The sequence below is a fragment of the Enterobacter adelaidei genome, assembly GCF_041937165.1.
Classification (GTDB): Bacteria; Pseudomonadota; Gammaproteobacteria; order Enterobacterales; family Enterobacteriaceae; genus Enterobacter; species Enterobacter adelaidei.
The window spans coordinates 169,904-225,567 of the sequence record NZ_CP154354.1 but is presented as its reverse complement, the minus strand read 5'-3'; the positions used below and the strand labels follow the sequence as shown (position 1 = coordinate 225,567).

61 protein-coding genes and 2 pseudogenes (2 of these 63 running past the window's edge) are annotated in these 55,664 nt (G+C 47.8%); 32 read left to right on the top strand and 31 right to left on the bottom strand.

Annotated elements, in window-relative coordinates; genetic code table 11:
• Nucleotides 1-97, top strand: the 3' portion of a protein-coding gene (dfrA19, locus tag AAHF05_RS23690; protein ID WP_000019304.1) for a trimethoprim-resistant dihydrofolate reductase DfrA19. It extends 473 nt beyond the left edge of the window; the window shows 97 of its 570 coding nt (coding positions 474-570); the start codon falls outside the window, past its left edge; its stop codon occupies nt 95-97.
• A 10-nt stretch (nt 98-107) separates the two neighbouring features.
• Nucleotides 108-713, top strand: coding sequence for a hypothetical protein (locus AAHF05_RS23685; RefSeq protein ID WP_048228299.1), 606 nt, complete (start codon nt 108-110; stop codon nt 711-713).
• Here AAHF05_RS23685 and intI1 read toward each other — a convergent pair.
• Entirely contained in the window at nt 700-1,713 is a 1,014-nt protein-coding gene (intI1, locus tag AAHF05_RS23680; protein ID WP_002075255.1) for a class 1 integron integrase IntI1, read from the bottom strand. The genes AAHF05_RS23685 and intI1 overlap by 14 nt on opposite strands.
• Before the next feature lie 157 nt (nt 1,714-1,870).
• Between intI1 and aph(3'')-Ib the strand changes: the two genes are divergently transcribed.
• From aph(3'')-Ib to AAHF05_RS23665, 3 genes are all read left to right on the top strand, one after another.
• Nucleotides 1,871-2,674: an aminoglycoside O-phosphotransferase APH(3'')-Ib gene (gene aph(3'')-Ib, locus AAHF05_RS23675; protein WP_001082319.1), complete on the top strand. Its 804-nt coding sequence runs from the start codon at nt 1,871-1,873 to the stop codon at nt 2,672-2,674.
• The gene (locus AAHF05_RS23670) at nt 2,674-3,510 is read left to right on the top strand and encodes an aminoglycoside O-phosphotransferase APH(6)-Id (RefSeq protein WP_000480968.1); all 837 of its coding nucleotides are present in this window, start codon (nt 2,674-2,676) and stop codon (nt 3,508-3,510) included. Before aph(3'')-Ib ends, AAHF05_RS23670 begins: the two co-directional genes overlap by 1 nt.
• Nucleotides 3,511-3,690: 180 nt before the next feature.
• On the top strand, nt 3,691-4,482 hold the full coding sequence (locus AAHF05_RS23665) for a SprT-like domain-containing protein (protein ID WP_004248792.1): 792 nt from the start codon (nt 3,691-3,693) through the stop codon (nt 4,480-4,482).
• 14 nt (nt 4,483-4,496) lie between these two features.
• On the opposite strand, the gene ardK is transcribed toward AAHF05_RS23665, so the two are convergent.
• From ardK to AAHF05_RS23640, 5 genes are all read right to left on the bottom strand, one after another.
• Nucleotides 4,497-4,838: an antirestriction protein ArdAB regulator ArdK gene (gene ardK / locus AAHF05_RS23660; protein WP_000057569.1), complete on the bottom strand. Its 342-nt coding sequence runs from the start codon at nt 4,836-4,838 to the stop codon at nt 4,497-4,499.
• A 339-nt stretch (nt 4,839-5,177) separates the two neighbouring features.
• On the bottom strand, nt 5,178-5,882 hold the full coding sequence (locus AAHF05_RS23655) for an IS6-like element IS26 family transposase (protein WP_001067855.1): 705 nt from the start codon (nt 5,880-5,882) through the stop codon (nt 5,178-5,180).
• Between the two features lie 165 nt (nt 5,883-6,047).
• The gene (locus AAHF05_RS23650) at nt 6,048-6,524 is read right to left on the bottom strand and encodes a WbuC family cupin fold metalloprotein (RefSeq protein WP_001572372.1); all 477 of its coding nucleotides are present in this window, start codon (nt 6,522-6,524) and stop codon (nt 6,048-6,050) included.
• 76 nt (nt 6,525-6,600) lie between these two features.
• The gene (locus AAHF05_RS23645; RefSeq protein WP_001572373.1) at nt 6,601-8,220 is read right to left on the bottom strand and encodes a phosphoethanolamine--lipid A transferase MCR-9.1; all 1,620 of its coding nucleotides are present in this window, start codon (nt 8,218-8,220) and stop codon (nt 6,601-6,603) included.
• A gap of 188 nt (nt 8,221-8,408) precedes the next feature.
• Nucleotides 8,409-9,377: an IS5-like element IS903B family transposase gene (locus AAHF05_RS23640; RefSeq protein WP_072196614.1), complete on the bottom strand. Its 969-nt coding sequence runs from the start codon at nt 9,375-9,377 to the stop codon at nt 8,409-8,411.
• Between the two features lie 38 nt (nt 9,378-9,415).
• Between AAHF05_RS23640 and pcoS the strand changes: the two genes are divergently transcribed.
• On the top strand, nt 9,416-10,762 hold the full coding sequence (gene pcoS / locus AAHF05_RS23635; RefSeq protein WP_004248839.1) for a copper resistance membrane spanning protein PcoS: 1,347 nt from the start codon (nt 9,416-9,418) through the stop codon (nt 10,760-10,762).
• A gap of 217 nt (nt 10,763-10,979) precedes the next feature.
• Nucleotides 10,980-11,414, top strand: coding sequence for a hypothetical protein (locus tag AAHF05_RS23630; protein WP_000723070.1), 435 nt, complete (start codon nt 10,980-10,982; stop codon nt 11,412-11,414).
• Nucleotides 11,415-11,671: 257 nt separating this feature from the next.
• On the opposite strand, the gene AAHF05_RS23625 is transcribed toward AAHF05_RS23630, so the two are convergent.
• Nucleotides 11,672-12,787, bottom strand: coding sequence for a nickel/cobalt efflux protein RcnA (locus AAHF05_RS23625; protein ID WP_001572377.1), 1,116 nt, complete (start codon nt 12,785-12,787; stop codon nt 11,672-11,674).
• Between the two features lie 122 nt (nt 12,788-12,909).
• On the opposite strand from AAHF05_RS23625, the gene rcnR reads away from it, so the two are divergent.
• The 3 genes from rcnR to AAHF05_RS23610 all read left to right on the top strand — a co-directional run bounded on the left by rcnR (nt 12,910) and on the right by AAHF05_RS23610 (nt 15,668).
• A complete protein-coding gene (rcnR, locus tag AAHF05_RS23620; protein WP_000019951.1) occupies nt 12,910-13,182 on the top strand; it encodes a Ni(II)/Co(II)-binding transcriptional repressor RcnR in 273 nt (90 codons plus the stop codon).
• A gap of 465 nt (nt 13,183-13,647) precedes the next feature.
• On the top strand, nt 13,648-14,466 hold the full coding sequence (locus tag AAHF05_RS23615) for a DUF4942 domain-containing protein (RefSeq protein WP_000193207.1): 819 nt from the start codon (nt 13,648-13,650) through the stop codon (nt 14,464-14,466).
• On the top strand, nt 14,463-15,668 hold the full coding sequence (locus tag AAHF05_RS23610; RefSeq protein ID WP_001371952.1) for a hypothetical protein: 1,206 nt from the start codon (nt 14,463-14,465) through the stop codon (nt 15,666-15,668). Before AAHF05_RS23615 ends, AAHF05_RS23610 begins: the two co-directional genes overlap by 4 nt.
• Before the next feature lie 63 nt (nt 15,669-15,731).
• On the opposite strand, the gene AAHF05_RS23605 is transcribed toward AAHF05_RS23610, so the two are convergent.
• The 4 genes from AAHF05_RS23605 to AAHF05_RS23590 are packed head-to-tail and all read right to left on the bottom strand — an operon-like array spanning nt 15,732 to nt 18,945.
• Nucleotides 15,732-15,935, bottom strand: coding sequence for a hypothetical protein (locus tag AAHF05_RS23605; protein WP_000121164.1), 204 nt, complete (start codon nt 15,933-15,935; stop codon nt 15,732-15,734).
• 12 nt (nt 15,936-15,947) lie between these two features.
• The gene (locus AAHF05_RS23600) at nt 15,948-17,267 is read right to left on the bottom strand and encodes a DUF1173 family protein (RefSeq protein ID WP_000078513.1); all 1,320 of its coding nucleotides are present in this window, start codon (nt 17,265-17,267) and stop codon (nt 15,948-15,950) included.
• Between the two features lie 22 nt (nt 17,268-17,289).
• Nucleotides 17,290-17,457, bottom strand: a complete 168-nt coding sequence (locus tag AAHF05_RS23595) for a hypothetical protein (protein ID WP_000220758.1) — start codon at nt 17,455-17,457, stop codon at nt 17,290-17,292.
• A gap of 60 nt (nt 17,458-17,517) precedes the next feature.
• Nucleotides 17,518-18,945, bottom strand: coding sequence for a DNA cytosine methyltransferase (locus AAHF05_RS23590; protein ID WP_000833380.1), 1,428 nt, complete (start codon nt 18,943-18,945; stop codon nt 17,518-17,520).
• Nucleotides 18,946-19,159: 214 nt separating this feature from the next.
• Here AAHF05_RS23590 and AAHF05_RS23585 point away from each other — a divergent pair, with 214 nt between their 5' ends.
• The 8 genes from AAHF05_RS23585 (at nt 19,160) to AAHF05_RS23550 (ending at nt 25,683) form a co-directional block, all read left to right on the top strand.
• Complete coding sequence (locus AAHF05_RS23585) at nt 19,160-19,675, top strand: thermonuclease family protein (protein ID WP_000464825.1); 516 nt, start codon at nt 19,160-19,162, stop codon at nt 19,673-19,675.
• A 2-nt stretch (nt 19,676-19,677) separates the two neighbouring features.
• A complete protein-coding gene (locus AAHF05_RS23580) occupies nt 19,678-20,574 on the top strand; it encodes a hypothetical protein (RefSeq protein WP_000975181.1) in 897 nt (298 codons plus the stop codon).
• A 47-nt stretch (nt 20,575-20,621) separates the two neighbouring features.
• Nucleotides 20,622-20,936: a hypothetical protein gene (locus tag AAHF05_RS23575; protein ID WP_001005009.1), complete on the top strand. Its 315-nt coding sequence runs from the start codon at nt 20,622-20,624 to the stop codon at nt 20,934-20,936.
• A 73-nt stretch (nt 20,937-21,009) separates the two neighbouring features.
• Nucleotides 21,010-21,267: a hypothetical protein gene (locus AAHF05_RS23570; RefSeq protein WP_000637193.1), complete on the top strand. Its 258-nt coding sequence runs from the start codon at nt 21,010-21,012 to the stop codon at nt 21,265-21,267.
• A gap of 986 nt (nt 21,268-22,253) precedes the next feature.
• Nucleotides 22,254-22,451 (top strand): hypothetical protein, encoded by a 198-nt coding sequence (locus tag AAHF05_RS23565; RefSeq protein ID WP_001371914.1) that lies wholly within the window; start codon nt 22,254-22,256, stop codon nt 22,449-22,451.
• A 140-nt stretch (nt 22,452-22,591) separates the two neighbouring features.
• A complete protein-coding gene (locus tag AAHF05_RS23560; protein ID WP_000864986.1) occupies nt 22,592-22,867 on the top strand; it encodes a hypothetical protein in 276 nt (91 codons plus the stop codon).
• 491 nt (nt 22,868-23,358) lie between these two features.
• Entirely contained in the window at nt 23,359-24,837 is a 1,479-nt protein-coding gene (locus AAHF05_RS23555; protein WP_000927306.1) for a SulP family inorganic anion transporter, read from the top strand.
• Nucleotides 24,838-24,855: 18 nt separating this feature from the next.
• The gene (locus AAHF05_RS23550; RefSeq protein ID WP_001066652.1) at nt 24,856-25,683 is read left to right on the top strand and encodes a universal stress protein; all 828 of its coding nucleotides are present in this window, start codon (nt 24,856-24,858) and stop codon (nt 25,681-25,683) included.
• Between the two features lie 59 nt (nt 25,684-25,742).
• Here the strand turns inward: AAHF05_RS23550 and arsC are convergent, their stop codons facing one another.
• Genes arsC through AAHF05_RS23535 form a run of 3 tightly spaced genes read right to left on the bottom strand, consistent with a single transcriptional unit; the run spans nt 25,743 to nt 27,836 of the window.
• On the bottom strand, nt 25,743-26,168 hold the full coding sequence (arsC, locus tag AAHF05_RS23545; RefSeq protein ID WP_000065802.1) for a glutaredoxin-dependent arsenate reductase: 426 nt from the start codon (nt 26,166-26,168) through the stop codon (nt 25,743-25,745).
• 12 nt (nt 26,169-26,180) lie between these two features.
• The gene (locus AAHF05_RS23540) at nt 26,181-27,470 is read right to left on the bottom strand and encodes an arsenic transporter (RefSeq protein WP_000922628.1); all 1,290 of its coding nucleotides are present in this window, start codon (nt 27,468-27,470) and stop codon (nt 26,181-26,183) included.
• Nucleotides 27,471-27,515: 45 nt separating this feature from the next.
• Entirely contained in the window at nt 27,516-27,836 is a 321-nt protein-coding gene (locus tag AAHF05_RS23535) for a transcriptional regulator (protein WP_000941305.1), read from the bottom strand.
• A gap of 86 nt (nt 27,837-27,922) precedes the next feature.
• Between AAHF05_RS23535 and arsH the strand changes: the two genes are divergently transcribed.
• Nucleotides 27,923-28,627 (top strand): arsenical resistance protein ArsH, encoded by a 705-nt coding sequence (gene arsH, locus AAHF05_RS23530; RefSeq protein WP_000130816.1) that lies wholly within the window; start codon nt 27,923-27,925, stop codon nt 28,625-28,627.
• A gap of 32 nt (nt 28,628-28,659) precedes the next feature.
• Here arsH and AAHF05_RS23525 read toward each other — a convergent pair whose 3' ends face one another.
• The 4 genes and pseudogenes from AAHF05_RS23525 to AAHF05_RS23510 all read right to left on the bottom strand — a co-directional run bounded on the left by AAHF05_RS23525 (nt 28,660) and on the right by AAHF05_RS23510 (nt 33,078).
• Nucleotides 28,660-30,063 carry an ISNCY family transposase gene (locus AAHF05_RS23525; protein WP_000125668.1) on the bottom strand — a complete coding sequence of 468 codons (1,404 nt, stop codon included), beginning with the start codon at nt 30,061-30,063 and terminating at the stop codon, nt 28,660-28,662.
• A gap of 205 nt (nt 30,064-30,268) precedes the next feature.
• Complete coding sequence (locus tag AAHF05_RS23520) at nt 30,269-31,237, bottom strand: IS5-like element IS903B family transposase (protein ID WP_022652343.1); 969 nt, start codon at nt 31,235-31,237, stop codon at nt 30,269-30,271.
• A 30-nt stretch (nt 31,238-31,267) separates the two neighbouring features.
• Nucleotides 31,268-31,843 (bottom strand): annotated as a pseudogene (locus AAHF05_RS23515) (MFS transporter); the annotation flags it as partial.
• Between the two features lie 77 nt (nt 31,844-31,920).
• Nucleotides 31,921-33,078: an iron-containing alcohol dehydrogenase gene (locus tag AAHF05_RS23510; protein ID WP_021243026.1), complete on the bottom strand. Its 1,158-nt coding sequence runs from the start codon at nt 33,076-33,078 to the stop codon at nt 31,921-31,923.
• A gap of 193 nt (nt 33,079-33,271) precedes the next feature.
• Here AAHF05_RS23510 and AAHF05_RS23505 point away from each other — a divergent pair, with 193 nt between their 5' ends.
• Complete coding sequence (locus AAHF05_RS23505) at nt 33,272-34,165, top strand: LysR family transcriptional regulator (RefSeq protein ID WP_012695469.1); 894 nt, start codon at nt 33,272-33,274, stop codon at nt 34,163-34,165.
• A gap of 136 nt (nt 34,166-34,301) precedes the next feature.
• Here AAHF05_RS23505 and AAHF05_RS23500 read toward each other — a convergent pair whose 3' ends face one another.
• The 3 genes and pseudogenes from AAHF05_RS23500 to AAHF05_RS23490 all read right to left on the bottom strand — a co-directional run.
• A complete protein-coding gene (locus tag AAHF05_RS23500; RefSeq protein ID WP_012695470.1) occupies nt 34,302-35,117 on the bottom strand; it encodes an aminoglycoside O-phosphotransferase APH(3')-Ia in 816 nt (271 codons plus the stop codon).
• Between the two features lie 160 nt (nt 35,118-35,277).
• Nucleotides 35,278-36,246, bottom strand: a complete 969-nt coding sequence (locus AAHF05_RS23495; protein WP_013815099.1) for an IS5-like element IS903B family transposase — start codon at nt 36,244-36,246, stop codon at nt 35,278-35,280.
• 31 nt (nt 36,247-36,277) lie between these two features.
• A pseudogene (locus AAHF05_RS23490) lies at nt 36,278-36,649 on the bottom strand (IS5/IS1182 family transposase); the annotation flags it as partial.
• A 74-nt stretch (nt 36,650-36,723) separates the two neighbouring features.
• Here AAHF05_RS23490 and AAHF05_RS23485 point away from each other — a divergent pair.
• Nucleotides 36,724-37,356 carry a DUF6904 family protein gene (locus AAHF05_RS23485; RefSeq protein WP_001567369.1) on the top strand — a complete coding sequence of 211 codons (633 nt, stop codon included), beginning with the start codon at nt 36,724-36,726 and terminating at the stop codon, nt 37,354-37,356.
• A gap of 28 nt (nt 37,357-37,384) precedes the next feature.
• On the opposite strand, the gene AAHF05_RS23480 is transcribed toward AAHF05_RS23485, so the two are convergent.
• Nucleotides 37,385-38,788: an ISNCY-like element ISKpn21 family transposase gene (locus AAHF05_RS23480; protein WP_001567368.1), complete on the bottom strand. Its 1,404-nt coding sequence runs from the start codon at nt 38,786-38,788 to the stop codon at nt 37,385-37,387.
• A 213-nt stretch (nt 38,789-39,001) separates the two neighbouring features.
• On the opposite strand from AAHF05_RS23480, the gene AAHF05_RS23475 reads away from it, so the two are divergent.
• The 4 genes from AAHF05_RS23475 to AAHF05_RS23460 all read left to right on the top strand — a co-directional run bounded on the left by AAHF05_RS23475 (nt 39,002) and on the right by AAHF05_RS23460 (nt 41,228).
• The gene (locus tag AAHF05_RS23475; protein WP_000785965.1) at nt 39,002-39,319 is read left to right on the top strand and encodes a hypothetical protein; all 318 of its coding nucleotides are present in this window, start codon (nt 39,002-39,004) and stop codon (nt 39,317-39,319) included.
• A gap of 22 nt (nt 39,320-39,341) precedes the next feature.
• Entirely contained in the window at nt 39,342-39,647 is a 306-nt protein-coding gene (locus AAHF05_RS23470; protein ID WP_001100610.1) for a hypothetical protein, read from the top strand.
• Nucleotides 39,648-39,691: 44 nt separating this feature from the next.
• Entirely contained in the window at nt 39,692-40,363 is a 672-nt protein-coding gene (locus AAHF05_RS23465; protein ID WP_000285959.1) for a serine protease, read from the top strand.
• 457 nt (nt 40,364-40,820) lie between these two features.
• Nucleotides 40,821-41,228, top strand: coding sequence for a hypothetical protein (locus tag AAHF05_RS23460; protein WP_001371904.1), 408 nt, complete (start codon nt 40,821-40,823; stop codon nt 41,226-41,228).
• 50 nt (nt 41,229-41,278) lie between these two features.
• Here the strand turns inward: AAHF05_RS23460 and AAHF05_RS23455 are convergent, their stop codons facing one another.
• The 4 genes from AAHF05_RS23455 to AAHF05_RS23440 form a co-directional block, all read right to left on the bottom strand.
• Nucleotides 41,279-41,662 (bottom strand): hypothetical protein, encoded by a 384-nt coding sequence (locus AAHF05_RS23455; protein ID WP_233144839.1) that lies wholly within the window; start codon nt 41,660-41,662, stop codon nt 41,279-41,281.
• On the bottom strand, nt 41,565-41,780 hold the full coding sequence (locus tag AAHF05_RS23450; protein WP_122966916.1) for a hypothetical protein: 216 nt from the start codon (nt 41,778-41,780) through the stop codon (nt 41,565-41,567). The genes AAHF05_RS23455 and AAHF05_RS23450 overlap by 98 nt, the downstream gene beginning before the upstream one ends.
• A complete protein-coding gene (locus tag AAHF05_RS23445) occupies nt 41,762-42,676 on the bottom strand; it encodes an IS5 family transposase (protein ID WP_100185530.1) in 915 nt (304 codons plus the stop codon). The genes AAHF05_RS23450 and AAHF05_RS23445 overlap by 19 nt, the downstream gene beginning before the upstream one ends.
• Nucleotides 42,677-42,963: 287 nt before the next feature.
• A protein-coding gene (locus AAHF05_RS23440) for an IS1-like element IS1B family transposase (RefSeq protein ID WP_095033700.1) occupies nt 42,964-43,661 on the bottom strand; the annotation gives its coding sequence in 2 pieces (ribosomal slippage) (nt 42,964-43,412 and nt 43,412-43,661; 699 coding nt in all).
• Between the two features lie 325 nt (nt 43,662-43,986).
• On the opposite strand from AAHF05_RS23440, the gene umuD reads away from it, so the two are divergent.
• Together umuD and umuC are read left to right on the top strand one after the other, a co-directional pair.
• Nucleotides 43,987-44,421, top strand: coding sequence for a translesion error-prone DNA polymerase V autoproteolytic subunit (gene umuD / locus AAHF05_RS23435; protein ID WP_000111290.1), 435 nt, complete (start codon nt 43,987-43,989; stop codon nt 44,419-44,421).
• Entirely contained in the window at nt 44,411-45,664 is a 1,254-nt protein-coding gene (umuC, locus tag AAHF05_RS23430; RefSeq protein ID WP_001371894.1) for a translesion error-prone DNA polymerase V subunit UmuC, read from the top strand. Before umuD ends, umuC begins: the two co-directional genes overlap by 11 nt.
• A 45-nt stretch (nt 45,665-45,709) precedes the next feature.
• Here the strand turns inward: umuC and AAHF05_RS23425 are convergent, their stop codons facing one another.
• Entirely contained in the window at nt 45,710-46,519 is an 810-nt protein-coding gene (locus AAHF05_RS23425; RefSeq protein WP_000031378.1) for a DsbA family protein, read from the bottom strand.
• Between the two features lie 262 nt (nt 46,520-46,781).
• Between AAHF05_RS23425 and AAHF05_RS23420 the strand changes: the two genes are divergently transcribed.
• The gene (locus AAHF05_RS23420; protein WP_223230168.1) at nt 46,782-47,237 is read left to right on the top strand and encodes a hypothetical protein; all 456 of its coding nucleotides are present in this window, start codon (nt 46,782-46,784) and stop codon (nt 47,235-47,237) included.
• A gap of 59 nt (nt 47,238-47,296) precedes the next feature.
• On the opposite strand, the gene AAHF05_RS23415 is transcribed toward AAHF05_RS23420, so the two are convergent.
• The 3 genes from AAHF05_RS23415 to AAHF05_RS23405 form a co-directional block, all read right to left on the bottom strand.
• Nucleotides 47,297-47,557 carry a hypothetical protein gene (locus AAHF05_RS23415; RefSeq protein WP_001439466.1) on the bottom strand — a complete coding sequence of 87 codons (261 nt, stop codon included), beginning with the start codon at nt 47,555-47,557 and terminating at the stop codon, nt 47,297-47,299.
• A gap of 195 nt (nt 47,558-47,752) precedes the next feature.
• Nucleotides 47,753-48,145, bottom strand: coding sequence for a hypothetical protein (locus tag AAHF05_RS23410; RefSeq protein ID WP_000843243.1), 393 nt, complete (start codon nt 48,143-48,145; stop codon nt 47,753-47,755).
• A gap of 24 nt (nt 48,146-48,169) precedes the next feature.
• Nucleotides 48,170-48,919: a thioredoxin fold domain-containing protein gene (locus AAHF05_RS23405; RefSeq protein WP_000720274.1), complete on the bottom strand. Its 750-nt coding sequence runs from the start codon at nt 48,917-48,919 to the stop codon at nt 48,170-48,172.
• A 147-nt stretch (nt 48,920-49,066) separates the two neighbouring features.
• Between AAHF05_RS23405 and AAHF05_RS23400 the strand changes: the two genes are divergently transcribed.
• From AAHF05_RS23400 to AAHF05_RS23385, 4 genes are all read left to right on the top strand, one after another.
• Nucleotides 49,067-49,606 (top strand): lytic transglycosylase domain-containing protein, encoded by a 540-nt coding sequence (locus AAHF05_RS23400; protein ID WP_000494968.1) that lies wholly within the window; start codon nt 49,067-49,069, stop codon nt 49,604-49,606.
• 82 nt (nt 49,607-49,688) lie between these two features.
• Nucleotides 49,689-50,246, top strand: a complete 558-nt coding sequence (locus AAHF05_RS23395; protein WP_001371950.1) for an HAD domain-containing protein — start codon at nt 49,689-49,691, stop codon at nt 50,244-50,246.
• A 123-nt stretch (nt 50,247-50,369) separates the two neighbouring features.
• The gene (locus AAHF05_RS23390) at nt 50,370-51,431 is read left to right on the top strand and encodes an HNH endonuclease signature motif containing protein (RefSeq protein ID WP_000902297.1); all 1,062 of its coding nucleotides are present in this window, start codon (nt 50,370-50,372) and stop codon (nt 51,429-51,431) included.
• Nucleotides 51,432-51,440: 9 nt separating this feature from the next.
• On the top strand, nt 51,441-51,947 hold the full coding sequence (locus AAHF05_RS23385; protein WP_000654195.1) for a YrhA family protein: 507 nt from the start codon (nt 51,441-51,443) through the stop codon (nt 51,945-51,947).
• 122 nt (nt 51,948-52,069) lie between these two features.
• On the opposite strand, the gene AAHF05_RS23380 is transcribed toward AAHF05_RS23385, so the two are convergent.
• Nucleotides 52,070-55,664 carry the 3' portion of a conjugal transfer protein TraG N-terminal domain-containing protein gene (locus tag AAHF05_RS23380; RefSeq protein WP_000386160.1) on the bottom strand. Its footprint extends 356 nt past the window's final position, so the window shows 3,595 of its 3,951 coding nt (coding positions 357-3,951); its start codon lies off the right edge, out of view; the stop codon is at nt 52,070-52,072.

The following is a 55,664-nucleotide window of genomic DNA, read 5'->3' as shown; positions in this document are numbered from 1 at the left end:
TCACATTGATTCCAGTGCCAGCGAGACTGTGGAGGCAACCGTTGATGAGACTCAAGAGCGCATTCACTTTGCTACTTACGTGCGTAACAATCAGTAACGCGCTGGCAGTGGAAGAACAAGAACCAGAAACGAAGCAGACGGTGTTGGCCGTCTGCTTCGAAACATCATTATTGGCTCGAGAACTGATCGAGAATACCATTCTTGCGGACGACATCCAAAACAATACAGAAAAGATAGCTTTGCAGTTGTCGGAGCCCCTCCCCCCAACTTATAATGGGATTATTGCTGGGCTAAACAATGCTGTCGCCATGCGTGGGACAGCAAACGTTGAATCGCCATCAAGAGCATCCACAGATTTACGTGCAGCCGTCATCGGTTTATGGTGTATAAATGACACCATAGCCGCCCTGAATCAGACTGATAATGCAGTCTTACAGGACGGCGAGTTGCAACAAACACTTGTCGATTATTACAACAACTTATTGGCTGACATCGTTTGTCGTTTTCAGAAGACGGCTGCACTGAACGTCAGAAGCCGACTGCACTATAGCAGCGGAGGGGTTGGATCCATCAGGCAACGACGGGCTGCTGCCGGCCATCAGCGGACGCAGGGAGGACTTTCCGCAACCGGCCGTTCGATGCGGCACCGATGGCCTTCGCGCAGGGGTAGTGAATCCGCCAGGATTGACTTGCGCTGCCCTACCTCTCACTAGTGAGGGGCGGCAGCGCATCAAGCGGTGAGCGCACTCCGGCACCGCCAACTTTCAGCACATGCGTGTAAATCATCGTCGTAGAGACGTCGGAATGGCCGAGCAGATCCTGCACGGTTCGAATGTCGTAACCGCTGCGGAGCAAGGCCGTCGCGAACGAGTGGCGGAGGGTGTGCGGTGTGGCGGGCTTCGTGATGCCTGCTTGTTCTACGGCACGTTTGAAGGCGCGCTGAAAGGTCTGGTCATACATGTGATGGCGACGCACGACACCGCTCCGTGGATCGGTCGAATGCGTGTGCTGCGCAAAAACCCAGAACCACGGCCAGGAATGCCCGGCGCGCGGATACTTCCGCTCAAGGGCGTCGGGAAGCGCAACGCCGCTGCGGCCCTCGGCCTGGTCCTTCAGCCACCATGCCCGTGCACGCGACAGCTGCTCGCGCAGGCTGGGTGCCAAGCTCTCGGGTAACATCAAGGCCCGATCCTTGGAGCCCTTGCCCTCCCGCACGATGATCGTGCCGTGATCGAAATCCAGATCCTTGACCCGCAGTTGCAAACCCTCACTGATCCGCATGCCCGTTCCATACAGAAGCTGGGCGAACAAACGATGCTCGCCTTCCAGAAAACCGAGGATGCGAACCACTTCATCCGGGGTCAGCACCACCGGCAAGCGCCGCGACGGCCGAGGTCTTCCGATCTCCTGAAGCCAGGGCAGATCCGTGCACAGCACCTTGCCGTAGAAGAACAGCAAGGCCGCCAATGCCTGACGATGCGTGGAGACCGAAACCTTGCGCTCGTTCGCCAGCCAGGACAGAAATGCCTCGACTTCGCTGCTGCCCAAGGTTGCCGGGTGACGCACACCGTGGAAACGGATGAAGGCACGAACCCAGTTGACATAAGCCTGTTCGGTTGGTAAGCTGTAATGCAAGTAGCGTATGCGCTCACGCAACTGGTCCAGAACCTTGACCGAACGCAGCGGTGGTAACGGCGCAGTGGCGGTTTTCATGGCTTGTTATGACTGTTTTTTTGTACAGTCTATGCCTCGGGCATCAAGGCGAGCTCAGAGACCATGGAAAGCATGTTCTCGGACTTACGTAGCAACTCGTTTCTTTTCGCAGGTTGAGCCACCTCCGCGCTTCATCAGAAAACTGAAGGAACCTCCATTGAATCGAACTAATATTTTTTTTGGTGAATCGCATTCTGACTGGTTGCCTGTCAGAGGCGGAGAATCTGGTGATTTTGTTTTTCGACGTGGTGACGGGCATGCCTTCGCGAAAATCGCACCTGCTTCCCGCCGCGGTGAGCTCGCTGGAGAGCGTGACCGCCTCATTTGGCTCAAAGGTCGAGGTGTGGCTTGCCCCGAGGTGATCAACTGGCAGGAGGAACAGGAGGGTGCATGCTTGGTGATAACGGCAATTCCGGGAGTACCGGCGGCTGATCTGTCTGGAGCGGATTTGCTCAAAGCGTGGCCGTCAATGGGGCAGCAACTTGGCGCTGTTCACAGCCTATCGGTTGATCAATGTCCGTTTGAGCGCAGGCTGTCGCGAATGTTCGGACGCGCCGTTGATGTGGTGTCCCGCAATGCCGTCAATCCCGACTTCTTACCGGACGAGGACAAGAGTACGCCGCAGCTCGATCTTTTGGCTCGTGTCGAACGAGAGCTACCGGTGCGGCTCGACCAAGAGCGCACCGATATGGTTGTTTGCCATGGTGATCCCTGCATGCCGAACTTCATGGTGGACCCTAAAACTCTTCAATGCACGGGTCTGATCGACCTTGGGCGGCTCGGAACAGCAGATCGCTATGCCGATTTGGCACTCATGATTGCTAACGCCGAAGAGAACTGGGCAGCGCCAGATGAAGCAGAGCGCGCCTTCGCTGTCCTATTCAATGTATTGGGGATCGAAGCCCCCGACCGCGAACGCCTTGCCTTCTATCTGCGATTGGACCCTCTGACTTGGGGTTGATGTTCATGCCGCCTGTTTTTCCTGCTCATTGGCACGTTTCGCAACCTGTTCTCATTGCGGACACCTTTTCCAGCCTCGTTTGGAAAGTTTCATTGCCAGACGGGACTCCTGCAATCGTCAAGGGATTGAAACCTATAGAAGACATTGCTGATGAACTGCGCGGGGCCGACTATCTGGTATGGCGCAATGGGAGGGGAGCAGTCCGGTTGCTCGGTCGTGAGAACAATCTGATGTTGCTCGAATATGCCGGGGAGCGAATGCTCTCTCACATCGTTGCCGAGCACGGCGACTACCAGGCGACCGAAATTGCAGCGGAACTAATGGCGAAGCTGTATGCCGCATCTGAGGAACCCCTGCCTTCTGCCCTTCTCCCGATCCGGGATCGCTTTGCAGCTTTGTTTCAGCGGGCGCGCGATGATCAAAACGCAGGTTGTCAAACTGACTACGTCCACGCGGCGATTATAGCCGATCAAATGATGAGCAATGCCTCGGAACTGCGTGGGCTACATGGCGATCTGCATCATGAAAACATCATGTTCTCCAGTCGCGGCTGGCTGGTGATAGATCCCGTCGGTCTGGTCGGTGAAGTGGGCTTTGGCGCCGCCAATATGTTCTACGATCCGGCTGACAGAGACGACCTTTGTCTCGATCCTAGACGCATTGCACAGATGGCGGACGCATTCTCTCGTGCGCTGGACGTCGATCCGCGTCGCCTGCTCGACCAGGCGTACGCTTATGGGTGCCTTTCCGCAGCTTGGAACGCGGATGGAGAAGAGGAGCAACGCGATCTAGCTATCGCGGCCGCGATCAAGCAGGTGCGACAGACGTCATACTAGATATCAAGCGACTTCTCCTATCCCCTGGGAACACATCAATCTTACCGGAGAATATCGTTGGCCAAAGCCTTAGCGTAGGATTTCGCCCTCTCCCGCAAACGACCCCTAAAAGCCGTTTCCTCTGTATAAAAGATCAGCTAAATTATGTGTATTGCACAATACATATATGTGAGGTTAGCAGTGAATTTGCCTACGCCCGAAACCTACGATGAACTTCAGAGAGCCTACGATTTTTTCAATGAGAAGCTATTCAGCAACGAGCTGCCGCCATGCCTGATAACGTTGCAGCGTGAGAAGCGAACGTATGGCTATTGTTCCTTTAAGCGTTTCGTCGGCCGTGAGAGTGGGTACACGGTAGACGAGATCGCTATGAATCCGGTGTATTTCTCGATCAGAACCATAAAGGCCACGCTTTCAACACTGGTGCATGAGATGGTTCATCAGTGGCAATTCCATTTTGGCGAGCCTGGCCGCCGTGGCTATCACAACAAACAGTGGGCGGCCCGGATGGAACGGGTAGGACTAATGCCTTCTGATACCGGCGAACCGGGAGGCAGGAAAGTGGGCCAGAGCATGACCCATTATATTATTGCCGGTGGCCCTTTCGATATGGCCTGTGATGAACTGCTGACAGGCCATTTCCAGCTTTCCTGGATGGACAGGTTTCCGCCTTACCAGCCTAAGCCTGGCGCTGTGCTAAGCCCTACAGGAAAAGGCTATATTGACGACGAGGAAGATGATAGCGAACACGAACAGGAGGTGGAGGAAGGGCGCGACCCGGTTGAACTCGACGACGAGATCATAGAGGCCATGCGATTTGTAACCCCACCGCCTGAAGCACCGGTGAACAAAACAAACCGGGAAAAGTACAGCTGCCCGGTGTGTCATATCAATCTCTGGGGTAAACCGGGGATAGTGGTTTACTGTGGTGGCGAGCACTGTAATAAAGCCGCGTTAGTAGTCTTAAAATAAAGTCCTTTCGGACTTTATTTTTTTTCCATTTCCGAGGTCGTGATGTTATTAATGCTGTACTTCGCGGCTTCTTTTAAAACAGTTTCAGCAAGGCTTGCTGGTATCCAGACCTGAACTAATTTTAATGGTTCGCCGTTCTCGGCTTTAAGAGTGGTGTTCTGGTACAAATCCCAGATTCGCTTAACGGTGCTGGAAATGTTTTGCTTGGAACGGCCTACTCGCGTGGCTACGTCTGATGATTTCTCACCTTTGACAAGCACGGAATAGCCAATATCTGTTGTGATGTGTGCAAAGGAAGCCATTTGCGGCAGCAGCTGTTTCCATTCTGTTTCTGAAATTCTGTTTTTCTGAGCCATCTGTGGCGCCTCCGTAGTTTTGGTTACAGAAAGGATATACTCAGAATAAACAGGGGTCAATACAAGTACGATTTTTATAAACTTTATTTTATTTGAGGGTGAGGCCCGGTGCGGCAGCAGCGCGGGCCTCGATGGTGCCGCGAAGGTGCTGGCGCCATGCTCGGATTAAAACATGAACCGTGAAGAACTGCGAAACTTGTTTTCGCGGTTCTGAGGGGTTGACCGAGCCGCGAAGCGGCGCTGGTAAGCGATGATATGCACATATCCACAGGCATATTTTTAAAAGGGGCACTGTTGCAAAGTTAGCGATGAGGCAGCCTTTTGTCTTATTCAAAGGCCTTACATTTCAAAAACTCTGCTTACCAGGCGCATTTCGCCCAGGGGATCACCATAATAAAATGCTGAGGCCTGGCCTTTGCGTAGTGCACGCATCACCTCAATACCTTTGATGGTGGCGTAAGCCGTCTTCATGGATTTAAATCCCAGCGTGGCGCCGATTATCCGTTTCAGTTTGCCATGATCGCATTCAATCACGTTGTTCCGGTACTTAATCTGTCGGTGTTCAACGTCAGACGGGCACCGGCCTTCGCGTTTGAGCAGAGCAAGCGCGCGACCATAGGCGGGCGCTTTATCCGTGTTGATGAATCGCGGGATCTGCCACTTCTTCACGTTGTTGAGGATTTTACCCAGAAACCGGTATGCAGCTTTGCTGTTACGACGGGAGGAGAGATAAAAATCGACAGTGCGGCCCCGGCTGTCGACGGCCCGGTACAGATACGCCCAGCGGCCATTGACCTTCACGTAGGTTTCATCCATGTGCCACGGGCAAAGATCGGAAGGGTTACGCCAGTACCAGCGCAGCCGTTTTTCCATTTCAGGCGCATAACGCTGAACCCAGCGGTAAATCGTGGAGTGATCGACATTCACTCCGCGTTCAGCCAGCATCTCCTGCAGCTCACGGTAACTGATGCCGTATTTGCAGTACCAGCGTACGGCCCACAGAATGATGTCACGCTGAAAATGCCGGCCTTTGAATGGGTTCATGTGCAGCTCCATCAGCAAAAGGGGATGATAAGTTTATCACCACCGACTATTTGCAACAGTGCCTCTACTCTTGCCACAGGTTTACGAGTAGGTGATTTGGGAGGAAGCGTCTTAGCCTTTGAAGTTGGCGCGAAGGAGAGAATGGCACTCCGTGCAACGCATTAATTACCGCGGATATCCGCCATCACCTACTTGCGCCTGTGTGTACCATTTCATCAGCTCTGCAGTTCCCGGCTCGTTTTCGGCGGGGGCCCATGGGGCGGCATCTTGATCAGCAACAGGCTGGTACCTACCGTGTTTTACCTCAAAAATAACGCCGCCTTCATCCAGTGACAATACGGTATGCCAGGTGCCTGCATCCATCTCCAGCACTTTACAGTCCTCACCTAACACGACGCGCTGGGTCAGGTTACCCAGGTCATCAAAGTTCAATACCAAAAAGCGACCGGTAAGGGATGTCAGCAGTTCAAAAGTATGCGGGTGGCGATGAGGGCGAACATAAGTTCCCGGTTCCATAGCAATAGCCAGACGCTGCACCGGGTCGCTCAATTCAGGGTGGAAATTATGATGGGCACGTAAGCGGGGGGAATTTGCGGCTTGTGCGCTTTGCTTGCGTAGGTCGTTGAAAGTAAGTTGTTTCATATTATAAGCCTTATTGCATTCTTGCAGCTTACGGCAACCAGGTTGCCGTAAGGCTTTTTGTTATACTAACAATCGATTAGCCACGGCATTCGCGGAACAAATCGCGGTCAGGATTATAGACGCTGGTGCTTACGTCCCACAGCCCCAAAATCGATGAGAACAGGTTGTCGTGGGAATATGATTTTTTCGCCGCATTATTTTCAAGGCAAGACATGTTGATGTGTTTCCCGGCGATAAAGCCCGGTGACATCCAGACCTGCATCGGAATATGCGTCTGCTGATCCGGTGCCAGTTTGTACGGCGTGCCGTGCAGATATAGCCCGCTTTCGCCCAATGATTCACCATGATCGGACACATAAAGCAGCACGGTGTTGTACTGATCGCTGTAATTTTTTAGCTTTTCAATCATCTCAGCTAATACATAGTCTGTATAACGAAGGGTGTTGTCGTAGGTGTTGACCAATTGTTCCTGAGTACAGTTTTCGATATCGCTACGTGCACATTCGGGCATGAAGTGGCGATGCTCAGCCGGATAACGCAGGTAATAAGTCGGTCCATGGCTGCCAATGATATGGAAGGCGACAAGCTTATCACCTGGCATTTTGGCGATTTCATCATCAAGGTTTTCCAGCATCACCTCGTCATGGCACGTTTTGCCATCGCACAGTTTCGGGTTATCACTAGGCTTAATTTCGACAGTCGGGATGCGGCTACATACGCCTTTACAACCGCCATCGTTCTCTTTCCATAACAGCGAGACACCGGTTTTCTGCACGATGTCGAGGAAATTTTCACTGTTAGATGCTTTTTTACTGTCGTACTCGGTGCGATTCATATTCGAGAACATGCACGGAACGGATATTGCGGTAGCGGTACCGCAGGAATGCATATTTTTAAACGAAATAACGCCGCCGGATTTGCTGGTAAAGGCATTGGTATCACGCGAATAACCGTTCATCGAGAAATTCTGGCTGCGTGCCGTTTCGCCAATCACCAGGAACATCAGCGTGGGTTTTTCGTGAGCGACGACGCGTTTAGCATCATTCCCCAGCGTCTGGAAAGGCACTTTAGTCGTAAAGTACGTATCCTTAACATACTGGAAAGTGCTGTAAGCGTAGTTCGCCGGGATGATCTCTTTATTCAATGTCGAGTTATTGCGGCCGACAGAGGCATAATCCTGATAATAAAGTGCGGCAACACCTGCAATCAAACTCAACGATGCCAGCACGGAGAGCAAACGGTAAGCAATGCCTTTATACCATTTTTCAGGATATTGAATTTTTATTGAAAAAAGGAGGATGGCAGGAAGGATACCGGTAAAGACGAACCATATAATAATTGAGCCATTAAGATAGGAATGCGCTTCCTGGGGGTTAGTTTCAATAATGTTTTGAATCATCGTTTGATCAAACATTACTTTATATTTTAGTGTCGAATAACTGACCAGTGAGCCAGTGATAAACAGTAAAGCAAAGAAAGGTTTCAGCAGAAAACGAACTGAGAAAGGCATAAAAACAACGTTAAGCGCCGCAACCAGAACAAAGGGAATAGAAATGACAAAACCAATTTTGACATGCTCTAAATGCGACAAAATCTCGTAAAAATGCAGCAATATTGGCCAGTTAAGTAAAAACGCAAAGATCATTGCCAGAAGTAAAACCAGCGGAATAACTTTCACCCTGAAAAGTACAGGCATTAACACCTCCGGAAAATAGTAAACCAGTAAAAACATTGATGATAATTACAACAATTCAATCTAATATTATGATTGCCTTATTCGCTGCAAAGCAGAGATTATCATTCTGAAATCTTAGGTTAACCTTAACGAGGCTTTGTTGAATAAATCAGATTTCGGGTAAGTCTCCCCCGTAGCGGGTTGTGTTTTCAGGCAATACGCACGCTTTCAGGCATACCTGCTTTCGTCATTTTGTTCAGCGCTCGTACCAGGGCCATAGCCTCCGCAACCTGACCATCGTAGTCACGCAGCGTCAGTGAACCCCCGAACAGCTGTTTTACCCGGTACATCGCCGTTTCCGCTATCGAGCGACGGTTGTAATCTGTTGTCCATTTCCACCGCGCATTACTCCCGGTCATTCGCTGATTAGCCACTGCACGGTTACGGTCTGCATATTCACCGGGCCAGTAACCCGCACCTTTTCGGGGAGGGATAAGCGCGCTGATTTTCTTATGCCGCAGTTCATCGTGACATAGCCGGGTATCGTAAGCGCCATCGGCGGCGGCTGACCTGATTTTCCGGTGGGTTTGCCGGATTAACCCGGGGAAGGCCTCTGAGTCCGTAACGTTGTTCAGCGACAGGTCAGCGCAGATGATTTCATGTGTTTTACTGTCAACGGCGAGATGCAGCTTACGCCAGATACGGCGGCGTTCCTGGCCATGCTTTTTGACTTTCCACTCGCCTTCACCGAAGACCTTCAGCCCGGTGGAATCAATTACCAGGTGTGCGATTTCACCCCGGGTGGGCGTTTTGAAACTGACATTAACCGACTTTGCCCGCCTGCTGACACAGCTGTAATCCGGGCAGCGTAGCGGAACGTTCATCAGAGAAAAAATGGAATCAATAAAGCCCTGCGCAGCGCGCAGGGTCAGCCTGAATACGCGTTTAATGACCAGCACAGTCGTGATGGCAAGGTCAGAATAGCGCTGAGGTCTGCCTCGTGAAGAAGGCGCTGCCGACTCATACCAGGCCTGAATAGCTTCATCATCCAGCCAGAAAGTTATGGAGCCACGGTTGATGAGGGCTTTATTGTAGGTGGGCCAGTTGGTGATTTTGAACTTTTGCTTTGCCACGGAACGGTCTGCGTTGTCGGGAAGATGCGTGATCTGATCCTTCAACTCAGCAAAAGTTCGATTTATTCAACAAAGCCGCGGTGATGCTTACGGTATGGTGGTTATCAAGTTTTATCCTGATTAGCACCCTTAATGGCTATTTCGATAATCAGGACCGCGATTTTCTGACAGGTAAACTTCAGCTCACCGAAGAGTTTCTTAAAACAGAGACGTTCCGGAACAAAACGGATATTAAGTCATTATCAGAAAAAATAAACGATGCGATGGTAGGGCACAATGGTTTATTCATTTCTATAAAAAACATGGAAAATGAAAAAATTGTTGAACTCTATGCCAAAAATTCTGTTGTTCCAGCGGTCCTGCTTAATAAGTCGGGTGATATTCTCGACTATATGATCCAGACGGAAGAAAATAACACCGTGTACCGCAGTATCTCGCGGCGGGTTGCCGTGACGCCGGAACAGGGTAAAAGCAAACATGTCATCATTACGGTTGCCACGGATACTGGGTATCACACCCTGTTTATGGATAAGCTCAGTACCTGGCTGTTCTGGTTCAATATCGGTCTGGTCTTTATTTCTGTTTTTCTGGGCTGGCTGACCACACGTATTGGTCTGAAACCGCTACGGGAAATGACCAGTCTGGCTTCCTCCATGACCGTACACAGCCTGGATCAGCGTCTTAATCCCGATTTGGCTCCGCCGGAAATTTCTGAGACCATGCAGGAGTTCAATAACATGTTCGATCGCCTGGAGGGGTCATTCCGGAAACTGTCAGATTTCTCGTCTGACATCGCGCATGAGCTGCGCACAGCGGTCAGTAATCTGATGATGCAGACGCAGTTTGCACTGGCTAAGGAAAGGGATGTTTCGCATTACCGCGAAATCTTATTCGCTTACCTGGAAGAACTGAAAAGGTTGTCACGAATGACCAGTGATATGCTTTTTCTGGCACGTTCAGAGCATGGTCTGCTGCAGCTGGATAAACATGATGTGGATCTGGCCGCCGAACTGAATGAATTACGTGAGCTGTTCGAGCCTCTGGCAGACGAAACAGGAAAGACAATCACCGTTGAAGGAGAGGGCGTTGTTGCCGGAGACAGCGATATGCTGCGACGTGCTTTCAGTAACCTGCTTTCCAATGCAATCAAGTATTCTCCCGATAACACCTGTACAGCGATACACCTTGAGCGTGACAGTGACTGTGTGAACGTGATGATTACGAATACGATGTCCGGCCAGGTTCCCGCTAATCTGGAACGTTTGTTTGATCGGTTCTATCGAGCTGATTCATCAAGGGTCCACAACACGGAAGGCGCGGGGCTGGGATTATCAATTACAAGGTCGATCATTCATGCTCATGGCGGCGAGCTGTCAGCAGAACAGCAGGGGCGGGAAATTGTGTTCAGTGTGCGCCTGTTAATGGATTAATCCCGTTCTTCAGGAGAAACCTGGAAGGTGACAAAATTGTCATCATTCAGTCACGCGATAAACAGAGGCGGTTTTTTATAATCATACATAAATCAGGAGCAGAGTGATAACGCAATCGCCTGGTTCCTGGAGTGATGAATAACCCGCCCTGAGATCAAATGCTTTCTCTGTTATAAGCCGTTGATTGTTTGGGTATGAAAACACCGGAGACCCAACCATGAAAAAGATCCTTGTATCATTTGTTGCCATTATGGCTGTCGCTTCATCCGCCATGGCTGCAGAGACAATGAACATGCATGACCAGGTAAATAATGCCCAGGCACCCGCCCATCAGATGCAGTCAACCTCTGAAAAAAGCGCTGTTCAGGGAGACAGTATGACAATGATGGATATGAGCGGACACGATCAGGCTGCAATGTCCCATGAAATGATGCAAAACGGCAACGCTTCTGCCCACCAGGACATGGCGGAGATGCATAAAAAAATGATGAAAGGCAAACCAGGGGCCACCAACGAATCAGCAACGTCATTTTCAGAAATGAACGAGCATGAAAAAGCCGCTGTTGTGCACGAGAAGGCGAATAATGGTCAGTCTTCCGTTATTCATCAGCAGCAGGCTGAAAAGCATCGCAGCCAGATCACCCAGAATTAACCCGCAGCTCCACTTGTTAGACCCTCATTTGACGCCGAAGTCACTGGCTTACGCTCCCGTCCGGGAGCGTTTTTTTTATTCTTTCATTTATCATTGAGTCTTATGGGAATGGATTTAATCAGTTACTTAATCCCTGCCTCAGCAACAAGTCCCGGAAAGAGCAGCTTTATATTCCGGGTTTTTCTGCTCATAACCTCAACGGTGGCGCTTAGGATGTACTTTGTAAGTACCCAGAGTGTGTGTCATCAGTACCGGTGTTAATGCACCAGCCCATTCCAGCCATGTATACCCATGTAAATCCCAACAGCAGCAATCAGGGCGCTTGAAATATAGGGGGCTCTTCTGGCGATGGTATTGAAGCCACTCCAGCGTTTGGCGACCTGACGAACGCTGATCGCCGCACCCACTCCAACCGTTACGAGGGTCAATGCCAGGCCGATACTGAAACAAACAACCAGTGTGGCACCCAGCGTAAGCGCTTTAAGCTGAAGGCAGATCAACAATACAGTTATAGCTGCCGGGCAAGGGATAAGCCCTCCTGTCAGTCCAAATATCAGGATTTGCCCGTTGGTTACTTCTTTCCCGTCGAAGCGGCGTTTTATGTCATTGGCATGAGCCAGTTCGTGAGCGTCCTGATACTCTTTCGAATTCACATCCAGCCCATCAAGCTCAGAGTGGTCATGGTCATGGTCGTGTTCAGCGAACGCCACATCATAGTCATGGACATGACCACGATGTCCCAGAGACAGACGTACGTTGAAACTGTGAGGCTCAGGGATGGGAGATGTTGACTCCAGATAATCACCATGATCAACAAATTCAAAAGTCTGAGAGATCGTACTGTTTTCCCGAAGTGTGGTTAATGAGATATCTTCAGAAGCCCATCTTTGGCCACTAAGAGTGCGTAGCCGCCAGTGGGGAAGTTGTCCTTCTTCAAAAATGGACAGTTCAACTTTTCCATGGCCAGTATCGATCAACCTTGTTTCGTCATGGTGATGATGTTCATTCTCCTGCATTCCCTCCAGCCAGTTTTTCTCACCGCTCCAGGTTCGCCAGAACATCCAAAAAGCCGTACCAAGGATGATCACTGAAGAGACCATCTGTAGCCAGGGTTCGGCTGATTCTGCGGTAAATTTATTACTGATATACATCCCTCCAAAAGCAATCAGCCATACGACTGCAGTGTGCGACAATGTTGCCGCGACACCCAGCATCACGGCCTGACGTACGGTGCCTTTTATAGCAATGATGAATGCTGCCATCATTGTTTTGGAGTGCCCGGGCTCCAGTCCATGAAGCGCGCCAAGCAGAATGGCGCTGGGGATGAAAAACCATGCGTTGCCTTGCTGAAGAAGTGTCGTAAATTCGTTCATGAGAATCATTCTTGGTTATTAAGTGTAGGCCGGATTCTACTCCCCCCCAGTAAAATATACTACCCCCCAGTAGAATAACGCTGGTATAGTTACATAAAATATCCAGGAGAGTGAGAGCCCACATGTCACATACCATCCGCGATAAACAAAAACTGAAAGCACGTACAAGCAAGATCCAGGGGCAGGTTGCTGCGCTGAAAAAAATGCTTGATGAACCTCACGAATGTGCCGCTGTACTGCAACAAATAGCCGCCATACGTGGTGCCGTGAATGGTTTATTGCGTGAAGTGATTAAAGGACATTTGACTGAACATATTGTTCATGAAAGTGAAGAACAGAAACGAGAAGAAGACCTGGACGTTGTGCTGAAGGTTCTGGATTCTTACATCAAGTGACAGTTTGGCTAAAAGCCCTGAGCATTAATTTATCTAAATAACACGTTATCAAGTGACGGTTTTGGGCTGTTTGTAGCGGCATAGTGAGTTTGTTTAATCAATGAGCTTTAAGATGCCCCCCTTCATGCAAGGCAACGCGTACATTTCTGGTACATCTACTTCCCTTACTTTGCTCAGGGCAACCCACATTGTTAAAGCCTCTACTCGCTGACCATCAAAATCACCCAACGTCAGATAATGGAAAAAAATTTTGGATGACATTTTGAAACGTGTCCTCTGCTGTGAACGTCGAGAGATGCTACGCGAGAAAGGAGATGACCTACTTAGTATCCTGTTAAGTAGGTCTATCTGAAGAAGTAGACAACTTTAAAGTCTTTTTCATGTTAAAGGAGACAACTTTAATGTCTGTGTACACCTACCTTTGCTCAAATCAAAATGTTCTGACATACCAAAATGGAGTGTAAAATGACTCAAAACCAGGGTTCTGAGCCAGTACCGGCGAGCCGGACAGGGCAGCTCATCAGCGCCCGGGATATGGCCATGCAGAAATTCGAAGAAGGGATGCGGTTAATCTCGGAAGCGTCGGAACTGTGCGGTCTCTCTCTCTTCACCAGCAGAATTATGCAGCCCAACGCATTTGGTCTTCCGTCGTCACTGGATCGCACCATCGAGGAGGGGCGTAAGGAAATTGACCGTAAAACGTGGAAAAGGCTCTTTGAAGAAATAGGTATGGACCGGTACTGGAACCATAAGCAAAAAGAAGCCTTTAACGAATCCCTACGTACGGATCCGCCCGTCGCTTCCCTGGAGATTGTTAAGGGAACATTACAGCATGCACTGGCTAACAGACGAGACACGCTTGCAGAAGGTTTCGTTGATGTTCTCAACAAGCTTGACCGAAGTTTTAAAAGCAATGCACGGCAATATACAATGCCGAAAAAGCTTGTTCTTCGGGGGATTTTTCCTGGTGTGAACGTACTGAGGTACAACGGTTTCTCGCAGGACAATCACTTTTGTTTACGCGACTTTGAGAATATTGTATGCATCTGTTCTGATACTCCAACACCTGCAACCGGCGGTGGGCTGAGTATGGTCGACAGGCTGACGGCCATGAGAAATACAGATTTCACAGGCGAGGTCTGCGATGAGAATGGCTGGCGGTGTCGCCTGTTTGAGAATGGAAACGTTCATATTTGTATCGACAGTATCTCGCTTCTGAATGCTCTGAACGATCTTATCAGCATATATTTTGCAAACCAGCTTCCGGCCGCAGGAAAAAAATGATGATCGAAAACGATAAAGAAAAAAGCCTGAACGATGCTACCTCGCCAGAGGTGCAGAATGACATCCGCAGCGAATCCACAGAAAAATCAAAGGAAATGGGTCGTTCAAGGTACTCATCTATTGCGATGATCGATTACTTCAATGCAATCGAACGTCTGTGCGAAGAGAAAAAAATTAACCCGGAAAATATCGATCTGAGCTTCAAAGTTCACTGGCTCAGAAACGCTGTTGGCGGCTCGTTTGCAAGGTCACAGGAGATGTTCGCTGAGTACCAGAAGTATGTTAAAGAGGTTCCTGAAGAGGCCCGTTACCTGGATATACCCGATGAGGTGAAGGTTGCACTCGGCGATATTATCTCGTACATCACCTGGCACTACCGTAGAAGCTATACCGCAATACAGAGTGATAGTGTTAAAAAAGCTGAAGCACGTAGCATGCAGCTGGAGGAGGAGGTAACGCAGCTTTTACAGCGGCTTGAGCAAAGCGCTACCGATATGGATGAGCTGAAACTTGAGAATCAGGCGCTACAGGGTCGATTAGAGATCCGGGACAGTACCGTCAAGGAGTTAGAAACAAGGCTGAATGTTGCCGAAGCAGAACTCGAAACCTGCCATCACCAGTTAGATAGCACACGGCATGAATTAAGCCTCGCACAGCAGTCAAATGACTCACTCTCCCAGCAACTGGCTGAACGTAAAACAGAGATCGCTGGTCACCTTGAATATCAAAAAAAGCTGAACGAAGAGATCAACACTCAGCGTTCTGATAATGCCGGTCTTTCCAGACAATGCGACCAGTTAAGTCAGACTGTGTCAGATACAAAGGCAGAGAGGGACAGGTTTGAACAGGAATTGATTGCTGCACAGAACCTCTGTGCTGAGCTGAAAAGTGCACTGTCCGGGAAGGAGGGTGACCTGGTGGCGGTGAATGCCGAGCTTACTGAACTCCATAAACTAAACGAGTCGCTGAGCGCCGACCTGAAAAAAGTAACTTTGGTCAGCCAGGGCTATGAAGCGGAAGTGGCTGAACAAAGCAGTGAATTAAAAACGCTCCAGTCCAAAGTAATGAAGCTGGAAGCTACCCTGGAGGCAGAGAAAACAATCTCAGAATCCCTGAAAGGCACCATTGATACATTGACTGGTGCAATGGCAGGGGGAGGTACTGGAAAGTCAAAACAGCCGCGTAGTAGAAAAACATCATGATAAATGAAGCCAGGTTGATAGACTTCTCTGCATCCCCTGGCACAGTAGACCTTCTGCGGACATTCAGCCCGTCCGCAGGAGTTTTCGTCCTTCAGTCAACAAATGCACTACCTTTTTTGAGTCTCCACTTTCCAGTGCAGAAAACACGTTACCGATTTTACCAACAGCTTGTATCTGAGTGATAACCCCAGTCTTGTAATCATCAAGGATCCCTGACAGGAAAGCGTTCAGTTTTGTCTGTTCGCTTAGTGAAAGCATGTATGACATTTTTTCTCCATTTTAAGCAGGTGTGCCAGTTGAAAGAGGTTTACGTGATTCTGGAAAATGAGGCAGCACCATAGTTTCAGATGCTGTGGTCGCATCCCAGTGCCACCATCCATAAGGCCCATATTCACGGTTGTAATAATCTTTTTTGAGTTGCTTTCGGGCCAGATAAGCAGGAGTGGCCATACCAAATACTTCCATCGGGAACGGCTTATCGCTTTTTGTGTCGAGCAGGTAGAAGTCAGGGAACACCTCACTAATACTCGCATCATAACGCATGGGCTTAACGTACTGCCGGTGCTCTGCATCCAGCTTTTCTGCAACAACCGCCTCATAGGAGGAGTCCAGAGGTATCCAGTTCTCGCTAACGTGCATCAGCACAATTTGATGAGCTCTTACAGAAGGGCCTCTGCCGGTTACCGCAGCTGGTGACGTCAACGCAAAGACAACTATTTTCGCCCCGGATTTCCATGCTGCGTACTCCGATGAAAATCGTTTCTTTACGCTATCCCAATGGCCTTCTGAATTGAAAAAAATCAGCGGTAGCCCCCCAAAATTCCGCAGGGGTAAAAATTTAAGTGGCTTCTCATGCTTTTCAGCATCGTAGCGAGGTAAAACTGACAGGAGCATGAGACGTTTATCACTCATCGCCTGTGATGAAAGACGCTGAATTTGCGACTGAGCGACAGGTTGTTTCGGGTCAGGTACACCAATGAATAAATGGTCACCTATGCAGGCTCTGCCGGTACGAATTTGTTTAGCGGTTTCAAGCAGACGATACCGTACCAGTGAATCGTTACGTTTCCCTGCCATTTTCGGGTACCAGACATTCAGACCAGACTCTGTCCACAAAAGACTAAGCAAGCCCAGGAGGGTCATTGAGGCCTGACCTCCTTCTGGTCGCTGAACATGGGGCAGGGGAGGCACTTCTGATTTTTCAGGAGGATCTTTCTCTGTCATACCGATACCGAGCCTTACAGCCATATCACCTTCGGTTGTAATCCGGACCACACCACTCGCATATCCTTTCAGGCCGGTATGCCGGGCATCAAGGGAGAAGAATACACAGGAAGGATCATGCTCAATGCCCGTGTTAGCGGCTTTGACGAGAATAAAGGCATCACCGTTCGGTAAAGCACGAACATAAAGTCGCTTTTCTCCTTTTCCACGACATCCGCAGGTGATGACTGATTTTTGACCTGAGGTGTGGTGTGCCTTTTTAAGAGCCGACTGCCACCCTTTAGCAAACTCATCCTGCGTTTGAAAGTCAGGTGAGTACCTTTTGACGTTTGGATCGTCGTCGTAAGCAATCATCACTGCGAATTTTTGGCTCATAGTAGTCTCCTAAACAGGAAGTTTAATATCCCAACCAAAGCAACACTTCCTGAGCGTCATACTGTTCCTTTACGCCCATGTCGCTAAAGAATTCTTCGAAATCTGTTTCGGGAACGCAATGCCTGGACAGTTCTTGTAATGCTCGTTCTTTAGATACCGTCTCACCTTCAGCTGATTCGAAATACGTCATGGTTGACCTCTGACATTATTACAACAATCTTAAGCATTTAAATTGATGAAGGAGCTCAGGTCAGCTGACTTCGTCGTAAAACTGCCGCAAGCGCTGGGAGGCTGCAAATTCAATTCGAGACTTCAGCAGTTTGGCGACGGCCGCAAAGACATCAACGACCACGGAGTTCCCAAACTGTCTGTAAGCCTGTGTATTGGACACAGGGATACGGAAAACACTTTCCCCGGGTTTATCGAAGCCCATTAGCCTGCTGCATTCACGTGGCGTTAGCATGCGTGGCCGACGGTCCATGTTGTATGTGTTATGGAAATCAGTTTCTCCCAGCTCATGAGACCAGCCCCGATCAATAAGAATTTCAGATCCGTCTTTCATATAGCGGCTTGAGAGGGTTCTGGTGACACTATTAACATTGGAAGGATCTACTAGTCCAAAACCAAAACCATTGCCTTTTGCCGCATGTTTCTTTGCATAGTTGTATAAGTACTCCCAGAGTTTAGGGGAGAGGATGTATTTACTATCTACGCTCGGATCCAGTAAATCTGAGAGAGAAGGGCGCTTGTCCGGATAAAAGTCTTTAATATCTCTCAGAGTAAAACCGTCTTTCAGACGTAGGTCGCGGCGAAAACCAATAAGGACGATACGTTCACGGTGCTGGGGTCGGAAATGACGGCCATCGATGACTTTAGGATCATCCGCGCCCGTGCTTTCGCTGTTTGCGACGTCGTAGCCAAGCTCATCGAGCGTTTTCATGATGATGTTAAAGGTATTACCCTTATCGTGACTCTTCAGATTTTTTACGTTTTCCAGAACAAAAATTGCAGGTTGTTTTGCCCGGATGATCCTGGCCACATCAAAGAAGAGCGTACCCTGAGTGTCGCACTCGAAACCGTGTTTGCGACCCATAGAGTTCTTTTTACTGACACCGGCGATGCTGAATGGCTGGCATGGAAATCCCGCAAGAAGAACATCATGATCCGGGATAGAGGCATCGATAAATTTGTATGCCTCGTCATCAGTAACCTCGGGCCGGTTGCTAAGAGTGATGTCACGGATGTCTGAATTGAAGCGGTGCTCGTTCTCATCGCAATACCAGTTCGCCCGGTAAGTACGGCTGGAATAAGTATTCCATTCGCTCGTGAAAAGACATTTACCACCGATGGCATCAAATCCGCTTCGCAGTCCACCTATCCCTGCAAACAGATCGATAAAGCTAAAGTGCCTGTCCTCATAATCAGCAGGTCGTGAAGGTATTAAAGTCTGTAGATAGCGTCCATCTGCGATACTCAGATCACAATGCTCAGGTATGCATGTAACCTGACGTTTAAGGGATGCACGGGACCAATTACTGCCATTTTCATCATTTAATACCTGAGCCAGATATTTCAGGTCATAAATAGTCGAAGCTGTTAACAAAGTTTTGTGGATCAGAGATGGTGTTTTATCCACATCATTCAGGTCTGTCTCAAGATCATGAGTGTAACGTTTCATCCAAACTCTCTCAGGAATAATATCTTTGAGATAGATTAACACGCTTAATTTGGATTATTTTTTGGTTCAGGTTCTAAATTTATTGTGATTATTCTGCCTTTAAGTTGCAAAAAGATTGGTTTTAAGCCCGCCCATGAAATAATGACTTGTTAAAATACTGCCTGTAAATAGGCTTGTGGATACATGTCTGTACTCAACAAATTCAGGTGAAATGATGTTTTTTTTTACAAAGTTACTTTTGCCCATCATGATTGTTGTATTCCCAGTGGCGTCCTGGGGGAACTCAACAACTTTTGAGGCAAAGGTGGTTAAGATTGTTGACGGTGACACCATAACTGCGTTGGATGCTCAAAACACAACCATCAAAATACGGATGTATGGTATAGACGCTCCTGAATCTAAACAGGCTTTTGGCCAAAAAGCAAAACAGGCCTTAACCACAGCTATAGCAACTAAAATCGTTACCGTGATAGACCATGGTACGGATATCTATGGCCGTATGTTAGGTACCATCTGGTTAGATGGATATGATATCAATGCCTCTATGGTGGACAGTGGATATGCGTGGGTTTATCGGTTCGAAGATAACGCCATTGTCCCTGGCTATATCAAATATGAATCCGCAGCACAAAAGGAGGCAAAAGGGTTATGGGCAGACACCAACCCTGTCCCACCATGGCAGTGGAGACAGGCAAACGAAAAGCCCAGAAAGGTGAAAGGGAAGAAATAACCATGATGAAAGAGCCTCATCCGTTACTTCAGTTGGTACTAAACGATTCCGGTCGTCTAACCATGCCTGTTTATTATAGAGATCAACAGTATTGCCCGACTTGCCTTACAAAGGTGTTGAAGAGTGAGGATGGAAGTTTGGCGCACCTCGGGGAAATAAATCAAAATACATGTAGACCTTCTATTTCAGTAGTTGTGACAAAAGCAATTATTGAAATGTTATGTGACGGGGAAAAAATATTTGTAAATCCAATACGATACCGAGGCCGGGTGCTGGCACCCTCAGTAATTTTTTCTCCCGACACTCACACTTTCAAACCGTTTATAAATACAGACTATCAGCCTGTGGGAGCAAACTGGAAAAGTGAAAAGGGATATAAACTCGGTCTGTTTTATCTCAAAGATCGAGCCAACTCTATCAATAAAGAGGAATTTGATTTCATTGCCGTTATAGACCCTAAGGCAATGCAGAAAGAATTTATTTCGGCCTGGTCTGAGGTTGATGAAAAAAATCCATTGGAAACGCTGAAGCAGATCTTACGATCTAAAAACAACTCTTCTTTATGGGTAAAATGGCCTGGCAAAATTGAGCATGCGCAAAAAGGAAATTGCAACGAAAATTACTGGTTCGATTATCAATCTGATAATCAGGAAGTGAACTGTACGGTCTCTGTTGTAGGTATCGAAGGTAACAGTTCCGGTGAGACAATTTATAGATTGCAAACTTTGCTAAAGCGTAAGCTCAATGAATATCAACTGGTTCGGTCTTTAGGGACTATTATGCTTCTTGATAATACCGGGAATATGATTCCATCAAACCATCCTTATTTTGAAGTCATCTCAAAAGCATGTATAAATGGAGTGCGTGACTTTGTTCGTCAAAACCCGTGGGTAGTCTGACGGTCAACTATAAAGCATAATATAATTAGTAATAACAAGGAACAGACATGAATGAAAACTCAGTAATCTTAATAAGTTTATTTTGGTTTTTTTTTGGATCGAGTGTTGTAGCTGGTTTTATGGATGCATCATTATATTGCTGGATTTTTGCAGCCATAAGCGCATTGTTTCTTCTTTCGGTGATACAAACACCAAAGGAGTTAACGGTATCTATTCTTCTTGCGGTACTTATGGCAAGCTCCGCAGGTGTTTTCATTCTGGCTTATAAAGTCAAAACGAATGTCGTTTCACCAATCTATCTCTTAAAAAAGCCTACTGCATACATGGCTGAAATAGATAACCGAAGGATTCATGGTTACTAAATATTTTGCAATTGCATCATTTGACGGTCCGGGTTTATTTACCCACAGCATCGACTAATTCAAGAGGTTACATATGATAGTTTCAGAAGCAATTTTTTATTCTTCTATTATTTCCTGGGTTCTTTATTGGTGGTTTATTGGAAATATTACTAAAAAGGTAGGGATGCTTGTTGTTCCACTCACGCTTACCTTCGGATGTTACATTTATGCAATTCATTTGGATGATTCCGAACAGCAAACCAATTTACGTTGGGAGCAGATCGGTTTTATTACCTTTATAATTGTGATAATGTGGGCAGGAAAGTTTGTGATGAAAAGACTATCTGAATGATGATCTAATCCACACTTTTCGATATCTTAGAAAAGTAACTTTGTGAGCAAACAGTCATATGACATGCAAAACGCTGATCTCAAAGACAGATGATGGATACACATTTAGCATTTCACCTTACGAAGACGGGTACCGCTTATCAGTCTCGCCTGAAAATCGTCACAATGGTACCCAAAGCTTTGACGGCTGGTTCCCACGTTTTTTTTCCGAACCACAGTATGCCAAATCATCTTTAACTAAGTTTCTCGGTGAGTCCTTAGTATGGGAAGAAGATTCAAGTAATGCTCTATGAGATTACTTATTATAAATTTTTCTATTAATCTCCATGGAGTGATATATGAATTTGGCCTATTTTTTATTTTTGTCTATAACTGTTATGCTTACGAGCTTTATTATTAAATCACTTGTCGTATTGGTAAAGTTCAAATTACTTCGTGATGAACGTCTCGAATATACCAGCAATAAAAATATTGATGAGATGTACGATTTAATGAATGCGAAGGAAGAAATCCTCATAAGGCATCATAAGCAGATGTTGGCATTGCATCTTTCACTATTAATATTCGTTCTATTTATTGCTTACATTTACTAAAAATAATTTTATTCAACATTTCAACAAAGGGTTTTCAATGGAAAGCTTCGAAACTGAACAAATGATTCAATATGCTTTCTACATAAATATCGTAATAACGACTGGTTTGGCATGGTTTTGCTTGCGGTCAGGATTGCATTACAATTTTTTCAGAAAAGCAGAGAGTGCCAGAACAAAAGGGCTGAGTAGTACCTCTACTGAACACGGTCCAGCAATTGTGAGAATAAAGAAGCTACAAGCATTAGTAGATTTTATTAGTAACTGTGCTTTTCTAATCCTTTCAATTGGCACAGCTTATATTTTGTATTTTTGGATCCACAGTTAACTCATACAAGGTAACTTCGGCAAATAACAACTTCTAATGCAGGACTTTAATAACTATAACGGATGCTACATGAAAAACGACAGTTTAATTACGCGGTATAAAATACTTAAAGGCGAACGCGATGAGTCTATCTTCACCATAATAATCGCGCTAGTAGTAAAGCTGGGGCTGGTAGCCCTGGCATTCTATCTGTTGCTTGGTTCCACGATTGATTGGTCAAGCTGGAAAACCTATGCCGCCATGTTGATCTTTGGAGCATTTCTCTAAAAGGATGACCACGGCAATACCAGGTCAGACAACAAGGTCGTTAGCATGATCGTTGGAAGCAACGGAAGCACCTTGAAAAAGGTCGGCAGCACTATAAAATCCATCAGCAATGCACACAAATAAACTACTGGTATCTTAAAATGAAAGTGAAAGAGTTGATCGCCATGCTGAACGAAAGAGACCCTGAGGCAATTGTTCTGATTTCCGGCTATGAAACGATCGGCGGCACGGAAGTCGCAGAAGCTGATTTGCTCATTGATATGCAGTCAATATGCTTAGAACAGGCTGATAATCTCACAGGAAACCGTAAAGTTGTTTCTTCCGGTGGTGAAGATTCAGTTTGGTTAGGCTGGAAAGATGATTACCGTACAAAGGTGTTTTTAGAAGATGCCCAAATTCCTGATCAAGATGAATGACGGTCAGCGTTGGCTTCAAAGGCAATCTATCAGTACGTGAAACGTAAATGTTAAAAAATAACCACATATGAATCAATAACTTATGTCAAAGCTAAGTAGAGATGTCCGGGGTGGGGCAAAGTTCAAATGTCCTTTGATAATATTGAATTCCTGGATAAAAATCGCATCTTAACCTCTTCGTTTGAGTACCTTGTTGGGTTGACCCCGTATTCGCTTTATTTGTAGTATTGGGCTGCTTTGAAGTGTTTCATGTTCAAACGCGACGTGTTCTGTAAGTTCTTCCTGACAACAGAGCCGACAATATATACACATCCGCTATGGAGAATCTGACAACCGCTATGCGTATTACGCCACCCTGAGTTTTTCCTTCCTCTGTCGTACTGAGCAAGCCTCAGCACGCACTCAATAACATCCCGTCTGCGGATGTGCTTTACCGTACGTAAAAATGTAGCCCTCCAGGGCTGACTGTATCTAAAAACTGAGAAATTACTATGTTGCTGTCCTCGACGCGTAAGGACTGGCTGGGTAACGTCCGTGGTGACGTTCTGGCCGGTATTGTTGTCGCGCTCGCACTCATTCCAGAAGCGATCGCCTTTTCCATTATCGCCGGTGTTGATCCCCAGGTGGGCCTCTACTCGGCGTTCTGTATTCCTCTCGTTATGGCCTTCTTTGGCGGACGTCCGGCGATGATTTCGTCCTCCACCGGTGCAATGGCTCTCCTGATGGTGACGCTGGTGAAAGATCATGGCTTACAGTATTTACTGGCTGCCTCCATACTGACCGGGGTATTCCAGCTGATAGCCGGATATCTGAAGCTTGGCGGGCTGATGCGTTTTGTTTCACGCTCAGTGGTCACGGGGTTTGTTAATGCACTGGCAATACTGATTTTTATGGCCCAGTTGCCTGAGCTGACCAATGTGACATGGCATGTTTATGCCATGACTGCGGCAGGGCTGGGGATCATCTATCTCTTCCCTTATATCAACAAAACCATTCCTTCACCGCTTGTGTGCATCGTGGTGCTGACTGGGATTGCCATGTGGCTGCATCTGGATGTGCGAACCGTCGGGGATATGGGGAAACTTCCCGACAGTCTGCCGGTCTTCCTGCTCCCGGACGTGCCTTTAAATCTTCAGACGCTGCTCATCATCCTGCCATATTCTGCGGGGCTTGCGGTGGTTGGCCTGCTTGAGTCGATGATGACCGCCACTATCGTGGATGACATGACCGACACGCCAAGCGACAAAAACAGGGAGTGCAAAGCTCAGGGCATCGCGAACATCTGCACATCCTTTATCGGAGGAATGGCAGGCTGCGCGATGATTGGGCAATCTGTTATCAACGTAAAATCCGGTGGACGCGGACGACTTTCAACCCTCACGGCGGGCGTGGTGCTGCTTTGCCTGATTGTGTTCCTGCGCAACTGGGTCTCCCAAATTCCGATGGCAGCGCTGGTCGCGGTGATGATTATGGTTTCCATCGGGACATTCTCCTGGCGCTCCATTGCCAACCTGCGGACACACCCCCTTTCAACCAGCGTGGTCATGCTTGCCACCGTCGCGGTTGTGGTGGCAACACATAATCTGGCCTTCGGTGTGCTGACCGGTGTACTGATTGCTTCGCTCAATTTTGCCACTAAAGTATCCCGGTTCATGCGTGTAACCTCAGTTCTGGAGGGGACGAGCCGGACGTATACCGTCACCGGCCAGGTATTCTTTGCATCAGCAGACCGCTTTACGAGCCACTTTGATTTCCGTGAAGCGATTGAGAATGTGGTGATAGACGTTTCACATGCCCATTTCTGGGACATCACGTCCGTCAGCGCCCTGGATAAGGTGGTCATTAAGTTCCGTAGAGAGGGCGCCGGGGTTGAAATACGTGGGATGAATGAAGCCACCCGCACCATCGTTGACCGGTTTGGTGTTCACGATAAACCTGAAGAAGTCGAAAAACTGATGGGCGGTCATTAACAGACTGGAGGGAAAACTATGAATAATACTGTTACAGCCTGTGTGGACGGTTCACTTTCAACGCGGTCAGTGTGTGAATATGCGGCGTGGGCAGCCCGCACTTTGCAATCACAGCTAGCACTGTTGCACGTTATCGAAAAAGACAGCACCCCGGTAGTGTCAGACCTGACCGGCACTCTCGGCATAGACAGTCAGCAATTGCTGACCGATGAGCTGGTAGAAATTGAAGGGCAACGTAATCGCCTGCTGATGGCCCAGGGGAAAGCAATACTGGAAAGTTGTGCTGAACTGCTTCAAAAACAGGGAAGCCCGGATGTGCTTTTGATGCAAAAACACGGTACACCGGATGAAGTTCTGGCAGAGCTGAGCGACCTTCGTCTCATGGTGCTGGGGCGTCGGGGTAGCCAGCATCCGGTAGGCTCTCATCTGGAAAGCGTTATTCGTCTGCAAAAGAAACCCCTACTGGTTGTTCCGGAGAACTACTCAGTGCCTTCCAGAGTCATGCTGGCTTATGATGGCAGTGAAGAAAGCAGGAGTAACCTGGAACGTCTGACGATGAGTCCCTTACTCAGGGGGCTGGAGTGCCACCTTGTCATGGTAAACGGTAAGAAGGAAGAGCTGCTGACCGCACAGCAAATTTTACGTGACGCGGATATAGAAAACAGCACAACACATCTTACCGGGCAATCAGTCGGGGACGCGCTTATTCGTTACGCCGAGGAAAATGCTGTCGATCTGATAGTGATGGGGGCCTACGGTCATTCCAGGTTGCGGCAGTTCTTTATCGGTAGTCATACCTCCGAAATGCTGCAAAAGACGCAACAACCGCTTCTTATCCTCCGTTAGCACTGATTATCTTAAATAAAAAAGGGCGAGTTCTCTCGCCCTTCGTCACAAGAACACGTTTAGTTCAGCCGGTTACCTTTTTCATCAACTACCTTCTCACCGTCCTCTTTCGTGAACGCGCTTTTCTGCGCATCGGGAAGAATATCCAGCACGACTTCAGAAGGGCGGCATAGCCGGGTACCCAGCGGCGTTACCACGATAGGGCGATTGATCAGAACAGGGTGCTGCAACATAAAATCGATTAACTGCTCGTCAGTAAAGCGGTCTTCCGCCAGCCCTAACGCTTCAAAAGGTTCGACATTCTTACGCAGCAGCGCTCGTACCGTGATCCCCATATCCGCAATGAGTTTTACCAGCTCAGCTCGTGATGGTGGGGTTTCAAGATAATGAATAACGGTCGGCTCTGTACCGCTGTTGCGGATCATTTCAAGGGTATTGCGTGACGTGCCGCAGGCCGGGTTGTGATAAATGGTAATGTTGCTCATATCAGTATCTCATTACAAAGTGAAAGACAGACGAAGCGCCAGTGCTGCAAGCGTGACAAACAGCACGGGGATTGTCATGACAATGCCCACCCGGAAGTAATATCCCCAGGTAATTTTGATATTTTTCTGCGACAGAACGTGCAGCCACAGTAACGTTGCCAGACTGCCGATAGGGGTAATTTTTGGCCCCAGGTCGCTGCCGATGACGTTGGCGTAAATCATCGCTTCTTTGATAACACCGGTCGCTGTGCTGCCATCAATCGACAGCGCCCCGACCAGCACGGTCGGCATATTGTTCATCACTGATGACAGGAAGGCCGTCAGGAAGCCCGTACCCAGCGTTGCCGCCCACAATCCCTGCTCTGCCAGCTGATTCAGCAAGGAAGAGAGATAGTGGGTCAGACCGGCATTTCGTAAGCCGTAGACCACCAGGTACATCCCCAGCGAGAAGATAACGATTTGCCAGGGCGCACCACGCAGCACCTTACCGGTGTTAATGGCATGCCCTTTTTTCGCAACAGCAAACAGAAGCAATGCACCAGCGGCTGCGACCAAACTGACCGGTACGCCCAGCGGCTCCAGTCCGAAGAATCCCACCAGAAGCAACACCAGAACCAGCCAGCCGGTTTTAAAGGTATTCACATCACGTATAGCGTCTTTCGGTTCTTTCAACAGAGAAACGTCGTAAACGGCGGGAATGTCCTTACGGAAAAACAGATGCAGCATCACCAGCGTAGCCGCAATCGCGGCCAGGTTAACCGGGACCATCACGGCGGCATATTCTGAGAAACCAAGCTTAAAGAAATCCGCCGAGACGATATTCACCAGGTTTGAGACAATCAGTGGCAGGCTTGCCGTGTCAGCGATAAACCCTGCGGCCATGATAAACGCTAAGGTTGCTCCCCGGCTGAATCCCAGCGCCAGCAGCATCGCGATAACGATAGGTGTCAGGATCAGTGCCGCACCGTCGTTGGCAAACAGTGCCGCAACCATCGCACCAAGCAGGACGATCCAGGTGAAGAGCAGCCGCCCCCGGCCATTCCCCCAACGGGCAACGTGCAGCGCGGCCCATTCAAAGAAGCCGGATTCGTCGAGCAGAAGACTGATGATGATCACGGCGATAAAGGTGGCGGTCGCATTCCACACTATCTGCCAGACCACCGGAATATCCCCCAGATGAACGACGCCAGTCAGCAATGCCAGAATTGCGCCCAGTGAGGCACTCCAGCCAATCCCCAGCCCTCTGGGTTGCCAGATAACCAGGACGAGCGTGAATAAAAAGATAGCACCAGCCAGTAACATCAGAAACTCCATTCACATTTGTTTATTCGGATATATATATCGCCATCAGCAGGAGACAGATGCCACGCTACTGAGCTTGTTGCGTATGTTTTCTCGTTCACAGTTCCAGGCTGTATCAATAATACCCGCAGCCCATGCTGGCATGTGTGGCGACAGTCGGTAATGCACCCATTTTCCTTCGCGACGGTCGATGACCAGCTCGGCTTCACGTAAAAGGGCCATATGGCGAGAAATTTTTGGCTGAGACTCTGCGGTTGCCGCACAGATGTCACAGACGCACATTTCACCGGACTCCCTGAGAAGCATCACGATAGTTGAACGGGTCTCGTCGGCGAGCAGTTTAAAAAGCTGAACAGGCTGTAGCATGCTTAACCTCGTAAAAAAATAACAATACATATGGTATTTCATATGTGATAACTTTTAAAGCATAGCTTATGAAATGGAGATTTTTTATGACCGACTTACCAGCAATCGAACCGGCTTATTTTGATGATGCGCTTGCCAGCAAACTTACGGGCAACAACGAAACCATGCCGCGAATTCTCATCCTGTACGGTTCAGTACGAGAGCGGTCCTACAGTCGTTTTGCAGCGGAAGAGGCCGGGCGGTTGCTGGCAAAGATGGGGGCTGAGGTGAAAATATTTAACCCATCCGGTCTGCCGTTACCCGATGATGCGCCCGAAAGTCACCCCAAAGTGCTTGAACTCCGCGAGCTGGTCAGGTGGTGTGACGGAATGGTCTGGAGTTCTCCGGAAAGACATGGCGCCATGAGCTCGGTGATGAAGGCCCAGATTGACTGGATACCCCTGAGTGAAGGTGCTGTTCGTCCTTCCCAGGGTAAAACGCTGGCCGTCATGCAGGTTTGTGGTGGTTCACAGTCGTTTAACACGGTCAATCAGATGCGGATACTTGGCCGCTGGATGCGGATGTTCACCATCCCCAATCAGTCGTCAGTGCCAAAGGCATGGCAGGAATTTGATGATGAAGGGCGCATGAAACCCTCACCCTGGTATGACAGGATTGTCGACGTTACCGAAGAGTTGTTCAAAATGACGTTACTCCTGAAAGGGCACACAGCCTACCTGTCCGACCGCTACAGCGAAAGGAAAGAGAGTCATCAGGAGCTCGCGGCACGGGTCAATCAGGCCAAAATCTGACAGCCAGGCATGCCCGGATGGATTACCGGGCTTTAAATCGGTTTCTTCCCAAATATCTCTTCAGAGCGTGACTGAAGTTTCACCAGGGCATTGAACATATCGTCCTGATCCAGGGAACGCTGGGATTTCTTCGTCGTGGGAGCTTTACGCCTGCGAGAAGGGCCGTCTCCGGATGGTACGGATTGCGACCGGTTATTATCCCGCTCGGCCTGGACCAGCTGCGCCATTTCCAGGGCCCGCCCCAGACGTTTGTTATCCACAATGGCCCCCTGATCGATTTCAGAAAGCTTGTCATAGGTGGAGTAGGGAAGTGATACGCCATTAAGCCGGAGCTCTTTATGTCCATCCGGGTAATGCCAGACATCGATGTATTTACCAATCGCCCGACGACTGAATTCGCTGTCTTCAATCAGATAAAGGACTTTGTCGTATTGCACTGTGAGTGATTTCGACACTTTACGAGCTTCACGCCAGTTAAATACCATATCAAGATCGTCATCGACATCCAGTTCCCGATGAACATCAAACGCCTGGCGAGGCGCTTTTGCGAAACGACGGTTGTAATCGTTCATGAACTCTTCGGCAAATGCGTTCGCAGCTTCCATGGAACTGATGCCCTGGAGCCTGAGCTCCTTGACCAGTCGGTCCTGAAGCGTCAGGTGCGCCCGTTCAACGCGGCCTTTGGCAGCACTGGTTTCTGCACAAATGGTCTGAATGTTCAGTTCATGCATCGCACGGCCAAACTGGGTATCGCCGTCGCCGCCGGTTGCATTTTTATTGTTGATCCTGAATACGCTGGCTTTGTCGCTGTACAGCGCAAGCGGTTTGCCATGTTTTTCAATATAGCCCCGGGTCGCTTCAAAATAGGTGAAAGTAGACTCAGATTTCACGAAAAGAAGCTGCATTAAACGACTGGTTGCGTCATCAACGTAAACCAGTGCCGTACACTTAGGTCCCCGATTTTCAAACCAGTGGTGGTCGCAGCCGTCGATTTGTATGAGTTCACCGGCACAGGCACGGCGGTAACGAGGTTGCTGAATTTTTGGCGCACGTTGCTTACGTGGGACCCACAGACTGGCCTGAGTCATCAGCTTACGGACGGTTTCTTTGGAAAGATGAACACCGTGCACCTCAGACAGTTTTTCACAGGCCAGCGTCGGACCGAAATCGTTATAGCGTTCGCGAATAATGTTCAGCGCGTATGCGGCCAGTCCCTGAGGCAACTGGTTGTTACTGGATTTACCACGACGGCGGCTGGTCATGCCAATCGGACCATCTTCACGATAACGCGCAAGCAGACGACGGCACTGACGGTCGGAGATACCAAGCCGCTGAGCTGCCATTTGTGTTGTCAGACGCCGGTCGATGACATCCTGAATGATTTTGAGTCGGTTAACTTCATCCAATGTGAAAAACTCCGCTGCGAGAGCCGTCATGGTAATCCTTACTTGATTATACACGCCGGACATCTTAACTTAGCCATTATCGGACATTACAACTTATGTCAAGGCTCAATTGAAATGTCCGTTATCCAGCTCAATTAAAATGACCACTTTGATCTCTCATTCTCTTTACTGATAGACTTGGCTTTGTTGAATAAATCAGATTTCGGGTAAGTCTCCCCCGTAGCGGGTTGTGTTTTCAGGCAATACGCACGCTTTCAGGCATACCTGCTTTCGTCATTTTGTTCAGCGCTCGTACCAGGGCCATAGCCTCCGCAACCTGACCATCGTAGTCACGCAGCGTCAGTGAACCCCCGAACAGCTGTTTTACCCGGTACATCGCCGTTTCCGCTATCGAGCGACGGTTGTAATCTGTTGTCCATTTCCACCGCGCATTACTCCCGGTCATTCGCTGATTAGCCACTGCACGGTTACGGTCTGCATATTCACCGGGCCAGTAACCCGCACCTTTTCGGGGTGGGATAAGCGCGCTGATTTTCTTACGCCGCAGTTCATCGTGACAGAGCCGGGTGTCGTAAGCGCCGTCTGCCGATGCTGCCCTGATTTTTCTGTGAGTCTGCCGGATAAGACCCGGGAAGGCTTCTGAGTCCGTCACATTGTTCAGCGACAGGTCTGCACAGATGATTTCATGTGTGTTGCTGTCAACTGCCAGATGCAACTTTCGCCATATACGACGGCGTTCCTGGCCATGCTTTTTGACTTTCCACTCGCCTTCACCAAAGACCTTCAGCCCGGTGGAATCAATCACCAGATGCGCGATTTCACCCCGGGTGAACGTTTTGAAACTGACGTTAACCGACTTTGCCCGCCTGCTGACACAGCTGTAATCCGGGCAGCGTAGCGGAACGTTCATCAGAGAAAAAATGGAATCAATAAAGCCCTGCGCAGCGCGCAGGGTCAGCCTGAATACGCGTTTAATGACCAGCACAGTCGTGATGGCAAGGTCAGAATAGCGCTGAGGTCTGCCTCGTGAAGAAGGTGTTGCTGACTCATACCAGGCCTGAATAGCTTCATCATCCAGCCAGAAAGTTATGGAGCCACGGTTGATGAGGGCTTTATTGTAGGTGGGCCAGTTGGTGATTTTGAACTTTTGCTTTGCCACGGAACGGTCTGCGTTGTCGGGAAGATGCGTGATCTGATCCTTCAACTCAGCAAAAGTTCGATTTATTCAACAAAGCCGCCCCGCAGAGTCCGGAACGCTGATACGGATCCATATCATTAGTAACAGCGAAAGTACTGACATAATACCGAACGTCAGGCGCCAGCCAAGATAATGCCCAAGCCAGGTTCCCAGCGGAACGCCTAGTGAGAGCGCCAGCGGTGTCCCAGCCATGGCTATCGCCATAGCCCGACCCTGATGAAGCGGCTCAACAATTCGGCGTGAAAACCCCGCCAGCAGGCTCCACGCCAGTCCCGCAGCCGCCCCGGCCCCCAAACGCGCTAACAGGGTCAGGTAAACATTTGATGAAAGTGCGGTAATGGTATTAAAAATGAAGAATCCCGCTACGGTCATTAATAAGACATATTTCCGATTCCACGACCGGGTAACGATAGTTAACGGAATAGCGGCAAATAATGACCCGAGGGCGTAGACGGTGACCCACTGGCCTGCGCTAGCCAGCGAAATATTCATTCCCTTACTGATTTCTGGCAATAATCCTGCTGGAATAGTTTCCGTCATGATGCAAATAAATCCGGTCATCGCAAAAGCCATTAATGGCATATAGGGAAATGTGTCATTCATTTTCTGCATTTTGCAATACCGTTAATGTTTAATTAAGCCTGCCAGGTGCGCAGGCTTAGCGCCTAATAGAGTAGATCGTTAGTCAATTAAAGTGCCATGTTCAGTATTGTTTCCGCCACTTCAGCAGTAATTTTTCCATGTTCACCTAATGCGATGTGCCCATGTTCTTTTAACTTGCCGATAACAGCTGAAATATCTTCCGCGCCCAGACCATAATCAGAAAGTCGGGTTTTAACGCCCATCAGTTCAAAAAATTCCACGGTGGCATTGATAGCCTCATCGGCCATTTTTTCGCTATCAGACTCAGGAATATTCCAGACACGCGCACCGTACTGAGCCAGCTTTTCTGCTTTTTCCTTTTTGCACAAGCGCCATAGTGCAGGCATAACGATAGCGAGGGTACGGGCGTGGTCGATTCCGTATAATGCAGTAATTTCCTGGCCAATCATGTGAGAAGCCCAGTCAGTTGGGACACCTGCGCTCAACATTCCATTCAGGGCCATCGTCGCAGCCCACATGATGTTAGCTCTGGCGTCGTAGTTCTGTGGATTTTTAAGGGCTACTGGGCCTTCTTCTTTCAGCGTGCTCAGCAGTCCTTCCGCCAGGCGATCCTGCACCTTAGCGTTAACCGGGTAAGTAATGTATTGCTCAAGAACGTGGACAAAGGCATCAACAACCCCGTTTGCGGTTTGTTGTTCAGGCAGCGTGTAGGTCATTTCCGGTTCGAGCACTGAAAATTTCGGCATAACGTAAGGGGAGGTGAAAAAGAGTTTATCCTGGGTGGTCACCCGATTAATCACCGCCGTGTTATTCATCTCTGAACCCGTGGCCGCCAGGGTCAGCACGCATCCAAAAGGGAGAGCTTGTTTCACCACGCCGCCATAACTCTTGACGATCTCCCATGGATCATTTTCGTAGAGGGCTGCGGCGGCAATAAATTTAGTCCCGTCGATCACTGAACCGCCGCCCACGGCCAGAAGAAAATCAATTTTTTCTGTTCTGACAATCTCAACGGCTTTCATCAGGGTTTCATAATGAGGGTTTGCTTCTACACCGCCAAACTCATAAACCAGGGTGTTTGTCAGGGACTCTTTTACGCGTTTCAATATACCGTGTTTTATAACGCTGCCCCCGCCATAGACAATCATGACCTTTTTACCCTGCGGGACTTCTTGTGCTAACGCAGAAATTTGATCGCGACCAAAAAGAATTTTTACCGGATTATGATAGATAAAATCTTGCATAATGATTACCTCATTTTCAGAATTAAAAGCCGTCACTACAACGAGGACATATTCACGTCGTGGAATATAAAGTACCATTTTGAATTTTATTTATTAATCAACATAAATTTCACTTACTTGTGAAATTTATTTGATAATTAATGACAGACTGGTACGCTGACGTCTCCAGTAGGGACCGAGGAGGAGGAATCGTGTGGATGAATTAAAGGTTTTTTTAACAGTGGCCAGGCTGAAAAGCTTTACCAAAGCCGCAGCTGAAATAGGTGTGACACCCTCAGCCATCAGCCACACGGTGAAATCTCTTGAGGAAAGGCTTGGGATCCGCCTGCTGGCCAGAACCACCCGCAGTATCTCCACTACGGAAGCAGGTGAAAGGCTCATTAACGAAGTTGGCCCGTTAATGGAACAGGTTGATGATGCTATTAGTCGGTTGAGTGAGCTTAGGGAAAAACCCACTGGCGTCATACGCCTCACGGCGGCAGATGATGTTATCCAGTATTTGATCCGTCCTGTATTACCGGACTTTCTGAGTCGCTACCCAGATATTCAGATTGAAATCGGCATTGACTATGGATTTACAGATATTGTTGATCAGCGTTTTGATGCCGGGATTCGTCCGGGCGATGTTCTGAATAATGATATGATTGCCGCAAAAATAAGCCAGAACTGGCGCCAGCTTGTTGTTGCTGCACCAGATTATTTTAAGCGTTATGCTAAGCCCAGGAAGCCGCAGGATCTTTTGAACCACAACTGCATTAACGTCCGCTATTCTGATACGAGTGGATTGTACGCCTGGGAATTCGAGAAAGATGCTCAGAAATTCAGTCTGAAAGTCAAAGGGCAATATATTGCGAACAGCACGATTCATCAGCTCGATGCAGCATTAGACGGGCTGGGGATTGCCTATATTCCCGAGTATGTTGCAGATGGATATATCAAAAGCGGCAAGCTGATTGCTGTTCTGACCGAGTGGTGTCCATATTTTGACGGCTACCATATTTATTATCCTCACCGCCGACAGGATTCTCCTGCGTTTATGGCTTTTCTGCAACTTTTGCGCGACAGGTACAATAATGGAATAAGATAAATTTATGAGTAAAGGATTATGTCCACGATAAGCACCTGGGTCGATTCCTGGGAGGCGGCCATGAGGGTAGGGAAGCGCCGTCCCGTCAAGTCAGCGTAATGCTCTGCCAGTGTTACAACCAATTAACCAATTCTGATTAGAAAAACTCATCGAGCATCAAATGAAACTGCAATTTATTCATATCAGGATTATCAATACCATATTTTTGAAAAAGCCGTTTCTGTAATGAAGGAGAAAACTCACCGAGGCAGTTCCATAGGATGGCAAGATCCTGGTATCGGTCTGCGATTCCGACTCGTCCAACATCAATACAACCTATTAATTTCCCCTCGTCAAAAATAAGGTTATCAAGTGAGAAATCACCATGAGTGACGACTGAATCCGGTGAGAATGGCAAAAGCTTATGCATTTCTTTCCAGACTTGTTCAACAGGCCAGCCATTACGCTCGTCATCAAAATCACTCGCATCAACCAAACCGTTATTCATTCGTGATTGCGCCTGAGCGAGACGAAATACGCGATCGCTGTTAAAAGGACAATTACAAACAGGAATCGAATGCAACCGGCGCAGGAACGCTGCCAGCGCATCAACAATATTTTCACCTGAATCAGGATATTCTTCTAATACCTGGAATGCTGTTTTCCCGGGGATCGCAGTGGTGAGTAACCATGCATCATCAGGAGTACGGATAAAATGCTTGATGGTCGGAAGAGGCATAAATGCCGTCAGCCAGTTTAGTCTGACCATCTCATCTGTAACATCATTGGCAACGCTACCTTTGCCATGTTTCAGAAACAACTCTGGCGCATCGGGCTTCCCATACAATCGATAGATTGTCGCACCTGATTGCCCGACATTATCGCGAGCCCATCTATACCCATATAAATCAACATCCAGGTTGGAATTTAATCGCGGCCTCGAGCAAGACGTTTCCCGTTGAATATGGCTCATAACACCCCTTGTATTACTGTTTATGTAAGCAGACAGTTTTATTGTTCATGATGATATATTTTTATCTTGTGCAATGTAACATCAGAGATTTTGAGACACAACGTGGCTTTGTTGAATAAATCAGATTTCGGGTAAGTCTCCCCCGTAGCGGGTTGTGTTTTCAGGCAATACGCACGCTTTCAGGCATACCTGCTTTCGTCATTTTGTTCAGCGCTCGTACCAGGGCCATAGCCTCCGCAACCTGACCATCGTAGTCACGCAGCGTCAGTGAACCCCCGAACAGCTGTTTTACCCGGTACATCGCCGTTTCCGCTATCGAGCGACGGTTGTAATCTGTTGTCCATTTCCACCGCGCATTACTCCCGGTCATTCGCTGATTAGCCACTGCACGGTTACGGTCTGCATATTCACCGGGCCAGTAACCCGCGCCTTTTCGGGGCGGGATAAGCGCGCTGATTTTCTTACGCCGCAGTTCATCGTGACAGAGCCGGGTGTCGTAAGCGCCGTCTGCCGATGCTGCCCTGATTTTTCTGTGAGTCTGCCGGATAAGACCCGGGAAGGCTTCTGAGTCCGTCACATTGTTCAGCGACAGGTCTGCACAGATGATTTCATGTGTTTTACTGTCAACGGCGAGATGCAGCTTACGCCAGATACGGCGGCGTTCCTGGCCATGCTTTTTGACTTTCCACTCGCCTTCACCGAAGACCTTCAGCCCGGTGGAATCAATCACCAGATGCGCGATTTCACCCCGGGTGGGCGTTTTGAAACTGACATTAACCGACTTTGCCCGCCTGCTGACACAGCTGTAATCCGGGCAGCGTAGCGGAACGTTCATCAGAGAAAAAATGGAATCAATAAAGCCCTGCGCAGCGCGCAGGGTCAGCCTGAATACGCGTTTAATGACCAGCACAGTCGTGATGGCAAGGTCAGAATAGCGCTGAGGTCTGCCTCGTGAAGAAGGTGTTGCTGACTCATACCAGGCCTGAATAGCTTCATCATCCAGCCAGAAAGTTATGGAGCCACGGTTGATGAGGGCTTTATTGTAGGTGGGCCAGTTGGTGATTTTGAACTTTTGCTTTGCCACGGAACGGTCTGCGTTGTCGGGAAGATACGTGATCTGATCCTTCAACTCAGCAAAAGTTCGATTTATTCAACAAAGCCGTTTTGAAACTGACGTTAACCGACTTTGCCCGCCTGCTGACACAGCTGTAATCCGGGCAGCGTAGCGGAACGTTCATCAGAGAAAAAATGGAATCAATAAAGCCCTGCGCAGCGCGCAGGGTCAGCCTGAATACGCGTTTAATGACCAGCACAGTCGTGATGGCAAGGTCAGAATAGCGCTGAGGTCTGCCTCGTGAAGAAGGTGTTGCTGACTCATACCAGGCCTGAATAGCTTCATCATCCAGCCAGAAAGTTATGGAGCCACGGTTGATGAGGGCTTTATTGTAGGTGGGCCAGTTGGTGATTTTGAACTTTTGCTTTGCCACGGAACGGTCTGCGTTGTCGGGAAGATGCGTGATCTGATCCTTCAACTCAGCAAAAGTTCGATTTATTCAACAAAGCCGATAGACTTTCCTCCGACTGAAACAACAGGATGATTGAGCCCATGCTTCGATACGAGTTAACGCCGAACAATGCAGGTTTTATACTGTGGGGAGATTCAGAAGCCCTGAATGAATTACATGAACTCATTCATTACATCGTGGATGAAAGCCCACTGATTAAAGTTAAAGACGGATTTATGTTATCCCTTGCCTATGATATTCGTAAAGCACGGGAAGGTAATCGTCGTGTTGAGCAACATCAGTATGATCAACATGATACATATAAGCTTTATGGTGTTGAGCTTTTATGGCCTCTGGTCCTGGTACAGTCCTCAATACTCAGAAACTCAATGGGTTATATTCAGACAGACAAAAACCAGCTGTCTGTCATGTATGCCTTTGAATACCTGATAGAATCAGCATTAACAGAGTCTGAGAGAACAACGTCGAATGATATTATGCTAACAGTAAAATATGCATCAGACTCTGATTTTAATTTCATTGAGGATAATATTGACAGCAGGTGCTGCTATTTTATCAGCCTATCTCCGGAGCAAAGAAAAAAGCAGTTAATCAGTATTGTTCGTTCTTTTCATTCATTATGGGGTAAGTATGCCCGTGAAAAGCAGGACATAAAGATGCTGAACGAAATGAATAATACATCATGGGTCTGGCCGGACAATATCAACTGGTGAGCAACCACTGTCCGGCCAGTGAGTACCATCAGCGGGCTCTTTTACCAAAAATGTCCTCTGAACGTGACTGAAGCTGTTTGAGTGCTTCGAGCATGTCATCATTATCCAGTGAGCGCTGGGATTTCTTCCCTTCCTGCTTTGGCCGTCGTCGGGAAGGGCCATCTCCAGCGGGAATTGACTGAGAGCGCGTGTTATCCCGCTTGCTCTGCACCAGACTGATAAACTCCAGGGTTCGGCCAAGACGCTTGTTATCGACAATCGCGCCCTGGTCGATTTCTGACAGTCGGTCGTAGGTAGAGTAGGGAAGTAGCGTACCGTTCAGGCGCAGCTCTTTTCTGCCATCAGGATAGTGATACACATCGATATATTTACCTATTGCACGGCGACTCAGTTCGCTGTCTTCAATCAGGTACAACATTTTATCATATTGTATCGTCAACGATTTTGAGACTTTACGTTTTTCACGAACAGTGAAAATAAGCCCCAGGTCCTCATCATGTTCTACAGCACGGTGTACGTCAAAATCATGTCGCGGTACTTTGCCAAAACGGCGGTTATAGTCAGCCATATAGGCCTCAGCGAAGTCATTTGCAGCCTCCATTGAACAAATGCCCTGTAACCGCAGCTCTTTGACCAGACGATCCTGTAAAGTGAGGTGAGCTCGTTCTACACGCCCTTTGGCGGGACTGGTTTCTGCACAGATAGTCTGGATGTTCAGTTCATGCATGGCTCGCCCAAACTGAGTATGCCCGTCTCCGCCTGTGGCGTGTTTATTGTTAACACGAAAAACACCGGCTTTATCGCTGTACAGTGCCAGCGGTTTACCATGCTTATCGATATAGCGCCGCGTGGCTTCGAAGTAAGAAAACGTGGACTCCGATTTAACAAACAACAGTTCCATCAGTTTGCTGGTTGCATCATCAACATAGACCAGCGCGGTGCAGGCCGGGCCACGGCCTTCAAACCAGTCGTGATCACAGCCATCTATTTGTATCAGCTCACCAGTACACGGACGCCGGTACCGTGGTTGAGGGATCCTTGCGGCACGTTGTTTACGGGGAACCCATAAGCCAGCCCGCACCATGATGCGCCGGACAGTTTCTTTGCCAAGAAACAGTCCGTGGAGTTCTTCGAGCTTTTCACGCGCCAGAGTCGGACCGAAATCAGCATAACGCGTCTTGATCAGTTCCAGAGCCTGATCTGCGAGCCCGGGTGGCAACTGGCGGTTACCACGCATGCCACATCGTCTGCTGGCCATACCAAGCGGTCCGCCTTCACGGTAACGGGCAAGAAGTCTGCGGCATTGCCTGTCGCTGATACCGAGGTGCTCGGCCGCACGGCGCGTTGTGATGCGACGTTCAATGACGTCCTGTATAATCTTGATCCGGTTGATCTCTTTCAAAGTAAACACTCCTGAGCTTTCTGCGCTCATGATATGCCTCCCGGTAGTTTAAACGGACCAGTGAAGCTTACCATAGCGCGGACATCTGAATTGAGCCACAGGCGGACATTACTATTGAGCCATTACAACTTAAGTGCGCATAATCAGGATTATGTAAGATCAGCGTTAAGTAGTCGATTTATTTGAAAGTGACGTCGTCTTTAAGTTAAAATCACCTATAATCAATACCTACTGGAGCAGCTCATGGCTGACACCTACCTCCCCCCGGGCTTTAAAAAATGCAAATCATGTCAGCAAGTTAAACCCTTTGAACAGTTTGGAAAAGAGCTCAAGGGCAAGTTTGGCCTCAAGAGTAAATGCCGAGCGTGTATTAGCGAGAAAAACAAAACGTACGCAGCAGGCCCAGGGGCCGAAGTAAAGACGCAAAATAATAGGACCTACCAGGCAGAAAACAAGACTGAGCTCGCGGAGAAAATGCGCGTTAAGCGTGCGAAAGAAAAATTTGGTGATCGCTATAATTCCTACCTCGCTTCTTTAGAGTCCATGAAAAAACTCAAATAATGTAATCGCCAACGGAGGAATAATGAATGTACATCTGAAATATGATACGATAAAGCACTATCACTTTGATTGGCTAACGCCTGCTGGCGACTATCCTAATTCAGCGGTTATGCTCGTAGGTTTCCGTGATGGGCGCTGGATTATTGTTCAAGAGTTCGGAAATGATTATAGCTGCTTCGAGGGCGTTCTGAAGAATGGTGATGATCTTAATACGGAGCCTAAATTCTATTCCGACTTAGAAAGCGTAGCGGTTGCTGCTTTTGGCATGATGAAGCAGATATATCCCCAGTACCAAGATAGCACGTTAGAAGAATTCCTCGCTGGATAAAATATTCTAGAAACCAAACTCGCCTTATTCGAAGGAAACTGACTATGTATAGAAAGGTTTTAGCTCTTTCAGCCTTACTGATTTCTGCTTGTTCCACCGATAATCCTCATAAACAAAGTATGCACCACAATGATTTTGAGCTTTCGGACTCAGCTGTAAAAATTCAAATCAAGTCTGGAAATAAGACAATCTCCGGCTCAGGTACTTGGATCGATGAACAACATATTCTTACAGCTTCACATTTATGGCTTGATGCAAGCAAGGATTATAGTCTAAGTATAATAACAAGGAATGGGAGCCAACCAGCAACAGTTATCAATATTGATGATCCTAAGAACCGGGACCTCGCTCTTTTAAAAGTAGAAAAAAATACTATTGTCAAAGCCCCACCTAATTGGAAGCTTCCAGTATGTGATAATGTTCTAGCTCCAGGTGAGTCTGTTTGGGTTCTATCGGGAATGTATAATACGCTTTCAAATACGTATGCTTCCCCCGACTCAACCTACTATTATAAAGGAATAGTTGGTTCTGATGGTTTGACTGCTTTTTATCAAAATGGAGTTAGTGGAAGCGCTGTGTTAAACCAATCTAAGAGTTGCTTATATGGTGTTGTGAGTCAACAAGACATTAAAAAGATCAATGTCTATCAGATATATATTACGAAGATTACTACAAATGAAATTATACGCGGATTCATAGGTTATAAAAATAATTAAATGAGCGTAATCTTACAACAGGCAATTCCGACGTTATCTGCGTTGGTCTACCTATCTGAACCTTTAAAAGGAACGTCTATCATGTATAAACTTTTACCCGCAATACTAGTCTTTCTTTCGGTGTTCCTTGGACTAATCGCTCTACTCAGTGCTATCAAAAATGGTTCTGATGAATTGGCGGTATTCCTCATTACACTTTCGGCGTGGTTCGCTGCTTTAAGTAAGTTTTATTCACTTAAACTGTATAAAAATAGTTAGCCTGTGAATCCAAATACAGTTGACAAGTATCCAGCACTGCCCCCGTGATTTATTCAGGTTAGAAGCATTCCCGGAGTGCAGGCTGGGATTAGAAAAGTTACTTTTCTTACGATGTACCAACCAATAGGGCACGACTTATCGTAATGCCTAATTACATATTACCTGTTTAAGTCGATCTAATAATTTCATTGGAGCAGACATGTCCCCGGAATTGGTATCAGGCATTGCACGAGTGGCGCATGAAAAGCTACTTTCAGTTTTGACGGAGTGCGGCACAAAGAAGACGAAAGGCACATGCCTTTTTGCAAGCTATCTTGTATGTTATTTAGCAAAAACTAAAGGTCTAGATGCTGTTGTTCGTGGGGGTAACGGTGCAGATGATGGCGGTATATTTACAGAGAGTGGTGGCTTTGGCCATTATTGGTGTGAATTGAACTTCGAAGAAGTGCAATATTATATTGACATCACTTCCGAGCAGTTTGGGTTTCATCCATACATAGTGAAACGCGTCAACGATATAACAGGATGGCCACGATATATTCCTGGTGATCAGGAAACGGTCGATAGTCATTTAGAACAATTATTACGCGACGGCTATACAGAATAGGCTGCGTATACACTATCGCAGCCTTTCAGGCTCTTAACCCTTGTGACCAGTTAACGGAACCACTCAGGATGACGCTGCCGATCAACGTTGATAACCTGCGAATTAAATTCAACGACATCCGCTGGAGTAAGCATTAATTCATCAGGATTTACAATAAATGGTCTTAAAACCACTTCGCCACCGTCTTCTTTTGCACCGTAGATATTAATAAGAAAGTGCAGTCGTTGATTTCCGTCAGCATTGCGTTGCCATTCTCTAAAAGTCAAAGTCTGTTTAATATAGTTTGTTAAAAGAAATGCGAATTCAGATTCTTCCGTTTGTGAGATACCGTTTTTGTTAGACATTTTTTTTAGTATCTTTCCGAGCATGGATACACAGGCATCTAGGGAAGGTGCGAATAAGCAGGTCATTTCTTCCCAAGCTGACTCGCTGATTAAAATTTCGCGGATCTGGGCCGATTTTTTTCCCGCAAACACATCGAATCAGCCTATTTAGGCTATTTTTTCCACCATTTCTGGCGTTATTTCCGGTTTTTACTGAGATCTCTCCCACTGACGTATCATTTGGTCCACCCGAAACAGGTTGGCCAGGGTGAATAACATCGCCAGTTGGTTATCGTTTTTCAGCAGCCCCTTGTATCTGGCTTTCACGAAGCCGAACTGCCGCTTGATGATGCGAAACGGGTGCTCCACCTTGGCACGGATGCTGGCTTTCATGTATTCGATGTTGATGGCCGTTTTGTTCTTGCGCGGATGCTGCTTCAAGGTTTTTACCTTGCCGGGACGCTCGGCGATCAGCCAGTCCACATCCACCTCGGCCAGCTCCTCGCGCTGTGGCGCTCCTTGGTAGCCGGCATCGGCTGAGACAAATTGCTCCTCTCCATGAAGCAGATTACCCAGCTGATTGAGGTCATGCTCGTTGGCCGCGGTGGTGACTAGGCTGTGGGTCAGGCCACTCTTGGCATCGACACCAATGTGGGCCTTCATGCCAAAGTGCCACTGATTGCCTTTCTTGGTCTGATGCATCTCCGGATCGCGTTGCTGCTCTTTGTTCTTGCTAGAGCTGGGTGCCTCAATGATGGTGGCATCCACCAAAGTGCCTTGGGTCATCATGACGCCTGCTTCGGCCAGCCAGCGATTGATGGTCTTGAACAATTGACGGGCCAGTTGATGCTGCTCGAGCAGGTGGCGGAAATTCATGATGGTGGTGCGATCCGGCAGGGCGCTATCCAGGGATAATCGGGCAAACAGGCGCATGGAGGCGATTTCGTACAGGGCATCTTCCATGGCACCGTCGCTCAGGTTGTACCAATGCTGCATGCAGTGAATACGCAGCATGGTCTCCAGCGGATAGGGCCGTCGGCCATTGCCCGCCTTGGGATAAAACGGCTCGATGACAGCGGTCATATTCTGCCATGGCAGAATCTGCTCCATGCGGGAGAGGAAAATCTCTTTTCGGGTCTGACGGCGCTTAGTGCTGAATTCACTATCGGCGAAGGTGAGTTAATGGCTCATGATGTCCCTCTGGGATGCGCTCCGGATGAATATGATGATCTCATATCAGGAACTTGTTCGCACCTTCCCTAGACTTAACGATGTTAAAATTTTGGTTGTATTAAAATCCTCCTGCGAAAGTGAAATCATCCATGTATTATCTTTATGATAGTCGGTGATATAAATAAAATGAGATGTAAAAGGCGTTGAGTGATTGAACTCTCCTAGGTAATGACTCCAACTTATTGATAGTGTTTTATGTTCAGATAATGCCCGATGACTTTGTCATGCAGCTCCACCGATTTTGAGAACGACAGCGACTTCCGTCCCAGCCGTGCCAGGTGCTGCCTCAGATTCAGGTTATGCCGCTCAATTCGCTGCGTATATCGCTTGCTGATTACGTGCAGCTTTCCCTTCAGGCGGGATTCATACAGCGGCCAGCCATCCGTCATCCATATCACCACGTCAAAGGGTGACAGCAGGCTCATAAGACGCCCCAGCGTCGCCATCGTGCGTTCACCGAATACGTGCGCAACAACCGTCTTCCGGAGCCTGTCATACGCGTAAAACAGCCAGCGCTGGCGCGATTTAGCCCCGACGTATCCCCACTGTTCGTCCATTTCCGCGCAGACGATGACGTCACTGCCCGGCTGTATGCGCGAGGTTACCGACTGCGGCCTGAGTTTTTTAAATGGCGGAAAATCGTGTTGAGGCCAACGCCCATAATGCGGGCGGTTGCCCGGCATCCAACGCCATTCATGGCCATATCAATGATTTTCTGGTGCGTACCGGGTTGAGAAGCGGTGTAAGTGAACTGCAGTTGCCATGTTTTACGGCAGTGAGAGCAGAGATAGCGCTGATGTCCGGCAGTGCTTTTGCCGTTACGCACCACCCCGTCAGTAGCTGAACAGGAGGGACAGCTGATAGAAACAGAAGCCACTGGAGCACCTCAAAAACACCATCATACACTAAATCAGTAAGTTGGCAGCATCACCACCTCGCTGAACCTTGCCATATAAGCATCGTACTCAGCCTGGTCTTCAGGAGATAAAAAATTTGGTGGGAGGAGCATCAGAATCCTTTCATCCTAGCTTGTATACCTTCTTCGTAGGCCAGCTCGCCATTATCGGTAAAAGATGGTTTTTGATGTTTATGATAAAGCTTAATTTTTCGTCAGGCTTGATAGCGTTACCGGAGAGATTTGATCTTTTCTCTTCAACTCGCAATACTGTTTATACATACAGTACAAGAATTCGAGTGTAGCTATGTCTGTTATCCTTGAGCACATTAGCAACAAGCCTTACGAAATGGCACCTTTTTTCAGTGATTTACTAAGCTGTGGAGTGATGAGTCCGTGCGCCGGGCATGAAGATAATGAATTAAATTTGCATGAATATGTAGTCCGCAACCGCCCCTCAACCTTCTTTGTCAGGGCGGCGGGCCTCAGTATGATCAATGCCGGTATCAATGATGGAGCAATACTGGTTGTGGATCGGTCTTTAACAGCACGACACGGCTCTATCGTCGTTGCGCTGGTGGATGGAGAGTTTACGGTAAAGATCTTACACACGTATCCTGAGCTGCTTTTGATGCCTTCTAATCCAGCCTATAAGCCGATACGTGTAAATCCTGAATCCCTTGAGATATGGGGCGTCGTCACCTTTGCACTGAATCAGTTCAGCCATGTACATGCACGTTGATATTAACGGAGCCTATGCGGCATTTGAGTGTGCGATGGATCCCAAGCTGTCAAAAAAGCCGCTCATCATAGCCAGCAATAACGATTCGTCCGTCATTGCAATGAATAAACTGGCTAAAAGCGTTGGTATTAAGCGTGGGACCCCAATTTTTAAGTGCAGGGATTTGATTCAGCAACACCGGATCGAAGTCCGGAGCTCTAACTTTACTTTGTATGAAGACTACTCAAATCGCTTCCATGAAACGCTGGAAAGCTTCGCGCCTCAATCGAGTCGATATAGCATAGATGAAAATTTCATGTTATTGAAAAACATGAACAAGATAATAGATTATGAAGATTACGGCCGGTTGATCAGAAGTACACTTCTTCATAATCTGTCCCTTACCTGTGGTGTGGGTTGTTCAAGCACCAAAACCCTCGCTAAATTATGCACCTATGCGAGCAAACGATGGGCAGCTACAGGCGGGGTTGTAGTTTTGACTGATCAGGCCAGGATCAGGAAGCTCCTGAGCCTGATCAGTACCAGAGAAATATGGGGTATTGGTCGAAAGATTAGTGAACGCCTGTCGGCTTTCGGGATCATCACTGCCGGTGATTTTTATAATAGCGACGTTCGCTTTTTACGTAAAAGCTTTGGCGTTGAAATCGAGCGTACCTGGCGGGAACTGCATGGCGAACCATGTTTCCGGCTGCACGAGTCTCCTCCTGTCAGGCAACAGATTATCGTTTCCAGAAGTTTTGGTCAGCGCCTTAATGAGATAGGCAAGCTACATGAGGCAGTTTCATTTTTTACCGCCCGGGCGGCAGAGCAGCTGCGCAAGGATGGCTCGTGGACCCGTCAAATCACAGTCTTCATTCAGAGTAGCAATTATGCGCAAGGTGAAAACCGCTACAGCAATTGTGGTATCGAGCCGCTTACCGCTACACAGGACACCCGCGATCTGGTTGATGCAGCCATGACCATCCTGAACCGCATTTACAGACCCGGGATAGCGTATGCGAAAGCAGGGGTAATGCTCTCCGCTATGACTGACGGCACAGAGCAACTCAGCCTGTTTGATACTCGCCCGGCCAGGCCTGGCAGTCAGGCACTGATGAAAGTTATGGACCGGTTCAATAAAGAAAAGCGCGGAGCTCTGTTTTTACTGGGGGAAGGCATTCAACAGGATTTTCGTATGAAGCAGGCCATGCTATCACCGAGATATACGACCCGCTGGGATGAATTACTCGTTGTAAAAGCGTAGCGGCCATGACCGGCATGGCCGTACTCATCAAATGTGAAAGTAACTTTAGGCCCCGCGAGCTTTTTCGATTGCGCCCTGCAAAGTTGCTGCGTCCATAGCCCCGGGGATAAATGTGGTAGTCGCCGCATTCGGCTTTTTCATATTCATAATGATGAAACCGGGTGTGCCGGTGATCCCGAGCGCTTCGCCCAGCTGCATATTGCCGGAGATCACGTTTTCATACCGGTTTTTTTCCCTGTCAGAAAACGTGCTGTTAAACCCTGACTTTTCCACCACAGTATTAAAGTCAGTGAGTTCGAATTTGCGTTGAGAGGTCATGAAGGTATGAGCCACAGCCATCAGGTTGTTGTGGTACTTACGATAGGCTTCAGCACCGAAATTCTGATAGACGTGCAGACCCGTAGCGGCCCCCATGGCAGATACAGGTTTTGAACCGGCAAAAATCGGGAATTCTTTAAAGAAGAATTTTACATCTTTGCTCTGATTCATTACCGATTCAACAACAGGTGTAACCCGCATGCAGTAAATACACTGATAGTCGAAGAACTCGATTACCGCGACGTCGGCGTCATCAGGGCCGATGTTTGGCGTCTCCTTGGTATCCAGCAGAGCTGGCGCATATGGAATTATTCGTTCCACTGAGGCACTCACGTTCTGATTTTCCAGCGCCTTACCTGCTTCCACTAAATAATGGGGATTTTTTACCAGGTAAGTAGCGGCAATTTTGCCAATTTCTTCCTCACTGAGCACCTTCGGTTTAAAATAAGTTGCCGTGATTAACGCCGAGGCAGCGGTAGCAATAACCGCAGAAATTAAAATCGTGGCCATCGGTTTTAAATAAAATTCTTTAGACATAGCTACCTTTATGCTTTTCAGCCTGTTAGTTATTAACCTGCGATGGATTATACTGGCCCGGTAAATCGGAATTATTCGTGAAACAATGCTTTTTGGAGATTAAAGGATGATTAGGCAGGGCTTTATACTCACAACCGCAATGCTTTTGAGTGGATGCGGATATCATTTCGCAAACCAGGTAGATGCGTACGATCTAATGCCTCGTCCTGTTACAAATAAAAGGTTTCAGATAGTCCCTCCGGACGAAAGTATTCAGTCCAGAATGTTTTCAGGCCGTTTTGCTGATGGATTAGCAAAAAAAGGAGTCATTATTTCCACTCACCAGCCAGATTATGTGCTCAGGTTCCGAATCAGCAGCTCACAGGAGAACATGCAGTATAGCGAGCAGCTTCTTACTGGGGTGACAGGCTACGTTGTAGATAAAAAGACAACGAGAACTGACAAGCATGGCGAATTGCATACTGACTATGACTACAAGCCAGTCGATGGGGTAATAGGCACTGAGACGATGTCGCAGATGCACTATATGCGACAGCTGGATGTCGAGGTATACCCGTCAGCGAAAGGAGCAAAGCAGGTTCTGAAAGTGAGTATGCAAAGCAATGCACCTGTGCCGTCAGACAGCATTGCTTATTCAGCAATGATCGACGCCTTTACTGATAAATTTGATGCGCCGCTGCGTTCCGGAAATTATGTTGCAGTGATCCCCTGGAACTGAAAGCAGACGGCGGGAAGAGAATGTTCAAAAGTGACTTTTGGACACGCACATTAACGTGGCTATCGCCCTCCCCCATTAAAATCATAAAGTCGGTAAAGATCGCCCATCGTGATGGAATTGGGCTTATTAATGAACAGATACTGTAACTGTTCTTTATGTTGAGTACTGGCAGCTGCATTCATAAGCACTTCCAGGTAGAACTTGTAGCCTATGCTTCGCTCTGAATACATATACTGGAACTGCATCAGTAAAATGCCTGACATAACATACAACAGCAGCAGACTGAGTAATACAGTGCTATCAGGCTGTTCCAGTGCCATACTGACATACCCTGAACCCAGAATGCACAGAAGCCACCCCGTCATTAGAGCAGGCACCCTACGACTCAGACGTTTATAACAACGTTTTATTACGGGATCCCGGAGATACTTTTTGTCAGGTATCCCCGTTGCTCTGATGACGAAGCTACTGAGTATCGACATCTTTTTTCCTTCTGGACGCTCTCAGTCAATAAATCAGGCCAGGCGCTCATTGAAAGCTACCACGAGCTGCGAATCGGGATTTTTTACCAGTTCGGGCCGGATAACTTTTAGTTGCCTCGTTGGGGCGAGCTCATCTGTAGGCCTGATGGTGGTATTACCCGGCCCCTTGCGGGTACTGTCGGTGTTTACCTTGAGCTTTTTATTTCCCAGGTAGCTTTCCATCTTTTTAGAGATGGTGTCACCTGTGGTCGCAACACCAGAGAGTTCCTTTAGATGTTCACCTTTATCCATTTGTACCGATGACATCAGAAATCCGATTCCGGGATCGTTTTCCGTTCCACAGGCTCCGTACTGACATTGTGCAGCGAAAACGGGCTGTACACCTACAGCAACCAGCATTAACGTACTCAGTAAAGTAGATTTCATACACACCTCTTACAGTCGGAAAAGTTACTTTTGCGCAGCGCCCATTTGGGTCACCAGGTTTTCCGGGCTCAGCCACCCCGTAAATAACTGCGGTTTGCCGCTTAGTGTCACCATGGTAGGAGTACCTTGCAGCGGGATTGTTGAGGCCACCTGGAAATGCGATTTGATAATGTTTAAGCAAGCCTCATCAGGACGTCCTTCCGGGATAGTTGAAACCGGATTCATCGCTGCATCCAGAGCTTCGTTTGGCTTTGCTGAACACCAGATTTTGGCCATGTTCCCGGCTACTACCGAGTTCAGTCCTGCACGTGGGAATGCAAGAAACTTAATCGAAATACCGGCATCAAGATAAGACTTCAGATCATGATGCAGTTTTTGGCAGTATCCACAGGTTATATCGGTAAAGATAGCAAGCCGGTATTTTTCGTTTGGTGATTTGTAGTCGATGGATTTTGTTTTGGATGCGAATTCCCGGACGCCCATTAAAATGGCCTGCTCAGTGGTGTTTACCACATCTTTACCTTTCACGTGGAATAAGCTTCCGGTAAAAATGTAATCTCCGTCTTTGCTCACGTAACTTACCCCCTCCCTGGAAATCACCGTAAAAATATCTTTTACTGGCGAGGGTTCGACGTGCTCGATTGAAAGCCCAATGGCTTTGAGCTTATCCCGGGCTGCATCTGGCAGTACCATTGTATTAACCGGCTCGGCATTCATCGTGAAGGCGGTACTTAATGAAAGAAGTAATACCGATGCCTTAATAATTTTTTTCATTTCCGCTCCTTAAATCGAGCACTAATATTATCACGCCCCAAAATTCCAGAATTTTGCTTAAACGCTTAAATCAACGGGTAAAGCCGAAAGAAAGTCGATAGATATATGGGAGAATAGATAAAACGTAGATTCAGTGGAGAAATCGTTGTGTTTACACCACCAGCAGATGATGTGAAACCTATTCCCGTTCCTGATGAGATTTACACTCAGTGCATTACGGATGCCGCCCGCTACTTCGGAATTGATGCTGAACTGGTTTTTACGTTGTTTGACAATGAAGGCGGTAAGGTTGGTACTTTCAGCAGGAATACTAACGGCACTTATGATATTGGCCCAATGCAGATCAACTCATCCAATCTACCTGAAATAAAAAAGCATTTCCCGACGGTAACGTGGCGGGTTCTGGCTTACGATGCTTGCGCAAGTTTCTGGGTTGGAACATGGTGGCTCTATAGAAAAATTGTTGATCGCAAGGGCAATGTGTTTGAAGGGATTGCAGATTACAACAGCAAAACCCCAAAGGTACGTGCAAAGTACATATTTAACTTCATGGTAAAGTACAATCGCCGGATCCAGCAGCGTAACGGGATGGGTGAGCTTTATCAATGGACCCAGCAACCTCCTCGATACAATGGCCATATAGCTAAAAATGTCCCGGAGCAAAACCCGACTCCTGTTGTTAAATAAATACAACCCGATATTACAGAAGATCATCGAGTGGCTTGGGTAAACCACCACAAATATTTCACACTGACTCAGGAGTAATATATTGTCTTCTTCTGCAAGAAATTTATTTAAGATTCTCTCTTCTTTCTTGATCCAGAAAAACCCTCATCATGAAGAAGTATGTGTTCATGAAGAAACAACAGCTGGTTTATGGGCCCCTCTCCCTGATTCGCATGTCGTGCTTTTCTTAGATTTCGATGGGGTTTGCCACAGGTGTAAAAATGAAACCTTTGAGCGAATGCCACTGTTAGAGAAATTGCTGGATAACTGCCCTGCCATGGTGATTGTTATCTCCAGCTCATGGCGTGAGTGCGCTAATACAAGTTATCTGAAATCTCTGTTCCGGGTGCCTTATAGAGACAAAATCATAGGTGCAACCGGTTCGGTATATTTAAAACACGGACAGACTGGTGTGCGGGCTGCCGAGTGTGAGGACTTTGTCTTTTCACATCGAGTTAAAGCATTTATCTGCCTTGATGACGACGAATCATTATTTCCGGCCGGTTATCCGCATTTGCACAAAACCGATTATTACACGGGCCTCACCGAATCTGACCTTGCAGCTCTTAACGCAAGGTACCATCAGCTCATGGGACGCTGATGAACAAAGTAACTTTCCTTTTACCCTGTCACTGCTGATCTCGTACGCCCATCCACTTTAGGATTGATTGTTTTATACCATACGCAATAATGTCTCATATGAATTCGACAAGAAAGGGACATTATGCTGCATCACTGTCAGGCTAAGTCACTGGATGACATATACCTTGAGGATATTCCCCACATCATACATCCGGCCACGGCGGTACATGACCTCGAAGATACCGCCCTGCCAAACCGGATTATTCAGGAATGGAATTTACCGCAGGGATATACACAGTTTGTCAGCCGGTATCACCAGTTCCACCATCAACGCCCCTGGCTCGCTTACCGCGATACGCTTGACGACATCAGATACGGTAAGATCGTTCTGCTTAGAAAAGACATAACCGGCAATGCCGGGCCGGGGGTTATATCAAATGGCAACCTACGCAATGACCTGCCCCTGTCCCTCTTTACCCGTCTGCGCGATATCATCTCTCGTCAGTTGAAACGCCCGGGGTATTACGTTCGATCAACGACACCAGCACAGCACGCCCAATCAACAAAAACCATTAATTCCAAAGCGGCTGGTCGTCTTCTCGCAGCTGGCGGGCTTTATAATGGAAATGTGGAGGGATTTCGACATACGGCTGAACAACTTGGCGGCGAAGCTGTTGAAGGCTATGACCAGGTATTGAACGAAACAACTTCAGGTATGCTGGTTGCAGCGGCTTCACTTCTGGTTATCCGAAATCCAAGGTCTGCGGATGAATTGACAAGTTATCTCGGCAAGTACAAAAAAGCACACGTTTTGCTCGATGATATGAATGTTAGCGAATTGAACTACATGCGCCGAGACAGAGCTGAATATTTAGCTCTCCGTGGACAATTCAACAATACTGTACGCCCTAACTTCCTTAAATCACTTTCAGACCACCCAGATGCCCTGGCTACGTTTGAACCTAACGATTTGATGAAACTTGCAACAGGCAAGGTCCCCTCTGGGTGGCAGGTTCACCACAAGATCCCTCTTGATGATGGTGGCACAAACGCTATAGACAACCTGGTACTTATTCAGAATTCACCATACCATTCAGCACTGTCGAAAGCACAATCCATCATTACGAAGGATCTACCGTATAATTCAAGCACCAAAGTTCTATGGCCATCGCCGAACGGTGTTATCTACCCGGTAGGAAAGTAAGAGGCGCTCATGAAAGATTTAACTCAACTACTCAGCAGCTTAAAGAGGTTGATGGTTGCAGATCACTACCCTTTAGCCAGCCCGGTAGCCCCGGAAGTCTTGAAAGACTTAATCTGCAATCCGCCTCCAGTGGAGTGGGCAGATCACAAAAAGAGCGCCTATATAGATATACAGAAACTCATTAAAACCAGGCTTGATTATGCCCAAGTGTTTAATGCTATGGATGGTTTTGAGTACAACGGACTTACGTTTTATAACCTTGTTCAGGCAGAGAACGAAAATCTATTGTGGTCAAATATTTACATACGCAACTTTGAAGCACGAGACAATGAAATCTACGTTGACCCAAATCTCACTGATAAGGTGTTAATCGGAGAAGATGGCATGTCACTTTTCGCTTATAGTTTTGCAGACGACTGCTTTCAGATAAGAGACAAAGCATCTACTGATTATGTTATTGAATCTCATACAGAGTTTGATAGATTTTTGTCTTCACTGATTCAAACCGTCAGTTGAATGTTCCGCAAGAGCGGTACTTCTGAAAAAAAGGCCGCAAACACATACTTTGCGGCCTTAATTGTTTAGCAGTAATTTACAATCTATTGATAGTCATTTCAGGAGGTTATATTCAACCTCCCTTATTTTTTATTTTCATTAAGCCACTGATCCGCTTTATCGACACGTGACTGGTAAGGCTCATTTGTGTTGCTCAGCTCTGACTTCATGTACTGAATGAATTCATCTGCTTTCTGAGGCCCAAAGCGTGGGTCATCCGTCAATTGCTGCCGGATAGCCCTTTCAGAGTTCTGCGCTGCATTCGCATAAGTCGAAACGCCGTCGCTGCTAATACTCTGATACCGGTCACTTACAGCTGCGACGCCATCAGACATCTGCATGTGATTAAGGACTTTACCCTGGAGAGAATCAGGCATATTTGCAGGGTTAGAGGCATCATTTGCTATCGATGTCTGGGTTTGAAGGATGCCCGCTCCCGTAAGCATCTCATTTACCGGTTTCGCCCCAACGCTGGTTAGCGTATCCGAAACAAATTGCTGGCCCCCGAGTAGCGCACCAGAAATCGCGCCCCGCTCAGTGTTGGCCTCTATCTTTTCCCCAACCAAGCGATCTGTGACGGTCTGAGTGCGGTTACCAACGAGACCACCGCCCGACCCACCTTCTCCCAGGTTTGCCCGTACGACTGACTCAAGTGAACCATCAGCTCTGTTATGAGTGTTGAAACTGCTATGGATGCTCTTAACGTCATTCATACTCCAGTTAACGTTATAGTTACCCAGTTCATTAAGGATCTTCTGGGTATCCGCTTTGAGCTGCTCTCTTTCGGCACCGGTAGCCATGGTGCTGGCACCATAGGTAAAGACAGCTTGCTGTGCCAATTCAGCTCGCTTATCGTCCCGGCTTAAGTTCGGGTTGTTGGCAACACGACTAAAGTAGTTATCAGTGTTATTAGATAAGCCACGAACTTGCCCGCTCTGATACATACTGTTCAAAGCAGTGGCTCGTTGATCCATTCCATCACCAACCACCCGACCTCCAACCTTTTCCAGATCGTTAAATGTGCCTTCTGCATTTCTGACATCCTGACCCGAATTGACGACTTTCTCTACACCCTGATTATTCAGTACAGGTCCATTCTTTTCGAGAGAATTAAGCACATTCCTTTCTTCATCAGAATAAGTGCGGCCCACGTTGTTGTTATGTATTCCCTGAATATCGCCTTTGCCCGCGTTATCAAGGTTATACGGAGTAAAGCCAGCTTCACTTTTTCCAGGGACATGCTGTGTCGCGTCCTGAGCGTTGGAGGAAAGACCGAGTTTAGCCTGCGAATCTACACTTCCACCCAGTTCCCCTACGCGTGACGCACTCATCACGCCAGACGTATTTACGCTGTCAGGAGTTCTATCCTGTGCCTGAGTGATAGTATTAATTCCTGACCCGTCACCTGAAATTCTGTCGAGCTGATTGGTGATAGGTAGCAGCTGCTGTGCATTACCACCGAAGTCGGAAACCAGACTTTTAAGCAGGCTGGAGGTTTCACGGAGATCCTGTTTATTACTTTCGGCCGTCTCTCCCCGGGCGGTATCAATCGCAATTTTTTGCTCACTGAAATCTCGGGTTGCAGCCACAAGCGCGTCAGTACGTTGAAGCTGCGATCCAAGCTGATTACTGGCCTTGAAGGTATCGTTATAGGAGTTGAATTTCTCCATAAACGCATTCTCATCCAGCCCATTCTTACGAGCAAAATTCCTTACATCATCATCACTGAAGTTTTTGTTGCGAATAGAATCGGAGAACCTGTCCAGGTTAATGCTTTGTTTAGAATCAAGGCTCATTCCACTATTGGAGCTTGCGTTAGTCGAAACCGATGTAGAAATATTTTGCGCCATCGTCTGTGTCGCCTGGTTCATTTTCGACGATGCTTCTTTAAACGCATTAGTATTGGATATCTGATCGCTGCTTACCTGAGACGCCGCTTTACTGAACTGGTCAGTTAACGCAGAATCCTGGCTAAGCTGATTCGTGATTGCTTTTGAAAGGTCATTTGAAAGCGAGTCACTGCCTGTATTGGTCTTAGATGCACCGCTACTCAATTGCCCTGCTACAGCCGCTTTCAGCCCGGCTCCATTGCCAGTTCCAACACCTCCATTAAGCCCAGCGTTGAGAATAACATTTGAAGCAATGCTGGCCATCTGAGACGCACTCACCCCATGTTTCGTTGCAATACCTTCTGCTACAGAGGCACCAATCTTATCCGAGATCTGCTTCATTGTTTGCAGGTTGGTTGAGAACTGCTGGCTCGACTGTCCTGACCTTCCAATTTCGCTCATCTGACTGTAACCAGCCTGGAATGAATTACTTGCCGCACTCATAACTGATGAGGTTACAGCTGATCCTTGTCCCTGGCTGTTAGCGATACTTGAACCAGCATTCCACATTCCAAGACGGAAATTACTTGAATCAACTGCGCCGCCATCGCTGTATCCCTGACCGGTACTGGTTAAGGCGGTTCGTGTCACGTCACCAAATGAAGATTTACCGCTGTTAGGGCCATCCCATACTTTGGGCGTTACATGACCAGTATCCACCGGCGCATCGGGGGTCACTCCCTTAACCGCATTCATCATCGGGTGAATCGACTGTGTCATCAGGAATAATGTGAGTACCGGAATCAGAGCATAGAGGGCGGAAGCAACAGACAGGTATGAACTGTATGTTTCCGCAAGCCCTGGGAGTCCCATCCACGTGACGGCATTATTCTGGCTGTTGAGGGTGCTCCAGGTATCCAAGTCGGCCGTCGCGACTTTCTTCACATACGCGTTGACCATTACTGCCGTAAGCGGCCACATATTCACGAAGAGGATAAGTTGCAAATATTTCGCCGCAGCGGCAACACCATTACCACCTAACGCCAGCAGCATAAGCAAAGCAAATGGAGCAACCATATAAGCAAACATTTCAAGGAATGCGATTGCTGCTCCCGACAGTTGTAACCACAACTGGCCCTGTGAAGCCATTGTGTTGGTTCGCTTCAGAGAAGCCTCAAACAACTGCATATCGGAAGCCAGACCGAGTGGGGTCTTATATTTGCTTGCGCCATTTCTGAGCTCATTCATAATGAACAGGTTCAGGGTGGCGTCATACGAACCAATAGCCTTACCGTACATACCATTTGCTGACGCCATAACATCAGTAAAGCTTGCGCCGGTAGGTGCACCATTTGCTTCGTCTGGAGTAAGGATGCCGTTTGTCTGTCCTATAAGGGAAATAGTCTGGCGAGCTTCAGCTGTACTGGTAACCTGTTTCACAGTTGACCAGACCTCATCACACGTACCAGATTTTGAACCGTTAGCGCCAACAATACTGGCAGAGGCATTCTTCAGTGCGCCTTTCATCGCCTGATTAATCCGGTCCATGCTATCTGCCAGATTAGCTGAGAAAATATCGTTAAAAATAGTTTCTTTACCGGCAATATTTGCGCTTGAGTTTTGGGTAGCCTTCAGGCAGTTGTATGCAAGAGACTGAACGGTAGCACATACGTTCATTGGCCCTAGCCCGCTGGCCGGTTCAGGAAATGCGGAACAGTAGCCCTGGCTATCGCCGCCCCATTGCAAAAACTTCACGAATCGGATCATCGGACCGAGGGTGATGTCATCGTCCAGAGTTGTTGCAGACAGGTCCACCGGAGAAAGCGGATCAAACGCTGTTTTATAATCC

Bases quoted from the DNA above. Each gene is read 5' to 3' on its own strand.
- AAHF05_RS23625 (WP_001572377.1), bottom strand. From the start codon at position 12,787: ATGAACGAATTTACGACACTTCTTCAGCAAGGCAACGCATGGTTTTTC.
- AAHF05_RS23595 (WP_000220758.1), bottom strand. From the start codon at position 17,457: ATGACGTATTTCGAATCAGCTGAAGGTGAGACGGTATCTAAAGAACGA.
- AAHF05_RS23470 (WP_001100610.1), top strand. From the start codon at position 39,342: ATGAATGTACATCTGAAATATGATACGATAAAGCACTATCACTTTGAT.
- AAHF05_RS23415 (WP_001439466.1), bottom strand. From the start codon at position 47,557: ATGGCACTGGAACAGCCTGATAGCACTGTATTACTCAGTCTGCTGCTG.
- arsC (WP_000065802.1), bottom strand. From the start codon at position 26,168: ATGAGCAACATTACCATTTATCACAACCCGGCCTGCGGCACGTCACGC.
- AAHF05_RS23425 (WP_000031378.1), bottom strand. From the start codon at position 46,519: ATGTCTAAAGAATTTTATTTAAAACCGATGGCCACGATTTTAATTTCT.
- AAHF05_RS23525 (WP_000125668.1), bottom strand. From the start codon at position 30,063: ATGACGGCTCTCGCAGCGGAGTTTTTCACATTGGATGAAGTTAACCGA.
- AAHF05_RS23390 (WP_000902297.1), top strand. From the start codon at position 50,370: ATGCTGCATCACTGTCAGGCTAAGTCACTGGATGACATATACCTTGAG.
- AAHF05_RS23590 (WP_000833380.1), bottom strand. From the start codon at position 18,945: ATGAAACGTTACACTCATGATCTTGAGACAGACCTGAATGATGTGGAT.
- AAHF05_RS23580 (WP_000975181.1), top strand. From the start codon at position 19,678: ATGATGAAAGAGCCTCATCCGTTACTTCAGTTGGTACTAAACGATTCC.
- rcnR (WP_000019951.1), top strand. From the start codon at position 12,910: ATGTCACATACCATCCGCGATAAACAAAAACTGAAAGCACGTACAAGC.
- AAHF05_RS23575 (WP_001005009.1), top strand. From the start codon at position 20,622: ATGAATGAAAACTCAGTAATCTTAATAAGTTTATTTTGGTTTTTTTTT.
- umuD (WP_000111290.1), top strand. From the start codon at position 43,987: ATGTCTGTTATCCTTGAGCACATTAGCAACAAGCCTTACGAAATGGCA.
- AAHF05_RS23540 (WP_000922628.1), bottom strand. From the start codon at position 27,470: ATGTTACTGGCTGGTGCTATCTTTTTATTCACGCTCGTCCTGGTTATC.
- intI1 (WP_002075255.1), bottom strand. From the start codon at position 1,713: ATGAAAACCGCCACTGCGCCGTTACCACCGCTGCGTTCGGTCAAGGTT.
- AAHF05_RS23615 (WP_000193207.1), top strand. From the start codon at position 13,648: ATGACTCAAAACCAGGGTTCTGAGCCAGTACCGGCGAGCCGGACAGGG.
- AAHF05_RS23550 (WP_001066652.1), top strand. From the start codon at position 24,856: ATGAATAATACTGTTACAGCCTGTGTGGACGGTTCACTTTCAACGCGG.
- AAHF05_RS23670 (WP_000480968.1), top strand. From the start codon at position 2,674: ATGTTCATGCCGCCTGTTTTTCCTGCTCATTGGCACGTTTCGCAACCT.
- AAHF05_RS23500 (WP_012695470.1), bottom strand. From the start codon at position 35,117: ATGAGCCATATTCAACGGGAAACGTCTTGCTCGAGGCCGCGATTAAAT.
- AAHF05_RS23510 (WP_021243026.1), bottom strand. From the start codon at position 33,078: ATGCAAGATTTTATCTATCATAATCCGGTAAAAATTCTTTTTGGTCGC.
- AAHF05_RS23420 (WP_223230168.1), top strand. From the start codon at position 46,782: ATGTTTTCAGGCCGTTTTGCTGATGGATTAGCAAAAAAAGGAGTCATT.
- AAHF05_RS23460 (WP_001371904.1), top strand. From the start codon at position 40,821: ATGTCCCCGGAATTGGTATCAGGCATTGCACGAGTGGCGCATGAAAAG.
- AAHF05_RS23585 (WP_000464825.1), top strand. From the start codon at position 19,160: ATGTTTTTTTTTACAAAGTTACTTTTGCCCATCATGATTGTTGTATTC.
- umuC (WP_001371894.1), top strand. From the start codon at position 44,411: ATGCACGTTGATATTAACGGAGCCTATGCGGCATTTGAGTGTGCGATG.
- ardK (WP_000057569.1), bottom strand. From the start codon at position 4,838: ATGGCTCAGAAAAACAGAATTTCAGAAACAGAATGGAAACAGCTGCTG.
- AAHF05_RS23410 (WP_000843243.1), bottom strand. From the start codon at position 48,145: ATGAAATCTACTTTACTGAGTACGTTAATGCTGGTTGCTGTAGGTGTA.
- AAHF05_RS23650 (WP_001572372.1), bottom strand. From the start codon at position 6,524: ATGAAACAACTTACTTTCAACGACCTACGCAAGCAAAGCGCACAAGCC.
- AAHF05_RS23570 (WP_000637193.1), top strand. From the start codon at position 21,010: ATGATAGTTTCAGAAGCAATTTTTTATTCTTCTATTATTTCCTGGGTT.
- AAHF05_RS23655 (WP_001067855.1), bottom strand. From the start codon at position 5,882: ATGAACCCATTCAAAGGCCGGCATTTTCAGCGTGACATCATTCTGTGG.
- AAHF05_RS23630 (WP_000723070.1), top strand. From the start codon at position 10,980: ATGAAAAAGATCCTTGTATCATTTGTTGCCATTATGGCTGTCGCTTCA.
- AAHF05_RS23385 (WP_000654195.1), top strand. From the start codon at position 51,441: ATGAAAGATTTAACTCAACTACTCAGCAGCTTAAAGAGGTTGATGGTT.
- AAHF05_RS23605 (WP_000121164.1), bottom strand. From the start codon at position 15,935: ATGTCATACATGCTTTCACTAAGCGAACAGACAAAACTGAACGCTTTC.
- AAHF05_RS23405 (WP_000720274.1), bottom strand. From the start codon at position 48,919: ATGAAAAAAATTATTAAGGCATCGGTATTACTTCTTTCATTAAGTACC.
- AAHF05_RS23465 (WP_000285959.1), top strand. From the start codon at position 39,692: ATGTATAGAAAGGTTTTAGCTCTTTCAGCCTTACTGATTTCTGCTTGT.
- pcoS (WP_004248839.1), top strand. From the start codon at position 9,416: ATGCTTACGGTATGGTGGTTATCAAGTTTTATCCTGATTAGCACCCTT.
- AAHF05_RS23560 (WP_000864986.1), top strand. From the start codon at position 22,592: ATGAAAGTGAAAGAGTTGATCGCCATGCTGAACGAAAGAGACCCTGAG.
- AAHF05_RS23475 (WP_000785965.1), top strand. From the start codon at position 39,002: ATGGCTGACACCTACCTCCCCCCGGGCTTTAAAAAATGCAAATCATGT.
- arsH (WP_000130816.1), top strand. From the start codon at position 27,923: ATGACCGACTTACCAGCAATCGAACCGGCTTATTTTGATGATGCGCTT.
- AAHF05_RS23645 (WP_001572373.1), bottom strand. From the start codon at position 8,220: ATGCCTGTACTTTTCAGGGTGAAAGTTATTCCGCTGGTTTTACTTCTG.
- AAHF05_RS23480 (WP_001567368.1), bottom strand. From the start codon at position 38,788: ATGAGCGCAGAAAGCTCAGGAGTGTTTACTTTGAAAGAGATCAACCGG.
- AAHF05_RS23535 (WP_000941305.1), bottom strand. From the start codon at position 27,836: ATGCTACAGCCTGTTCAGCTTTTTAAACTGCTCGCCGACGAGACCCGT.
- AAHF05_RS23555 (WP_000927306.1), top strand. From the start codon at position 23,359: ATGTTGCTGTCCTCGACGCGTAAGGACTGGCTGGGTAACGTCCGTGGT.
- AAHF05_RS23485 (WP_001567369.1), top strand. From the start codon at position 36,724: ATGCTTCGATACGAGTTAACGCCGAACAATGCAGGTTTTATACTGTGG.
- AAHF05_RS23565 (WP_001371914.1), top strand. From the start codon at position 22,254: ATGAAAAACGACAGTTTAATTACGCGGTATAAAATACTTAAAGGCGAA.
- AAHF05_RS23600 (WP_000078513.1), bottom strand. From the start codon at position 17,267: ATGAGCCAAAAATTCGCAGTGATGATTGCTTACGACGACGATCCAAAC.
- AAHF05_RS23610 (WP_001371952.1), top strand. From the start codon at position 14,463: ATGATGATCGAAAACGATAAAGAAAAAAGCCTGAACGATGCTACCTCG.